Below are 49,478 nucleotides of genomic sequence, written 5' to 3'. Positions count from 1 at the left end.
GTTGGTGCGGCCCTTGCCTTTGCTGGCGCTGACATTGACGAGGAAGCCGTCGGTGCCAAAGCTCACGCCGACGCTGCCCGAGCTGCTGCTGTTGGTGCTGCGTTCGCTGGCGAGGTTTTGCGCGGCCAGAAGCCGGGCTTCGTTTTCGGCGATGAGTTGCACGGCCTTGCCGGCTTCGACGGTGCTGCCCTGTATGGTCAGGTTGCTGGCTTGTCCGCCGCCGGTGGCGGCAATGGTGATGTTGTTGCCAGCGGTGATGTTGCTGCCGCGCGCGGTGTTGCTTTCGCTCAGGGAGTTGCTCTGGCTCTTGCTGCTGCCGATGCTGATGGCCAGGTTGATACCACCCGCCTGCTCGGCCGCGCTGTGTTCTGTTGCTGCACTGGGGTTGTTGCCCGTTGTGTTCTGGCCGGCCTGGATGGCGTTGTAGGCATTGTTGGCAGCAAAGGCCATGTTGGCACCGGCCAGGGCCTGCATGCGGCTGTCCTTGGTCTGGCTGGCCGCTTCGCTCATCTTGTCGATGGTCTGCAGCGCGCTGATGACGGGGGAGGTGATTTCCAGCGTCAGGCCGCTTTGCTTGAATTTCTGCTCGGTCTCGCTGCGGCTGGCTTCGCGGGCTTCCACGATCTCTACCGTTTTGGCGGCAATGGTGATGTCGCCTTTGGGTGCGATGACGTCGCTGCCGACCTGTTTGTAGACGTCATTGGCCACCAGGGTCACATTGCCGCTGACGGCGCCAACGGTGGAGGCGGCTGCGGTGGTGCCGCGGTTTTTCTGGTCGTTGGACTGCTCGCGCACGCCGACGGTGATGCCGAAGCCGTCGCCATCGAGCAAACCCGACTCCTTCTTCTCAAAGAAAGACGTGCTGCTGCTGGTGTTGGTGGCTGCCTCGATGGCGATGTTGCGGCCGGCGGCCAGGGTGGTGCCGGTGTCGCTGATGACGGCGCTGCCTTTGACATTGATGTCTTTGCCTGCCACCACGGTGACCGTTTTGCCGCCCAGGCTGGAGCCGACGGCGTTGTCCTGGTCGGTGGTGCGGCGCTCTTTGGTGCTGGTGCTGCTGAATAGGTCGCTCTCGGCGGTGGTCATGCCAAAGCCGAAGCTGTTGGTCTGCCGGCCTGCGCTGAGGTTGACGTTGTTGCCGGCGCTGGCGGTGAGGTCGCCGGTGGCCTGGACGTTGGCGGCGCGGGCGTTGAGGTCGTTGCCGGCGTTCAGGCTCAGGCTGCCTGCGGTCTGAATCTGGCTGCCGACCTCTTTGGTTTGCGCGTCGCGCACAAAGTCGTCGTCGCCGCGGCGCTGGTCGCTGCTGTTGGCGGTGGTGACGGTGGCCAGGTTGATGTTGTTGCCGGCAGCAAGCATGGTGCTGCCGCTGGTGTTGTTGTTGCCGATGACACCGGCGATGACGTTGAGGTCGCGCCCGGCGCTGGCGACCAACGTACCGGTGGTGAGTTGGCCATTGCCCGTGACATAGAGACCGGCCACCCGATCAATGCCAGTCATGCTGAAGGTGTTGTTGCTGGAAGCATTGACGGCAGTGGCCGCGCCGTTGGTGCCCAGGCCGCCGGTGCGGTTGGTAGCGCTGCTGGTGGTGGTGACGATGTTGATGTCGCGCCCGGCCAGGGCCGTGAGGCTGTTGACGGCGTCGATCTGCCCGCCGGTGACATTGATGTCGTTGCGGGCGGCTACGGTGACCGCGTCGCCGGTGATGCGGCCGCTGATGTTCTGCACGTTCTCTGCCGTGAGGTTGACGACGTTGCGGCCTGCGATGGTGCCGCTGTTGCTGAGATCGCCGCTGAGGTTGATGTTGACCTCGCGCCCGGCGAGCAGCACGCCCTTGCCGTTCAAATCGCCGGCGCGGGGCACGACGTAGACCACGGGCACCAGGGCCTTGACCTGCACGGTGCCGCCACGGCCATCGGGCACGGTGACGTCCTGCTCGACCAGCCAGACGATGTCACTGGTGAGCTGGGCCACCTGCGCGGCCGTCAGCGCGACGCCGGGGCGCAGCTGGAATTGCTGGGCAAAGGTGACACCGGCGTCCATCAGCGCCTTGTACTGGACTTCTTCGCTGGTGTAGTTGGCCAGGAAGCGCTGGCCGGTGAGCTGGGCTACCTGCTCGTTCACCAGGCGCTGCTCGTAAAAGCCGTCGCCCAGGCGCTTCTGGGTGGTGGCCGGGTCCAGGCCCAGGGCATTGAGCATGTAGTCGCTGCCGAGCCAGTTGCGGTAGTTGGCAAAGCGCGGGTCGGTCTCGACGATGAAGTTGCCCGCGGGGTTGGGCGTGACGCGGAACAGGCTGCTGCTGGGCACCGTCAGGCTGTTGCTGCTGGCCGGCAGCGCTGCCGCGCCGCCGGCCACCACGGCCGCCGCCAGCTGGGTGCCGCTGGCCAGGCCCTGGCTGGAAGGCGCCGTCATGCCCTGGCTGCGGTTGACGTCCAGTACAAAGGTCTTGGGCACGTCCTGCACGTAGGCGGAGTCGCGGTAGGCGCTGTAGTCGTAGTCGCAGCCGTCCCAGCCGCCGCAACCTTCGTCGTAATGGCTCCAGGCATAGGCGGTGCCGTTGCGCTGGGCGTTGACGGTGATGCTGCGGCCGCGGTTGTCCACGGCCCGGCCGGTGATGTTGAGGGCGCCGCCGGCAACGATCTGCGCCTGGTCGTTCAGGAGCGCATCGCGCGCGTTGAGCGTCATGGCGCCGCCGCTCAGGATGCGGCCGGGCGCGCTGCGGGTGATGGTGGCGCTGGGAACTGACTGGTTGTAGTCGCGGAAGGCGTCAAAACTGACGGCGTTGGCCACCACCGTGGCGCGGAAGGCGTCGATGCTGGCCTGCAGGGCAACCCAGGGTGCGGCGGCCGCATCCCAGGCGGCAACCGCCACCGGATTGGGGGGCACGTAACTGGATTCATGGCCGGTGTAAGTACCTGTTGGCCGGGGGCCGGGAATGCCGCTGGTGGGCCTGGCGACACCAAAGACGTCCCAGACCGGGCTGCTGGCGTCATAACCGAAATACGCCGGCATGTAGACAGAGGTCAGCGACTCACGGGCGCCGGTGACTGAGTTGTGCGGGGCGATGTAGGCGTAGGGGCCGCTGAAGTAGGGTGCGTATTTGGGGTCTGCATAGGGCGCGCCCTTGAGCAGGATACTGCCCTTGCCGAGAGTGTTCAGGTGCCCCGTGTAGGGCGGCAATGCGCCGTCTTCTGAAAACCACCGCCCCCCCAAAGACTGGGCGGCAACGCTGTCGACATTGGCGGCATAAAGATAACCGCCGATGGGTGCCGGGCTGAGGTTGCCGTCGTTGAGCAGCCAGCCCACATCATCAGGCGAATAAGTGCCTTGGCCGGTAACGTATTCCTTGCCGTTGGCGCCGGGCGAAAACTGCACCGTGTAGGCAAAGTCAGGGTTGGTGTTGTTGATCTGCGCGGCGGCGATCGTGAGGCCGCCCAGCGACTCGATGGTGCCGCCGGCGTTGTTGACCGCCTGGGCCAGGCCCGTGGCCTGGCGCGATGCGTCCAGGCTGCCGCCGATGTTGAGCGCCGCTGCGCCCGTGCCGCCGCTGAAGATGAGCGCACCGATGCCGTTGTTGATGGTTCCCGCGCCGATGTCGAGCCGGTTGCGCGCGGCGATCACGCCGGCCTTGGTGACGCCGGCAATGGTTTCGGGTGTGTTGTTGAGGGTGGCGGTGGCGATGCTCAGGGTGTCGCCGTAGATGCGGCCGGTGCCGATGTTGGTGATGAGCTGCGCATCGAGCCGGGTGACCTGGCCATCGATGAGGCCGCGGTTGGTCAGGCTGTTGGTGGCCGTGAGCTGCGTGGTGGCGCCGGTGATTTCGCCGGTGGCCGCGTTGTCGATGTCGGTGGCTGACGCGGTCAACGTACTGCCGGCTTGCAGCTTGCCGGCGTTGGTGATGCCGGCCGCGTTGATGGTGAGGTTACCCCCCGCAACCAGCTGGCCACCAGCAGTGTTGTCGAGCACACCGGCGGTGGTGATGGCCAGGTCGGCGCTGCCGGTAGTCTGGACCGTGCCGCCCTGGTTGGCCAGGCTTTGCGCCTGGAGTGTGATGTTGCCGTTGCTGGCCAGCGTGCCGCCGGTGTTGTTGATCTGGCCCTGCGCGTTGACGCTGCCGGCGGTGGTGCCGGTCTGGGTGATTTGCCCGCCGAGGTTGGACAGGCTGCCTGCCGCCAGGCCCAGCTGGCCGGCCACCACGGTGGCCGCGTCGGTGCGCAGGGTTTGCGCCGTGCTGGTGGCCAAGAGGCCGGTGGCATTGAGGTTGGCGCGGCTGGCGTCGATGTCGCCGGCCGTGGCCGTGAGCGACATGCCCTGGGCGCGCAAGGTGCTGTCGGCCAGGTTGAGCTGGCTGCCTGAGAGAGAGGCGTTGCCGCCGGCCAGGGCCTTGCCTGCGATGGTGACGGCACTGGCCGCGTTGATGGCCAGGTTACCGCTGGCGGCGAGGCTGCCGTCGCTGTTCAGCCCCGCGGCGATCACGGCGCCGGTGGCCGAGGTGACCTGCGCGCCCGCACCGCTGGCCTGCACCGTGGCGTTGCCCTGGGCGCCCAGTGTGGCGCTGCCGGTATTGCTGACGCCGGCCTGGCCCGCTACTGTGGTGTTGCCATTGGCATACATCGTGCCGCTGTTGGTGGTGACGCCGGTGGTGGCGGACTGCAGGTTGCCGCTGGCCAGCAGGCTGCCGCTGTTGGTGAGCCAGCCGTTGGACTGCAGCACCAGGTCGCCGCCCGTTGCGTTTATGGCACCGGCGTTGCGCACACCCAGGCCGGTTTCGGTGCCGATCAGGAAAATCTTGCCGGCATACATGCCGCCGACCTGGGCCACGTCAATCGCATAGGTCGGTGCAGGGCCGGTGCCGGCTATCGGTGTGGCGCTGGTCTGTGCCGCATCCACCTGGTTGGCACCGGTCGTCACGCGGAGCTCTTTGGCCCAGATACCCGCATTGAGCTGCACAGCCCGGGCGAGGATGCCGGTGTAGTCGGCCGTGCTGGTGTCCAGGCCTGCGCCGTTGACCGTGATGCTGCCGCCCTGCACGCGAAAGCCGTCGAGCGCACCGCTGTTGAGCACCGGGCTGCCGGTGGTGAGGGTGACGCGGCTGGCATTGAGAAAGCCGCCACCGTTGACGTTGATACCCGCCGGGTTGGCGATGATGACCTCGGCACGCTGGCCGGCGACTTCGACATAGCCCCGGATCTGGCTGGGGTTCGACGAATTCACTTCATTGAGGATGACGCGGGCTGCGCCTGTGGCCAGCCAGGGGTTGGCCCCGACGAAACCGCCGAGCTGGGTCTGCACATTGCTGCGGCTGTTGTTGAGGATGACGCCGCTTTGCGGCACATCAAACTGGATATACGTGTTGCGGCTGACACCGCCGGCACTGGGTGACTGGATATTGACCTGCGGCAAGCCATTGGCGGTTTGCAGAACGGTGGGGCGCTGGTTGGCCGGGGCTGACGGGTCTGCAACGACCTGTGCCTGCACGGCCGGTTGCAGCCACAGCACAGCACCCAGCACGGCAAGGCGCAGGGGGTGCAGGCAGGCCAGAAGATCCACGGAAGCGGCCACGCCCGACGTTTCACCACCTGCCGCCTTGCCCTGGCTGCTGGCGGTGTCGGCCACCACCATGCGTTGGCCGCGCTTTGAATTGAAGATGATGCGGTGCAGGTTCTTGTTCATGGCGAAAGGTCAGCTGATATGACAGAAAGGGGAAGCGTTAGAACGAAGCGTTGAGGCTCACGCCCACTGTGCTGTTGGCGGTACGAAAGAATTCGGGTTTTTTGACGGGCGCGCCGATAAAGAAGTCGTATTGCAACTTCTTGAAGCTGCCGCGCAAACCGATCACGGCGCCGGTCAGCCGCTTGCCCGCCAGGAATTCACTGCTGGGCCCGGCCACCTCGCCGTGGTCCAGGCCGACGTAAACCTCCTGGCCGCTCTCGCCCAGCGCGGTGCTGAGTTCATTACGCAGCAGCCAGCCACGTTCGGCGCTCAGCGAAGATTCGCCGTCGAAACCGCGCACGGTGTAGCGCCCGCCGATGGCAAAGCGGTCTTGCGGGGTCAGGGGCGTGCGGTCGTGTTGCAGGTGCCATGTGGCGCTGTAACGCATGCCCTGGTCGGCAATCTTGAAGGGAACGGTCAGGTTGGCATCCGCATTGATCACGGCAAAGCGGGATGTCCCTTCACCAAACGCTTCTTCCGGTGCAGGTAGCGAGCCGAAGGCGCCGGTACCGCGCTTGTACGCCACATTGCCTTCGAGCGTAGCCTGGCCTATGAACTCCTTGTGGCCGGCGCCGAGCTCCCAGCCGCCGACGATGCGGCGCTGCACCTCGACTTCGGTGTCGTCAATGAAGTTGTTGGAGCGGCGCTGGAAAGCCTTCAGGCTGATGGAAGTCTTGCGGCTGGCGTCGCGGTAGACGAGGCGCGAGAGCTTGAGTTCGGCGTTGCTGCTGGTGCCGCGGTAAACGTAATCCTGGTTGAGGCCAGCGACGCTCTGAAAGTAGCGGTTATCGCTGACGGTGGCGCCCAGCGTCCAGTAGCCCAGAGGCAGCGAGTAATGCACGGTGCTGCCGCGCGTGCCGCGGCCACCCGGTTCACCGCCGCCCAGGTCGGTATTGAGCGATACATAGAACAGGTCGTTGAGCGTCAGCGCATTGTCGTAAGACAGGGTGATGCCACCCTGGTATTTACCGGTGGCTTTGGATCCGCTGTCATCGGCAAACACCGAGAGGCGAAACGGAAAGGCCTGCTTGTAGCTGATGACCAGGTCGCTCTGGCCCGGCTGGACCTCCGCGCCCTTGGCTTCCTCGATCTGGATGTCGGCTTCGGCCGTGGGCACACGCTTGAAGTTTTCCAAAGCCTGCTCGATGTCGCGCAGGTTCAGGATGTCACCCGGCCTGGCAGGCAGGGCCGTCCAGGCATTGCCACGTGCGTCACTGCCTTCGGAGAACCGGACGGCACGGATACGGCCGGGGATCAGCGTGAGCGCGAGGATGCCTGTTTTGAGGTCTTGCGGCTCGGCGAGCACACGCGTGGTGACGTAGCCGCGGGCAATCACGGCGTTTTGCACGCGCTTGATCACGATGCCGATGCTGCTTGTGCCCAGGCAGCGGCCTGTTGGCGAATCGCTCGCGTCCGGCCCGGCTGCGGCATCAAGCGCCCAGGCGAATTGGGTCGCCAGCGCGGCTGATTCGCCGGCAGCGGTGCGCAGCTTCAGGGTGTGGACCGGAAAGCACGGCGATTCGGCCGTAGGCAGCCTGGCAGCCTCTGCCTCAGGAACCTTGGGCGGCCGCACATCGGGCGTACGTTCCTGCTGCTCTCGCATCAGCCGGTCGCGCTCCTCTGCACGGCGCTGCTCCTGCTCGGCGCTGCTTTGCGGCGCGGGCTGGGCAAAAACGTTACAAACTATGACAGCCGTGGCAAGGCCGACGCACAGTTTGCGCAGGCTGGCTGTTGGTTTTGCAGATTTTGGGGTGCATGCTGGCACCGCCCCGAGTGATACACCCAAGTCATCGTGTGGCTTGGCCAATCACGCTCTCCCTGTTTCCGGTTTGTTGTTCTCGCCAGGTCATACACCTGGGTTAACCCGAAGTTTAAATTTTGCGGAGTGGAAATGTAAGGAATGTTACTTACAAGACCTTGGAAGTGTTGGTTTTTGGGGCGCGATGAGAGGAATCATTGGGGTCCATCTACGCGGACTGCGGTCTTGGCACCCGTTCAGCAAAAAGGCAGTTTTCGGCCCTTCACCTTGAAAACCGTCCGGAATGCCTCTATGATTAGCACTCGATGGTATTGAGTGCTAACAAAGCCCAGTCAATCCACCAAGTTAACAGGCACTCACTTTTACGTGGGTGCTTTTTGATTCCCAAAACCATTGTTCTCAAACAAGGAGCTCTCATGAAACTTCGTCCTTTGCACGACCGCGTGATCGTCAAACGCGTGGAAAACGAAACCAAAACCGCTTCCGGCATCGTCATTCCTGACAGCGCCGCTGAAAAGCCTGATCAGGGCGAAGTGCTGGCCGTTGGCCCAGGCAAGAAGAACGACAAGGGCGAACTGAGCCCCGTGGGCGTGAAAGTTGGCGACCGCGTGCTGTTCGGCAAATACAGCGGCCAGACCGTCAAGGTCGACGGCGACGAACTGCTCGTCATGAAAGAAGAAGACCTGTTTGCAGTGGTCGAGAAGTAATCTCTCTTCTGCTATTTATTTGATAGCTGCTGGCGCACGTCCTACTTGGGCTAGCAGGCGATTTCATCCATAAACTTTAAGGAATCTGCATCATGGCAGCAAAAGACGTAATTTTCGGCGGCGAAGCCCGCGCACGCATGGTCGAGGGTGTGAACATCCTGGCCAACGCCGTCAAGGTAACCCTGGGCCCTAAAGGCCGTAACGTGGTTCTGGAGCGCTCGTTCGGCGCCCCCACGGTGACCAAGGACGGTGTGTCCGTCGCCAAGGAAATCGAACTCAAGGACAAGCTGCAGAACATGGGCGCGCAGATGGTCAAGGAAGTCGCTTCCAAGACTTCTGACAACGCTGGCGACGGCACCACCACCGCCACCGTTCTGGCTCAAGCCATCGTCCGCGAAGGCATGAAATACGTGGCCGCGGGCATGAACCCGATGGACCTGAAGCGCGGTATCGACAAGGCCGTGCTGGCCCTGACCGAAGAGCTGAAGAAGGCTTCCAAGCCCACCACCACCTCCAAGGAAATTGCCCAGGTCGGTTCGATCTCTGCCAACTCCGACGAATCCATCGGCAAGATCATTGCCGACGCAATGGACAAGGTTGGTAAAGAAGGCGTGATCACCGTGGAAGACGGCAAGTCCCTGCAAAACGAGCTCGACGTCGTCGAAGGCATGCAGTTCGACCGCGGCTACCTCTCCCCTTACTTCATCAACAACCCTGAAAAGCAGTCCGCACTGCTGGACAACCCCTTTGTTCTGCTCTACGACAAGAAGATCAGCAACATCCGTGACCTGCTGCCTACCCTGGAGCAAGTCGCCAAGGCCGGCCGTCCGCTGCTGATCATTGCCGAAGAAGTCGAGGGCGAAGCCCTGGCAACTCTGGTCGTGAACACCCTGCGCGGCATCCTGAAGGTTGTGGCTGTGAAAGCCCCTGGCTTCGGCGACCGCCGCAAAGCCATGCTGGAAGACATCGCCTGCCTGACCGGCGGCAAGGTCATCGCTGAAGAAGTCGGCATGTCGCTCGAAAAAGTGACGCTGGCTGACCTCGGCCAGGCCAAGCGCATCGAAGTGGGCAAGGAAAACACCATCATCATCGACGGCTCCGGCGCCGCTGCCGACATCGAAGCACGCGTCAAGCAAGTGCGCGTCCAGATCGAAGAAGCGACCAGCGACTACGACCGTGAAAAACTGCAAGAGCGCGTGGCCAAGCTGGCCGGCGGTGTTGCCGTGATCAAGGTTGGCGCTGCCACCGAAGTCGAAATGAAGGAAAAGAAGGCCCGCGTGGAAGACGCACTGCACGCTACCCGCGCTGCCGTGGAAGAAGGCATTGTGGCCGGCGGCGGCGTGGCCCTGCTGCGCGCCAAGCAAGCTGCTGGCAAGATCGCCGGCGACAACCCTGACCAGGACGCCGGTATCAAGCTGGTGCTGCGCGCCATTGAAGCCCCCCTGCGCGAAATCGTTTACAACGCAGGCGGCGAAGCCTCTGTGGTGGTCAACGCGGTTCTGGCCGGCAAGGGCAACTATGGCTTCAACGCCGCCAACGACACCTACGGCGACATGATCGAAATGGGTATCCTGGATCCCACGAAGGTCACCCGCACCGCACTGCAGAATGCAGCCTCCGTCGCATCCCTGATGCTGACGACCGAAGCCATGATCGCCGAAGCTCCGAAGGAAGAATCCGGCGCCGGCGGCGGCATGCCAGGCGGCATGGGTGGAATGGGCGGCATGGGCGACATGGGCATGTAATGCCTGCCTGAGCTTCTCGCTCCAGCAAAAAAAGGGCCGCTTTCGCGGCCCTTTTTTATTGCCCGCTCACTTTGTACGAAAAACGTTTTCACACAGCAAGGCCTTTCGTCTGCGGCGCCACAGTCTCTTCACAAAAACGGCGAGGAAGATGCTGCACGTTGGCGCCTGCCGCTACCATGATTTCTCATGAGCCACCGGATGACTTCCCTCGCCCGTGCGATGGCGCGAAAACCGCCGGCACAAACAATGACGCCATAGCAACCCGAACACATCCTCGCACTGCACTCGCCCATGAATCCCTCCCAGAAACTATTCATAGCGGCCGCCCTGGCGGTTTCTTCCGTATACGGCTTTGCACAACAGGCGGGCACATGGTCCGTGTCGGCCGGCGTCACGCGGATTGCGCCTTCCGTGAACAGCGGCAGCCTTTCGGCGCCGTCCGGAACTGGCGTAATTCAGGACGCGAAAGTCGACGTCAGCAGCAGTTCCAGGTTAACGGCCGCCGTGAACTACATGGTCACCGATCACATCAGCTTGCACCTGCCGCTCGGTTTGGGCTTCAGGCATGACGTCAGCGGCGCAGGTGTGCTCGCTGGCGTTGGCACGGTGGCCGACACCCGGGCCTTGCCCATCACGCTGATCGCGCAATACCGGTTTCTTGATGCCGACGCCCGGTTTCGTCCTTACCTGGGTGCAGGCCTCTCCTACGTGAAGTTCTACAAGGAACGCGGCACAGCCCTGCTGACCGCGTTGACCAACCCAGGCGGCCCCGCCACAAGCGTATCTTTCAAGTCGAAATTTGCCCCCGCGTTGCAACTGGGTGGTATTTTCAACCTCGACAAAAAATGGTTTGTGGAAGCCAGCTATACCAAGACTTTCCTGAAAACCCGCGGCACGCTCAGTACCAACCAGACCATCGATGTGGGCCTTGACCCGGATTGCTTCACCTTGCAACTGGGGTACAAGTTTTAATTTCACGCCACAGGACCATCAGGATAACCGGCCAAAACGGTCGTCTGTCTGCCGCCTGAACTCGGTAGGCGTCATGCCCTTGATCTCCAGGAAACGCCGGTTGAAGTTTGCGACATTGTTGAAACCGACCTGATAGCAGATGTCGGTGACGTTGTGGTCGGTCTGCATCAGCAGGTGGCAGGCGCTGTTGATGCGCACACGGTTGACGAAGTCGGTAAAGCTGTTGCCGGTGGAGCGCTGGAAGAAGCGGCTGAAGCGGCTCTCGCTCATGCCGAGCTCGGCTGCCACGACTGACATCGAGATCGGCTCCGCCATGTTGGCGGTAATGCGGTTGACGATGCCGTTGATCTGGTCAACCTGTGCGTCGCCATCGGCGCCCTGCGTGCCTTGCATCTGTACGCTCGACAGCAGCCGGTAGTCCGTCCATTGCGCCAGGTCGGCCATGAACTCAAAAAAGTGGCCGAGGCGGCGCACGCCGCGCGCGGCCTTGATGTTGTCCCAGTGCGTCTGCGCCTGCTGCGACATGCCGAAGAACTCGATACCATGGCGTGCCCGTTCGAGCAGCTGCATCACTTCGCGCAATTCAGGAATCCCGGTTGCCGCGCGCTCGATGGGCTCGTGATGGAACTGGATCACCCGGTCGCGTCCCGCGGCGCCGCCTTCGGGCACGTCAAGCGAAATCCAGTTGTGCGGCAGGCGCGGGCCGCACAACACCAGATGACCGGGCTGAAACGGTCCGATCCAGTCGCCGACAAACGCCTTGCCCGAGGTCTCGGTGATCAGGTGCAGTTCATACTCTTCATGAAAATGCCAGCGTACCAGCGGGCTCGGAAAGCCATGTGCAAGACAGCGCACCAGACCGGTTTCAGGTGACTCGTAACCCAGTGATGGGGAGCGCGCAATATCGCGCTCCAGTTCGGGTTGGCGCTGACGGGGGATCGGGCGTTTGGATGTAGACGTTGTCATGGCAGTCTGGGTCAGGACCGTGAAGCAACGGCCTCATTGTCCTCTCGCACGAGCGCGGCGTGAACGGCCTCCAGCGTGGGCGGATCGGCACCTTCGCGGGTGCAGTTCAGTGCGGCGGCCGTGGCGGCGAAGCGCATCACTGCGCGCCAGGCGTCGCCGCTCAGCTCGCCAAGCTGGGCCGGGTGTTCGACGCCATGCGCAAGCAGCGAGACTGAAAGCCCGGCCGTAAAAGTATCGCCCGCGCCGATGGTGTCGACCACCTCAACACGCGGTGCCGCCACAGTCAACGGCTCGTGCCCCGTGCGCCAAAGCGTGGCACCGCCAGCGCCATGCGTGACGATGACCGCTCGCGCACCGGCGTGCAGGCAATCCGCTGCCAGCGCATCGACAGGCCTGCCGGGCGCCAGCAGTCCGGCATCTTCGTCGCTGAGCTTGACCAGATCGGCCATCGCAAACCAGCTCACGACACGCGCACGGTAGGCTGCCATGTCGGAAATCAGGCTGGGCCGCACGTTGGGATCGAACACGATCACACGGCGCCCGGCATTGGCGGTCATCAGCCCGGTGATGCACGTGGCAGCAGGTTCCTGCAGGAGCGCGATTGAGCCGAAATGCAGGAAGCGGCATTCCGCCGGCAACTGCGGCAGCGGCTCTGGCGCCCAGGTCGCATCGGCGCTGCCGTGCGTGTAGAAGGCATAGCGGTTGGTCTGTGGTGTGCGCTCAACGAAGGCCAGGGTCGACGGCGCGTGGCTACGCAGGATGAAACGGGTGTCCACGCCGTTGCGTTCGAGAAAACGCATCAAGCGTTCGCCGAACAGGTCGGTCGACAGTTGCGTGAGGAACCCGGTGGGCTGTCCGAGGCGCGCGCAGGCGACAGCCGTGTTGAGCGGCGAGCCGCCCTCGTGGCCCAGGAACGCCAGCGTGCCTGCCTCGCTGGCAGTGAAATCGATCAGGGCTTCGCCCGTGAGTGCAATGCGCATGGTTTCCGGATTGTCCTCTGTCAGGGCAAGGCGCGGGCGTCGGCCAGGAATCCGCGCTCGGCATCCAGCGTGGCGGGATGATCGAGCAATTCTGCAAAGAGACGCGGCGCAATCGTGATGGCGCCCACACCTAATCGAAGCAAGGAAAGATAGGCCTCGCGGGAGCGTATGCTGGCCACCAGAAGTCGGGTGCCGGACGAAGGCCGCTGCGCTACCAGCGCCTGCATCTGCGCGATCAGCGCCAGCCCGTCGACACCAGCATCCTCAAGCCGTCCCAGGTAGGGTGCCGCATAAGCCGCACCCAGTAGGGCGGCAAAGTGCGCCTGCTCGGGTGCGTAGACAGCCGTCCACGTGACCGGCACACCTTGCGCGACAAGCCGGGCGCCGGCATCGAAGCCCTGCCGCGTGGCGGGAATCTTCACGACCAGCTGGCCCTGGTCGAAGTGCCGCAACAGGTCCCGCGCATCTTCGAGCATGCCATCGACTTCGCTCGAATACACCTGCGCCTGCACCTGCCGCGCACCCAGTTCGATACAGCGCGCCAGGAGGCCGGGCACCGCGGCGCGCCCGACGCCCGCTCGCTGCAGCAGCGTGGGGTTGGTGGTTACGCCGTGCACCACCGGATGCGGCAGGCAGGCCTTCAGTTCGGCCAGATCGGCGCTGTCGAGGTACAGGTGGAAATCGTCGTTCATGCTCGCAAACGGAAAATCAGCTCATCACGTTGCCGCCATCGACATTCAGGGTCTGCGCCGTGATGTAACGCGCTTCGTCGCTGGCCAGAAATACCGCTGCTCCGGCGATGTCGGCCGGCACGCCCATACGGCCGAGTGGCACTTCGAGGCCCACGCGCCGCTTCTTTTCCCCCGGAGGCAACCCTTCTGCCCTGGCGAAGAGGCTGTCGACATGGTCCCACATCGGCGTATCGACCACACCGGGTGCGATGCCGTTGATGCGAATGCCATGCGGCGCCATGGCCAATGCGGCACTCTGGGTGTAGCTGATGACCGCGGCCTTGGTGGCGCAGTAGTGCGACACCAGCGCTTCGCCGCGCCGCCCGGCCTGCGAGGCCATGTTGATGACCGACGCACCCTGCGTGCCAGCTTCGACCATGTGGCGAAGCACGGCCTGCATGACAAAGAACATGCCTTTCACATTGACGGCAAAGAGCTTGTCGAAAGATGCCTCGTCGCTGTCAAGCAAAGGCGCGAGGTCGAACACGGCCGCGTTGTTGAACAGGGTATGAATGGGGCCAAAAGCGGCCTGTGCCTGCGCCAGCAGGCGCGCAATCGCCTGCGCGTCCGTCACGTCCGCCGCGATGTAGGCCAGGCAGCCGGGATGACGTTTCTGCAGTGCCTGCACGGCTTCAGGCGTCGCCACTGCCCGGTCGACCACGCTGCAGTGCGCGCCCTCGGCGATGCAGGCTTCAGCCACCGCCAGACCGATGCCGCCACCGGCACCCGTCAGAAGCACATGATGGTTCTTCAGACGTTCGTTCATGTTTTTTTTACCCCTGAATTGACAAAACCGGCTACCCGCCCGATCGCTCCGCGCACGGCATCCGTCAGCCGCGTATCGCCTGCGGCACTCCCCCATAGCCCCGCGTCGGAGCACAGCGCGCGCACAGGATCGACAGCGTCGCAGATCGCGCGGGCCACGGCCTCGTCCATACCCTGGTCCTGATAGGCATAGGGCAGCGCTCCCCGGTGCCAGCGCCGCAGAAAAACAAGGAACAGCGCAGGCAGCATTGCGACGCTGTCGATGGGCTGTCCCGCGGCGAGCCGCTCCCGTACCGTGGGCGCGATAAACCCTGGAATCTTCGAGAAACCGTCCGCCGCCACGCGTTGGTTGGTGTCGCGGATCGCAGGGTTGCCAAAGCGCTCGAGCACCACATCGCGGTACGCCGCGAGGTCGATCGGCCCGGGAGTGTCGGGAGAACTCAGGCAGGGAATCACGTCGTCCGTCACATAGTCGTAGGCCATCTTCCGGATTGCCGCGTGGTGTGTTCCTTCGTGGATGAAATCCAGCCCGACCAATGTGCCGGCCCAGGCAATGCAGCTGTGCGTGGCGTTGAGGATGCGGATCTTGGCCTCCTCGTAAGGCTGCACCGATTCGACCAGTTCCACGCCCACACGGCCCCAGTCGGGTCGCCCGGCCGCGAAATTGTCTTCGATCACCCACTGGATGAAACTCTCGCCAGTGATCGCGGCCGCATCATCCCTCCCCGTGGCGGCCTTGACGCGAGCGCGCAGCTCGGGTGGCGGACGCGGCGTGATGCGGTCGACCATCGTGTTGGGACAGCGGGTGTTCCCCGCGACCCACGAAAGCAGCCCGGTATCGCCTGTGAGTTCAATGAATTCGCGCAACCCGGCATAGAAGCGGTCGCCGTTGTGGCGCAGGTTGTCGCAGTTGAGCAGGGTCACCGGGCCGGCCAGCGCCGCCTTGCGCGCGCGCAGGATCGCGCAGACGGCGCCGTAGATGGTCACGCCCTCCCCGCCCGCCTCGCCGCGGCGTGCACGCTCAAGGTCTGCTTCGAGATCATTGAAAGACAAGTCCAGCTTGCCTTTCGTGTCGAGGTAGTAGCCTGCCTCGGTCACGGTGAATGAAACGATGCGGGTGGACGGCGCCGCGCCGCGAGAGATCACCGCAGCCAGCGAGGCTTCCCAGGGAAGCACTTCGCGGATGGCCTCAACCTGTTCATAGCGGTACTCGCCGGCCGGCGATACGGTTTCCAGCGTGTAACGCCCGCCCTGTGCCTGCAAGGCCGCGACGACCTCGGCCATGTCGGGCCGGATGTTGGCGCCCACGATGGACCAACGGGTGTCGCCCGCATCGATAAGCCGCTGAAGATAAACGGCCTGGTGGGCCCGATGGAACGAACCCAGTCCAAGGTGAAGCACCGTGAATTCCGAAGGCGCCGGTGGCGTTTGCACAAGAAGCGCTGTTGCGAGAGTCAAGGGAATGTCCGAAAGGAAGAAGGAAGAAATCAGGCCGGAACCGCACGGCCTTCACGGTTGAACAGATGAAGCACCGAGGAGTCGAGCTCGACCGCCACATCGTCACCCGCATGAAGCGGTGTCCGCTCGTTCTGGCGCGCTATCAACGGTACGCCGCCGACGTCGACGTGAATCAGGGTATCGGCACCGAGTGCCTCGATCAGCTCCACGCGGCCTTGCACCCCCAAAGCAACAGCCTGCTTCGGATGCACGCGCAAGCCTTCCGGCCGGACGCCCAGGAAACCATCGCTCGGCAGGCGCCCGCCGGTGGCCGCCGAGAAGCTCGGAATGGCGCTCGCCGCCACCATGTTCATCGACGGCATGCCGATGAACTGCGCGACAAACCGGTTCGCCGGGTGGTCGTAGAGTTCCAGCGGCGTGCCGACCTGCTCGATCAGTCCGTCCCTGAGCACCACCACGCGGTCGGCCAGCGTCATCGCCTCGACCTGGTCGTGCGTGACGTAAATGGTCGTCGCGCCGAGCGCGCGGTGCAGCTTGTGGATTTCGACGCGCGTGTTGCCGCGCAACGCGGCATCCAGGTTGGACAAGGGCTCGTCGAACAGGAACACCTTGGGTGCACGCACGATGGCGCGGCCAATCGCCACCCGCTGCCGCTGTCCGCCCGACAGGTCTTTCGGTGTGCGGCCCAGGTACTGGGTGAGGTTGAGCGTTTTGGCCGCGTACTCGACCTTGGCCTGGATCTCGTCCTTCGGCACGCCCGCAAGCTTGAGCGCAAAGGACATGTTGTCGTACACACTCATGTGCGGGTAGAGCGCGTAGCTCTGGAACACCATCGCCAGGTCACGCTTGCCCGAAGGCGTCCAGGTGATGTCTTTGCCGTCCAGCAGCAAGTTGCCTTTGGTGATGGGCTCAAGCCCCGCGATGAGGCGCAGCAGTGTCGATTTTCCGCAACCTGAGGGTCCGACGAAGACGATGAACTCGCCCTTGTTGATTTCAAGATCAACACCGCGGATGATTTGGGTTTCCCCGAAGCTTTTCTCGATGTTCTTGAGTTCCAGATAAGCCATAAGTCAATTCCTTTCACTTCACCGCACCGAATGTGAGGCCTTGCACCAGCTGTTTCTGGCTGAACCAGCCGAACACGACGATGGGTGCGATCGCCATCAGCGAGGCGGCTGACAATTTGGCCCAGAACAGACCTTCAGGGCTGGAGTACGATGCGATCAATGTCGCCAGCGTGCCGGCCTTGGCCGAACTGAGGTTGAGCGCCCAGAAGGCCTCGTTCCAGCTCAGCACCAGGCACAGCAGGCCGGTCGAAGCGAGACCGCCCACCGACAGCGGCAGCACCACATGGCGGAATTCGGTCCAGAGGCTCGCACCGTCCATGCGTGCGGCTTCCAGGATCTCGTTAGGAATGTCCTTGTAGGCGCTGTAGAGCATCCACACCATGATCGGCAGGTTCGCCAGCGTGAACACGATGGTCAGCGCGGTGAGCGAATCCAGCAGGCCCGCGGTCTGCGCGAGAACATAGATCGGCACCAGCGCACCCACCGCCGGCATCATCTTGGTGGAAAGCATCCACATCAGGATGTCGCGTGTCCTCTTCGTACGGAAGAAGGCCATCGAGTACGCGGCGGGTGCCGCGATCAACAGGCCGATGAGGGTTGAGCCCAGGCTGGTGATGAGCGAGTTGCGCGCATACAGCAAATAGTCACTGCGGCGCTGCACTTCGCTGAAGTTGTCGAGCGTGGGCTCGAAAATAAAGAGCGGCGGCACATGAATCGCCTGCAGTTCGGTCTTGAAGGCTGTGAGAAACAGCCAGCCGAGCGGAAAGAACAGCAGCAGCGCGGCGGCCCACGCGCCCACGGTGCGAAGCAGTTGCGGAAGGAAGTTGCTTGGTTGCATGGTCGTTCCTTCAGTCGAGGTTCTTGCCGACGATGCGGATGAGAAACACCGCCACGATATTGGCCACCACCACCGCAAACAACGCACCTGCCGATGCCACGCCCACGTCAAAGTTCATCAGCGACTGCTTGAAGATCATGTAGGTTAGATTGGTGCTCTCGTTGCCCGGACCGCCATTGGTGGTGATGGCGATCTCGGCGAACACGCTGAGCAGAAAGATCATTTCGATCATGATCACCACCGCCATCGGCCGGCCGAGATGCGGAATGATGAGATAGAAGAAGCGCTGGAACGAACTTGCACCGTCCATGCGCGCCGCTTCCATCTGCTCGCGGTCGAGCGACTGCAGCGAGGTAATGAAGATCAGGCAGGCAAAGGGCAGCCACTGCCAGGCCACCATGATGATCACCGACAACAGCGGCACATCGGTGAGCCAGTCGACCGGTTGCGCGCCGAAAAAACGCCAGAGGTCGGCAAGCACGCCGTAAATCGGATTCATCATCATGTGCTTCCACAGCAGCGCGTTCACTGCGGGCATGACGAAGAACGGCGAGATAAGCAGCACGCGCACGATGCCCCGCCCCGGAAAGGGCTCGTTCACCAGCAGCGCGAGCAGCACACCGAACACCACCGTGATGACGATCACGCTGCCGATGAGCAGCAGCGTGTTCCAGGTCGCAGGCCAGAAGTCCGGATCGGTGATGAAGTACTGGAAATTCTCGATGCCGATGAACGGATGCTCGCCGGGTTGCATGAGGTTGTAGCTCACGAACGAGAAATACAGGGTCATCACGAGCGGCACGATCATCCAGAGGAAGAGCGTGAGCACTGCGGGCGCCATGAGCGCGCGGGGCAGGAGGCGGTTCATGTTGTGGGTCCCGGGGCGTCAGGTCAGAACTGCCGCGGATCCGGCTTCACCAGTCCGCGGGCAGGGCATGCAGCCTGAGGGTTTACTTGTAATACCCGGCCTTCTTCATCTCGCGCTCGGCCGCCGTCTGTGATGTCTTCAGGGCCTGGTCCACCGTGACCTTGCCCGACAGCGCCGCACTCATCTGCTGGCCCACCGCCACGCCGATGGCCTGGAACTCGGGAATCGCCGCGTACTGCACGCCGACGTAGGGCGACTTGGGCAGCGTGCTGTCGCTCAGATTGGCGCTGTCGATGGCTTTCTTCTCGGCGGCAGCGAACTTCGCAACCTTCTGGAACTCGGGGTTTGCGTAGGTCGACTTGCGCGTGCCGGTGGGTACCGTCCCCCAGCCATGTTCTTTGGCGACCAGATTGATGTACTCCCTGGAGGTAGCCCACTTCACGAAGGTCTGGGCAGCGGCGCCCTTGGTCGAGCTGGCCGGAATGGCCAGGTTCCAGGTCCACAGCCAGTTGGCGCCTTTGGGCGTGACGGCAACAGGGGCCTGGGCAAAGGCCACCTTGTCGGCCACCTTCGACTGCTTCGGATCGCTGATGAACGAGGCGGCGATGGTTGCATCCACCCACATGCCGCACTTGCCTTCGTTGAAGAGTGCGAGGTTTTCGTTGAAGCTGTTGGCCGAGGCGCCGGGCGGGCCGTAGGCTTTCATCAGGTCCACGTAGAAGCCGATCGCGTCCTTCCAGGGCTTGGTGTCGATCTGCGGCTTCCACTGCATGTCGAACCACTGGCCGCCGTTGGTGTTGACCAGCGTGGTCAGGAAGGCCATGTTGTCGCCCCAGCCCGGCTTGCCGCGCAGGCACATGCCGTACACCCCGGCTTTCGGATCGTGGATCTTGCCGGCCAGTTCCTTCACCTGTGTCCAGGTGGGCTGCTCAGGCATCTTGAAGCCGACCTTGTCGGCGAGGTCCTTGCGGTACATGAGCATCGAGCTCTCGCCATAGAACGGCGCGGCGTAAAGCTTGCCTTCGTGCGACAGGCCGGCACGGATGGCGGGCAACAGGTCGTCGACGTCATAGGCGGCATCGGTGGCAATGGGCTGCAACCAGCCCTTCTTCGACCAGATCGGCGCTTCGTACAGGCCGATGGTCATCACGTCGAACTGCCCGCCCTTGGTGGCGATGTCGGTGGTGACGCGCTGGCGCAGCGTGCCTTCTTCGAGCGTGACCCATTTGAGCTTGATGTCAGGATGGGCCTTCTCGAAAACCGGCGTGAGCTTCTGCATTTCGATCATGTGGCCGTTATTCACCGTCGCCACCACGAGTTCGGTCACGGCATGGGCCATGCCGGCGCCTGAGAGTGCAAGCACCAGGCCTGTCTGGATAAAACGCTTCATAGGGTGTCTCCTTCGTTATGTCAGTCGAAACGGCCGCTTTGCCGTTCACTGCATTTTGAAGAAAGGTCCTTGCGGGTTTGATACCAGATCAGGGAATTTCAATACTTTGTTGCATCGAAGGAGTGGTAATTTCCCTAAACTCCGCATTATTAGATGCAACAAATTGTCAAGACCGACGTGACGCGCTCTGCCAATCCAGGGCCGCTAGCCTGCGTTGCTTGCTCAAAAGGCAGAAAAATGAAATCGGTCGGCATAGACACGCCGACCGGTCGCGGCGCTATTTGCGCGCGACAGCCGATGCCGGCACCAGCTTGAGTGGCCCGTAGAAGGCCTGCAGCTGACCCTCGTTCTTTTCGCCTTCGGTGAAGACGGCGAAGCTCAGCAAGGCGCCCGGATCTTCGCCAAAGGCCTTGCGGTAGTCGGCGCGGATGTCACGCTCGTAGCTGCGCCATTCGTTGTAGCCGTGGTCGCCCGAATCGACAATGATCTTGCGGATACGGTCGGTGCGGTCGTTGACGACGACTTCGCCCGGCCGGTTGACGCGCGACCACGAATAAACCAGCGTCGCGAACGGCATTTCTTCGCCGGTCAGCAGTCGGCTCAACTCGGACAGCAGGGAATTTTTCATCGACAGCCGCGAGCGGTCACCTTCGAACGCGAGCACCACCCGCACCGGCACATCCTCGAGTTGCGGCAGCGCGAGGTTGGCACCCGCACCGGCGTACGGCACGTTCCAGGAAAAGCGCACGAGCCCTAGCTGGTCGGGCTCGATGCGGTGGCGATGGCGCAGGATGCTGCCGGACGCCTCGACCTTTGCGAGCACCGCGTCGCGACCTTCATGACGCACATAGCTGTAGCTGGCCGGCTGTTTGCCGGGCACGCGGAAGATTTCCCACTTGAGGTCGTCCGGTTTGAGCTCGCCAGCCTTGGGCGGGGCCGACATCTCGGCCCAGGCGGTACCCGTGACCCCCTCCGCCGGGCCCAGCGTGCCGCCGCGGCTGACCGGCTCATCGACATCAGTGTCCTCGTCAGGAGCTGAGCGTGTCGCGCAGCCGGAGACCAGAGCCAGCGTGAGAAACGCTGCGGCGAACATCGAAAAACGGGGGGAAAGGCGGCGAAGCGGAAGGGAAAAAGACATGATGCGAAGCCATCGAAAAATCGGCGATGTGGCAAGTTGACCACGGAAGCGCGCGCTCCCGCAATGGAAAAACGCACACTTTTGCGGTATTCAGCCGGCAATTTTGCGCAGCAGGCCGGCGGTCGAGCCATCAAGGCCGGATATGTCCCCGCTGCGCAGGCGTGGCTCGATGTCTTTGGCCAGCACCTTGCCGAGCTCGACGCCCCACTGGTCAAAACTGTTGATGCCCCAGATCGCACCGCTGACAAACACACGGTGCTCCTGCAGGGTAATCAGCGCGCCCAGGCTGGCTGGTGTAAGCCGCTCAAGCAACAGGAAAGTACTGGGACGATTGCCGGGAAAGTGCCTGTGGCCTCCGACCTCTTCTTTGCCGGTCATTAAGGCTTGCGCCTGGGCCAGAACGTTGGCCAGCAATTTGGCGTGATGCCCCGGCAGGTCATGCGGTGCGTGCGCGGCTGTTTTCACCGCCACAAACTCGACCGGCACCACCGACGTCCCCTGATGCAGCATTTGAAAGTAGGCGTGCTGCCCGTTGGTGCCCGGTTCGCCCCACAGCACCGGCGACGTTTCAAACGGCAAGGCCTTGCCATCCGAATCCACGCGTTTGCCGTTGCTTTCCATCTCGAGCTGCTGCAGGTAGGCCGGCAGGCGGCGCAGCGCGCTGCTGTAGGGCGCGATGCTCCGGCTGGTAAAGCCGTGAAAGTTGCGGTACCAGACGTCGAGCAGGCCCAGGCGCACCGGCAGGTTGCGCTCCAGCGGTGCGGTGCGAAAGTGCTCGTCCATGGCGTGCGCGCCGGCCAGCAGCTCGCGAAAGCCGGCTGCGCCAATGGCGATGGCCACCGGCAAGCCGATGGCCGACCACAGCGAATAACGCCCGCCCACCCAGTCCCAGAAACCAAAGGTGGTGCTGATGCCGAATTCGTTGGCTGCCGCGACATTGGTCGTCAGTGCGGCGAAATGCCGGCTGATGTCGCGTCCGCCCTGTGCCTCAAACCAGCGCCGGGCCGAATGCGCATTGGTCATGGTCTCGGTGGTGGTGAAGGTTTTGGACGCGATCAGGAACAGCGTGCTTTGCGGCTTGAGCCCCTTGAGCACGGTAGCCAGCTCGTCCCCATCCACATTGGAGACAAAGTGAACGCGCTTGCCCGTGGCGGCAAATTCGCCGAGCGCCAGCACCGCCATTTGGGGCCCCAGGTCGGAGCCGCCTATGCCGATATTGACAACATCGGTGATGGCGGCATCCGCGCGCACCTGTTCGGCATAAGCGAGCATGGCGTCCAGCGTGGTGTGAACCTGGGTCAACTCGGTTGCTATATTTTTAATAGCTGCCGGCGCAACACCATCCTGGGCTACAGCCGGATTTCGCAGTAAAAAATGCATCACGGCGCGCTTTTCGGTGCCGTTGATCAGTTCCCCGGCGAACATGGCGTTGCGGTGCTGCTCCAGCCCGCACGCGCGCGCAAGGTCAAACAACAAAGCCTGGCTGCCGGTGTCGATCAGGTTTTTGGAAAGGTCCGCAAAAACGTGTGGTGCATCCTGGCTGAAGCTGGTGAAGCGATCCGGATCGGCAGCAAATGCAGCCTTCAGGTCGAAATCTTTGCCGGAAGCGGCATACAGCGCCCGCAGCGCAGGCCATGCGGAAGTCTGGTCGCAACGCAGTCGGTTCATGACGTGTCCTGTGCGGGAGGTTATGCGGCCAGCATCAGCTGCTCAAGTTTCACGGCATCGGCCGCGAAAGCGCGAATGCCTTCGGCCAGCTTCTCGGTGGCCATGGCGTCTTCGTTGAGCGCGTAACGGAATCCGGCTTCGTCAAAGTTCACTGGGGGCAAATCCAGCGCCGCTGCGGCTTTGGCATCGAGTGCGCGCGGCAGCGCGGCATCGCTGGCGGCAAGCTGGGCCAGCAGTTCCGGGCTGATGGTCAGGAGGTCGCAGCCGGCGAGTGCAGTGATCTGGCCCACGTTGCGAAAGCTCGCGCCCATCACCTCGGTGGCAATGCCGAAGTGCTTGTAATGGTTGTAGATCTCGCGCACCGACTTCACGCCGGGATCATTGGCGCCGGCCATGGCGGCTTCGTCCCAGGCGGCGCCGGCAGATTTTTTGTACCAGTCGTAGATACGGCCGACAAACGGCGAGATCAACTGAACCTTGGCCTGGCCGCAGGCGATGGCCTGGCAGAACGAAAACAGCAGCGTGAGGTTGGTGTGGATGCCGCGCTGTTCCAGCTTTTCGGCCGCCTGTATGCCTTCCCAGGTGGCAGCAACCTTGATCAGCACGCGGTCAATGTGAATGCCTTCAGCCTGGTAGAGCTCGATGATGCGCTCGCCGCGCGTATACGTTGCGTTGGCGTCAAAGCTCAGGCGGGCATCAACCTCCGTCGAGACTCGGCCCGGAATGATGGAAAGGATTTCGCAGCCAAAACGCACCAGCAGACGGTCCATGACTTCGTCAAGCGCCCGGCCCTTGAAGCGGCTCACGGTGTCCTTCAACAGCGGCTGGTAATCAGCCTTCTGCACCGCCTTGAGGATCAGCGACGGATTGGTGGTGGCGTCCTGCGGCTTGAACTGCCCCAGTTGCTTGAAGTCACCGGTGTCAGCGACTACGGTGGTGAACTGTTTCAGGGCGTCAAGTTGGGTCATGGCTGGGTGGCTGGTCAAAACGCGGAGTGGTCCGGATGAAACACCGCGCGGTGCCTGGGTGCAGGCATTTCACGGGTTCGATGTCGAGTTACCATTATGCCCATAGAATATGAAACTTTATTACCAAGACAATTTTTTACCATGAGTTTTGACCTCATCCTGTTTGGCGGCACCGGCGACCTGGTGTGGCGCAAGATCATGCCGGCCCTGTTCCAGGCCTTCCGCCACGGCTCGTTGCCGGAGGGCGGGCGCATTGTGGGCGTGGCACGCGACGATTTGTCGGACGACCAGTACCGCGCGCTGATCAAGTCCCGGTTTGACAATGTCGAGCTGGCCAAGCGGCCGAGCGAAGAGGAGTTCTCGCGCTTCGCGGCGATGTTGGGCTACCTGCGCATGGACTTGTCCAACCCGGCCGACTATGCCGCACTGGCTGCGAAACTGCAGCAGCGGCCCGCCGACGTGGTGGTGATGTACGTGGCCACCGCGCCCAGCCTCTTCACCACGGTCTGCGAGCAGATCGCCGCCGCGGGCCTGAACGGCCCGCAGACGCGCGTGGTGCTCGAAAAGCCGCTGGGCCACGACCTGGCCTCCAACCGCGCCATCAACAAGACGGTACGCAGTGTTTTGAGCGAGCAGCAGATCTTTCGCATCGACCACTACCTGGGCAAGCCCTCGGTGCAAAACCTGTTTGCGCTGCGTTTCGGCAACTCGCTGTTTGAACCGCTGTGGCGCCGCGAGACGATTGCCAACATCCAGATCACCATCGCCGAAGACCTGGGCGTGGAAAAACGTGGTGCGTTTTACGACAGCACCGGCGCGCTGCGAGACATGGTGCAAAACCATGCGCTGCAGCTGCTGTGCGCCATCGGCATGGAACCACCCATCAACTCGCACGCCGATGCCATCCGTGACGAAAAGCTCAAGGTACTGCGATCGCTGAAAGCCTGGACGCCTGAAACACTGAGCCAGCATGTGGTGCGCGGCCAATACGCGGCCGGCAACATCGACGGCGAGGCCGTGCCCGGCTACCGCGACGAAAAAGGCGTGCCCCCTGACAGCAGGACCGAAACCTTTGTGGCCCTGCGCACCGAGATCGCCAACTGGCGCTGGGCCGGTGTACCGTTTTACATCCGCACCGGCAAGCGTCTGGCTGGCCGGGACGCGCACATCGAGGTGAACTTTCGCCCCGCGCCGCACGCGATTTTCAAGTCGGCGCTGGCCGGCTCCAATGTGGCCAACCGGCTGGTGATCAACCTGCAACCCAAGGACGGCCTGGAGCTGCACCTGCTTGCGCAGGGTGCCGACCAGCGCACGGGGGGCCGCGGCACGCCTTCACTGGCGCCGGTGCAGCTGGACCTGGATTTCGACAAACGCTTCGGCTCCGAGCGCGTGGGCGCTTATGAACGGTTGCTGCTGGATGTGATCGACGGGCGCTTGAATCTTTTCGTGCGCAGCGACGAGCAGGAAGAAGCCTGGCGCTGGGTCGAACCCATCATGGACAGCTGGAGCAACCAGGCGAGTGCGCCACGGCCTTATGCCGCCGGCACCTGGGGGCCTAGCGCTGCGAGCGCGATGATTGCCAGAGACGGCTATTGCTGGTCAGAGGAATGTTAGCCCCCACGGTCACTCACTTCGTGTGTTCCCTGCCCCCCGAGGGGGCCGCCCGCCTGCGGCCCGGCAAAGCCGGTTCCGCGGCTCATGCTGGTTGGAGCAAACGCCACGCGCCACTGGAGACATAGCCAATGCTCGACCGAATCAAGGCGTCCCTTCCCTCTCTTGCACCCGCCGAGCAACGCGTGGGCCGGTTGGTGCTGGCCGACCCGCGGGCATTTGCCAATTTGCCGATCACGGAGCTGGCGAGCCGCTCGCATGTGAGCAAGCCGACAGTGGTGCGGTTTTGCCGCAGCATGGGCTATGACGGGCTGTCGGACTTCAAGCTCAAGCTGGCGGGCAGCGTGAGTGAGGGCGTACCTTTCATCCACCGCAGTGTGGACGCGGACGACAAGACCGGCGACGTGATGGTCAAGGTGATCGACAACACGGTAGCGGCGTTTTTGAAATACCGCAACGATGCGAGTTCCGTAGCCGTTGAGCGGGCCGCCGACGCGTTGCTGGCCACGTACAACACCGGCAAGCGGATTGAGTTCTTCGGCGTGGGCAACTCGGGCATCGTGGCGCAGGATGCGCAGCACAAGTTTTTCCGCCTGGGCATCACCAGCATCGCCTACAGCGACGGCCACATGCAGGTGATGAGCGCCTCGCTGCTGGGGCCGGGCGATTGCGTGGTGGTGATTTCCAACTCTGGCCGCACGCGCGATTTGATGGACGCCTGCGACATCGCCCGCAAGAACGGCGCGACCACGATCGTCATCACCGTCACCGGTTCGCCGTTGGCCGCAGCCGGCAACATCCACCTGGCAGCCGACCACCCCGAGGGCTACGACCGCTACAGCCCCATGGTGTCGCGCCTGATGCACCTGATGATCATCGACATCCTGGCAACCTGTGTGGCACTGCGCATCGGCAGCAAGCTGCAGCCGTTGCTCAAGGAAATGAAAAACAACCTGCGTAACAAGCGTTATGCCTGAGACGGGCACAGACAGGTGAGGCACAGACGCGGCCTGCGTCGTTCCGCCTGTGATAGCGGCCCCTTGGAGTATCAAGAAGAATTTGCCCGCAGCCCATAAGGGGTGTGCGCAAGCAGCTATTAAATTAATAGCAAATCAGCGCGTCGGCAGCGAGCGTTCGACAATTCCTGCAAACAGCGCCGAGCCCAGCGGCAGCACGCTGTCATTGAAGTCATAGCAGCTGTTATGCAAAAAGCGGCTGCCCACGCCGCCCACGGTTCCGCCTTTGCCATCGGGCAATTGCTCGCCCTGGCCCAGGCGCAAGTAGGCACCCGGCTTGACCCTGAGCATGAAGGAAAAGTCTTCGGAGCCCATGCTGGGCTCAAGGTTGCGCACAACGTTCTCTGCACCCACGAGCTGTTCGGCGACGCTGGTGGCCAGCTCGTATTCGACCGGTGAGTTGATGGTGGCCGGGTAGATCCGTTCGTACTTGACGGTGGCCGTGGCGCCAAAGCCCTGTGCCACGGCGGCACACAACTCCTTGAGGCGCCGCTCGACCAGGTCCTGCACTTCCGGTTTGAAGGTGCGTACCGTGCCGACCAGTGTGGCATTGCCAGGCACCACACTCATCGCGCCCAGGTCGCCTGCCTGGACGGCGCAAATGCTGATCACGGCGTTGTCCATGGCCTTGACGTTGCGCGAGACGATGCCTTGCACCGCTGTGATGATGTGAGCGGCCACCAGCACCGGATCGACCGTGAGATAGGCGTGTGCCCCGTGGCCACCCTTGCCGGTAATCTCGATGGTGATGCGGTCGGCCGCGGCCATCATGGGGCCGGGATTGATCCCGATGGTGCCAGGCTGCATCGCGGGCCAGTTGTGCATGGCGTAAATGGCCTGCACGGGAAAACGCTCGAACAAGCCGTCCTTGATCATCGCATCGGCCCCGCCACGGCCTTCTTCCGCGGGCTGGAAAACCAGCACCGCATCACCGGCAAAATTGCGGGTCTCTGCGAGGTAACGGGCGGCGCCTACCAGCATGGTGGTATGCCCGTCATGCCCGCAACCGTGCATCAACCCGGCCTTGGCGGACTTCCAGCCAAACTCGTTGTGCTCTGTCATGGGAAGCGCGTCCATGTCAGCGCGCAATCCGATCATGGGCTTAAAACCAGGTTGACCGGAAGCCCTGACTGGCTGCTGACCTCTGATGACAGCCACAACACCTGTTTTACCGACACCGGTGTGCACCTCGTCTACGCCACATAACTTGAGCGCATGCACTACCCGGCTGGAGGTGTAAACCTCTTCAAACCCGAGTTCCGGGTGGGCATGCAGGTCGCGCCGGAAGGCGGTCAGTTCGGGGTGGTACTGCGCTATTTGCGCAAAGGCCCGGCCGGAGGCGCGAAGCGGCGAGGGGCGGTCGGGGTTTGCAATATCTCCCGCTGCGGCGGGCTGAATGGATGAAGCACTTGGAAGGTTTGCCGGAGCGCGCATGTCAGTGGAGTCCCGAGTTCAGCAGGTTAAATACTAGTCCTGAAGGGACAGCGGTGCAAATCCAGGGGTTTGTGAAACCTGCAGCAATTCCGGGGCCAGTGCCGGCGTGGCCACGATGCTTGCGGTTGTGTTTTTGAGGCTGACGGGGCCATACCAGGCCTTGGTGATTTGGCGCGTGTTGTCGCTGTCAGTCATGATGGCGACACCGACCAAAGCGCCGGGCGGCTCGCCGAAGGCCTTTTGGTAGTCGGCACGAATGTCGCGCTGGTAGTCGAGCCAGCGATCAAGGCGGCCGGGACCGGATTCGATCACCACTTTGCGGATTCGGTCGGTCCGTGTATTGATGATCACGCTTTCTGGCGCGCTGTGAGAGCCCCAGACATACATGAGCGTCGCGTATGGTAGCGGCTCGCCTGTCAGTGCCAATGCAAGCTCTGAAAGCATGGCGTTCTTGGCCGAAAACTTCGACCTGTCACCTTCAAAGGCCAGGACCACACGCACGGGTGAATCATCGCTGTCGCGTTGCGTCATGTCCGCACCCACAATCATCTTCGGTACCTTCCAGGAAAAGCCCAGGGTTCCAAGTTCTGCAGACTCTACACGCAGGTTCTGCCGCAGCATGCTGGCGGCGCTGTCGGATTCACCAAGAACGGCATTGCGCCCGTCCAGGCGAATGGCACGGTAACGTGTCGACTTCTTGCCCGGGAAAGTGCAGTGCTGCCACTTAACGGTATCTGCATCAGTGCTTGTAGACGATGCAGAAGTCCAGTCGACATTCGTGCTGGCTATAGGGGCGGAAGTCCCGAACCCCGCGCAGCCAGCGGCAAGAAACAGGTAGCCGGCAGCCAGCAAGCGCAACGTGCGAACGAAGAAACGGTGATGTGTCAGTGGCATTGAACGTGGGGGAACAGCAATGAACCTGGTCAGTTGCGTCTTGTCTAAATATCAAGACCTTGGTATCTAACGCGGCAGATGCGAAAAAGTTTCACAAATTCCAACGACTCACAACATCAAGCGGCAGTTCGTACGTTTTTTCACGAAAAAAGCCGCCCCGGGTTACCCCGAGACGGCTTTTAGATTCTCATCAAAAACTGGCTTAAGCCAGCTTCAGATTAGAACGTGTGGCGAACACCAGTGGCCAGCAGCGAACGCTTGCTGGTGGTAGCGGCATTCACGCCAGACTCAACCTTGGTGTTGATGTAGCCAGCGTACAGGGTCGTGCGCTTGGACAGATCGTACGTACCGAGCAGGCTGTAGCCCTTACCCTTGTTGGTAGAACCGCCGCCTTCGCTCTTGGCGCGCTCGTAGCCAATGGCCACGGTTGCTGCACCGAAGGGAGCGCTCAGGCCGATTTGGTACTCTTTGTCTTTGAGCGTGTTGTTCTTGGCGGTGTTGTAGCTACCCACCAGCTTGACAACGCCGAAGTCGTAGGTTGCGCCGAGCAGGTTGTACTTGCGCGAGTCAGCAGCAGCGGCGCCAACACCTGCCGCGTTAGCAGCACCGGTTGCACCGGAGAACATGGTGGAACCAACTGATTCTTTTTCACGCTGGTATGCGTAACCGACCAGCAGAGGGCCGTTAGCGTACTTCAGCTGGATGCTGGAGCTGTTGGAAGCAGAAGCGGTAGCCGTCTTGTCTTCGCCAAAACCATAAACCACCGAGCCGCTGAAGCCGCCGAAATCGGGCGAGTCGTAACGCACGGAATTGTTAACACGGTTGCTGTAGTCTTGAATGCCCGTGCCCCACACAGTGCCGGTCTGGGCAAAGGTGTTGGAGTCATAGGTATTGTTGGTAGCGCCGCGGAGCGAGTCATAAGCGCTGTACTGACGGCCCAGGCGAACTTCGCCGAAGGAGCCCTTCAGGCCAACAGTTGCCACGCGACCAAACAGGGTGCTGGCTGCGCCGGCAGCGGAACCACCAGCGTTGTTTGCGGATGCGCCGGTAGAAATGTCAAAACCGCTTTCCAGCGTGAACACTGCAGCCAAACCGCCGCCCAGATCTTCGCTACCACGCAGGCCCCAACGCGAGCTGCTCAAGCCGCTGCCATTGATCTGGCCTTGGCTAACTTTGGTTTCGGTACCAGCGGTAGACACTTTGGTAACGTTTTGGCCGATGTAGGCATCAGCAACGCCGTACAGGGTCACGGAGGATTGGGCATGCGCGACGCCAGCGGTTGCAGCGAGTGCAGCCAGGGCGATAAGAGTCTTTTTCATTGAGAGTTTCTCCAAGGTTAAACATAGGGCTCCGGCACGGGGACCATTTCAGACTTACGCCTTCATGGCACCACCAGAGACCCGGGCCAACCCCCGTTTCGGGAAGTTGGGTCTATTGCACCAGACTGGGCTTCAATTCGCAAAGGAATGCCCGAAAAAACAGTCAAGCCGTTGTGCTCAAGCCACAAATGGACGGTGACCCGTGGAAAAGAAACAACGCCAGCGAAAACCCGGGATTTCTGCTTGCCAGAACCTGGTTTTTTAGCCCGATTTCAGTCGACCCAAAAAAAAAGCCGTTTCACTGAAACGGCTTTTGATAAAACCCAGGCAAGCCCGGGTTTAGATCCAAACTGGATTAGAACGTGTGGCGAACGCCAACACCGTAGGTGCTGGTCTTGCGATCAGTCACACCAGCGCCGGTTTCCTTGCCGCTCTGAACACCAGCGTACAGGTTCGTACGCTTGGAGAGGGCATACAGACCAGCCAGGCTATAGCCGGTACGCTTCAGCTCGGAAGCACCAGCTGGGCGGGTGCTCTTGGAGCGGGCATAACCGCCGGACAGGGTGAACGTGCTGTTGACAGGGAAGTCAAGGCCAATTTGGTACTCGGTCGCTTTGTCCTGTGCCAAACCGGTCACGGGGGTGGTGCCGTTCTTCACAGTACCGTAAGCGCCGAGCAGCTTGACCACGCCGAAGTCATACGAACCATTCAACTGCGTGTACTTGATGGCAGTGCTGGCACCAGTGGCTTTTTCGGTCTGATAGGCCAAAGAAGCACCGATGGGGCCGTTTGCATAAGCAACGTTAAAGCTGGCGATCTTGCCGGCGCTGACAGTCGCGGTTTTGTTTTCGCCGAAGCTGTACATCGCAGCAGCAGAGAAACCAGCCAGGTCTGGGGTCTGGTAATAGATCGAGTTGCCAGGACGGTCCTGGTAGCTGTTGCTGGCCCACACGCTGGTGGAAGGCGCAAACAGGAGCGAGTCGAAGCCAGCGGCGCCGGAACCCTTGACCATGTCGTACGGGGTCCACATTTTGCCGAGCTTCAATTCACCGAAGCCACCAGAAAGGCCAACCCAGGACTGACGACCAAAGATTGCATTGGAGGTCGCGCCGGTATAGGGGTTGGTGTAGTTGTTTGCAGCACCGGTGCTGGGGTCAAAGCCGGCTTCCAGCAGGAAGTTGGCTTTCAGGCCGCCACCGAGGTCCTCAGAACCCTTCAGGCCGAAACGGCTGGTCTGCAGACCACCGCCGCTACCGGAAAAAGGATGGGCAACGTTCACGCCGGACTGGCTGACGCCGTTGTCCTTGACGGTACCAACCCAAGCGTCCACGAGTCCATAAACGGTCACGGTGGACTGGGCAGAAGCCATGCCGGAAACGGCCAGCACGGCCAAAGCAACTAGGCTTTTCTTCATCATTAGAAAATCTCCAAAAGGTGGAAAACAAACACTGCTACGAAACAAACATTTATAAGGGCTCAGTGACTACCCTTAGGCCAATTTAACCAAAGAGTCACAAATCACACAAAGCCTTATCTCTACTATTAGCAACGTTCATACCCGAATTGTTGGCCCCTAACAACGCATTGCATTTGCGCACGCTGGAGGTGCGCGCACGGATGCGCCGGCCGAACGAAGCCGTACGAGGGAAGTTTGCAGGTAGCCGGGGCAGACTGCCCCAAAGCAGGGCACCCGCCCCCAGATGCCCTGCCTTGGTGAAAAACACAAACCCAAGTCGTTTTCTATCTCCAGGAAGCGTTATGGCTAAAAAAAATCGAGCAAGAAGGGGGACAGGCTGGCGTAGTGCGGCATGAACCGTTGTAAACGCGAGTCACTCTGCTGCCGCCAACCCGCCAGTCGCCCCGGATTAGAGGTCAAACCCTAGCCACCGGTTGCGCATGGCTGCGTCGTTCTCCAGCCTCGCTTAAAACGATCTTCAGCATCAGAATTTGAGAGGGGAAACACAATTTCCTGGCAACCTCCCAAGGTTTGCCGCCAGCATCAGCCGGGGCAAGAAAACATCGGGTTTTCCCCTGTCGCAAAAGTGATACCCCCCGTATTGCCTCTCTTTACGGGCCGCCGCATCCCCACTAATCTTTGCTCCATCGAGTCAAGCCGGTGTGTGCATTTACGGCAATGACTGCGAAGGTTTTCCCTCAATTAAAACTCTCTGGAGACTCCATGAAAAAACTGACCCTCGTTGCAACTGCGATCATGGGACTGCTGTCCACTTCCGCCGCCATGGCACAAAGCACCGTAACCGTGTATGGCATTGTTGATGGCGGCGTCAACCATGTCACCGGCCTGCGAAGCGGATCGATCACCCACATTGCCAGCGGCATCATGGAGGGGTCACGCTTCGGCCTGCGCGGCACCGAAGACATCGGCGGCGGCTACAAGGCCATTTTTACGCTTGAGAACCGTTTTGAAGTCGACACGGGAGCCATGTCGAACTCAGCAGCCTCGGGGACTCAAATGCCCGATCGCATGTCTACCGCCGCAGGACTTGGCTTGAGCACGCTCCCTATTCCGGCGGCCTCGACGGCTGCGCTGATCAGTGCCGTGAATGCATCCATCGGAAGCACGATTGGTGTGAACCTGCCGGGTACCGCAGGCAGCCGGCTGTTTGACCGTCAGGCATTCGTGGGCCTGATCACGCCGGTCGGCGCGTTCACATTCGGCCGCCAGTACACCCCTGGCTACCTGGTAGGCGCCACCTTCGACGCGTCCCAGACCCAGTCCAGCCTGGCAGCCGGCCAGATTGCCAGCTTCCCGCCGGCTTTCGACATTCGCCTGAGCAACACGCTGCAATACGGCATTCAGACGGGCGGCATCACCGCCGCGCTGATGTATGGCGCCGGTGAAGCGGCTACCGCAACCGTTGGCAACTCTGCCAGCCGTTTCTTCGGCGGCATGGTCATCTATAAAGGCACCGGATTCTCCGTCGGTTATGGCCACAACCAGCGCAACAACGAGCTCGGCCAAAAGTCGCTGGAAAACAATGTGCTGGGTGCGACGGTTGACGTGGGCCCCGGCACCCTGTACGGCCAGTACGCCACGATCAAGGATGAGAACCCGAGCGGTCTCTCCACCATCGGCGCAACCGTTACCACCGCTAGCGGCAGCGCGCTTGTAGGTGCAGCCTTTCAATCCGCCTACAACAATGCCTTCAGGCAGGACGCCAACCTGGCGCACATCGGTTACCGCATGACCAGCGGCCCACACACATGGGTTGTGGCGTACAACCGCCTTGATGACAAGCGCCCAGCAGATGCCGACACCAGCTCCTACGGCGTGACTTACACCTACGCGCTGTCCAAGCGCACCAACCTGAATGCCGTTCTGACCCGCTTCGACAACAAGGGTTCGGGCCAGGCAGCCCCCGGTGGCAACGGTTTCCTCGGCGGCGTGACGTCTTCTGCAGGCGTTGGCTCCACCAACATCGCCCTGGGTATTCGTCACACGTTCTAAAGATCAAGGTTGCGTCCGGATCCCGATCCGGCCTCCTTTTTCAAAAAGCCCCCGCATGGGGGCTTTTTTGTGGCCGTTTCCATTCCACCGGACGAGGGATAACATGGAACCATCCCGCCTCAAGAAATCGTTCCAAAAGAACCGAAGCACCATGACCACCGCACTCGATACCGCCCTCAATGCCGCCGACGGCGCCCTGCGCACGCTTTTTGCCGCCCCGCGCGCCAGCCGTACCTGTCCCACCGTACCTGGGGAGAAAACCGAGCTTGCCGCGCAGGACAAGGTGCGTTCAGGCGCGCTGATGCGCGTCAACCATGTGGGTGAGGTCTGTGCGCAGGCCCTGTACGCCGCGCAGGCCCTGGGTACCCGCGACCCGGCCCTGCGAGAGCACTTCCTGCAGGCCAGCCGCGAAGAGGGTGACCATCTCGCCTGGACAAAAACCCGGCTCGACGAACTCGGCGCCCGGCCTTCCCTCCTCAATCCACTCTGGTACGCCGGCGCCTTCGGCCTGGGCCTGGTCGCCAGCCGGCTCGGTGACCGCCTGAGCCTGGGTTTTGTCGTGGAGACGGAGCGCCAGGTTGAGGCCCACCTGGCAAGCCACCTGGAGCGCCTGCCGGCCGGCGACCACGAGTCGCGCGCCATCGTGGCCCAAATGAAAGACGATGAAGCGCTGCATGCACGCGAGGCCGAGCAGGCCGGCGCGCTGCAATTGCCCGAGCCGGTCAAGGCCCTGATGCGCTCTGCGGCACGCGTCATGACGACAACGGCGCACTACATCTGAAAGATTCCGCTGAAGCGCAAGCTGATGCAGGTCCAGCAGCTATAAATTTGATAGCTACTTGCGCCCGACCACAAAGGGCTTGCGGCCAAAATCATCTCAAGCCTCTATGACCTCAAAGCTGGTCGTGATCTCTGCTGTTTTCGCCAGCATGATGGTGGCCGAGCAGTATTTGTCGTGGCTCATGGCGACCGCACGTTCCACTGCGCTGGTGGCCAGGCCACGCCCTGTGACGACAAAATGCATGTGGATTTTGGTGAATACCTTGGGGTCGACAGGCGCCCTTTCAGCACTCAATTTGACCGAGCAGCCCCGAACATCCTGGCGGCCACGCTTGAGGATCAGCACCACGTCGTAGGCTGTACAGCCACCGGTGCCGGCCAGCAAGGTTTCCATGGGCCGGGGTGCCAGGTTGGCGCCGCCGTTTTCCGGTTTGTCGGCATCGGGCGCGCCGTCCATCACCAGGGTATGGCCGCTGCCGGTCTCAGCCAGAAAGCTCATGCCGGAGCGCGATCCTGTGACCGCCGTCGGGCCCGTCCAACTCACCGTGCATTCCATGAATCTCTCTCCTCATGCATAAAATTTATGATTAAACCGTGAAAAATGTCGAATTTACGCCACAAGATATTGTGCAGCGCAACATCGGCCCGCTATACTGAAATCATCGCATCAAGATCAGTTGTCCGGCAACTCAGGGTCTTTTTGCACCGGTTGTCTCCTCCACCTCCTCTAAGGGTGGATTTACAGGCCCAGACTGCAAAGTCTGGGCCTTTTTTCTTGCCCACTATGATGTCAGGCTGCGAGAAAAACATGCCAACCCACACCAAACAAGCCACGCGCCCTGCTCCCAAAGTTGCCAAAGCCACCAAAGCTTCCGGGAAATCTTCCGGCAAAACGTCGAGGCCCGCACTGAAACCAGCCGACTACCTGAAAAAGATCTTGACGGCACGGGTCTATGACGTGGCGGTGGAATCCAATCTGGAGCCCGCGAAAAACCTGAGCCTGCGCCTGAAAAACACCGTGCTGCTCAAACGCGAAGACCAGCAGCCGGTGTTCAGCTTCAAGCTGCGCGGCGCCTACAACAAGATGGCTCACCTGAGCCCCGAGCAGCTCAAAAAAGGCGTGATTTGCGCCTCGGCCGGCAACCATGCGCAGGGTGTAGCCATGAGCGCGCAAAAGCTCGGCAGCCGCGCGGTGATCGTCATGCCGACAACCACGCCGCAAATCAAGATTGATGGCGTTCAAGGCTGGGGCGGCGAAGTGGTGCTGCACGGTGACAGCTATTCGGATGCCTACGCCCACTCGGTGAAGCTGCAAAAAGAGCAGGGCCTGACTTTCGTGCATCCGTTCGACGATCCGGACGTCATTGCCGGCCAGGGCACGATTGCAATGGAAATCCTGCGTCAGCTGCAAACCCTGGGCTCGCGTCGACTGGACGCCGTGTTCGTGTCGATTGGCGGCGGGAGCCTGATTTCTGGCGTGGCCAACTACATCAAGGCGGTGCGTCCCGAGATCAAGGTGATCGGCGTGCAGATGAACGACTCGGACGCGATGATTCAGTCGGTGGCGGCGAAAAAACGCGTCACGCTGACCGACGTGGGCCTGTTTTCGGACGGCACGGCAGTGAAGCTGGTGGGCGAGGAAACCTTTCGCATCAGCCGCGAGCTGGTTGATGAGTTCATCACTGTCGATACCGATGCGGTATGCGCCGCTGTCAAGGATGTATTTGTCGATACCCGTAGCATTGTCGAGCCTGCCGGCGCGCTGGCTGTGGCCGCCATCAAGCAGTATGTAGCCCAAAACAAGACCCGGGGTGAAACCTACGCCGCGATTTTGTCCGGCGCCAATATGAACTTCGATCGCCTGCGCTTTATTGCCGAGCGGGCCGAGGTCGGCGAGGAGCGCGAAGCGCTATTCGCCGTGACGATTCCCGAAGAGCGCGGCAGCTTCCGGCACTTTTGCGAACTGATCGGCGAGCTGCCCGGCGGGCCGCGCAGCGTGACCGAGTTCAACTACCGCATCAACGACGACGCCAAGGCCCATGTCTTCGTGGGCCTGACCACTTCGGCCAAGGGCGAGAGCAGCAAGATCGCCGCGAACTTCTCGCGCCACGGCTTCAAGACACTGGACCTTACGCACGACGAGCTCGCCAAGGAACACATCCGCCACATGGTGGGCGGGCACAGTGCGTTGTCCAAAGACGAGCGCCTACTGCGCTTCATCTTCCCGGAGCGGCCGGGCGCGCTGATGAAGTTCCTCTCCAGCATGCGGCCGGGCTGGAACATCAGCCTCTTTCACTACCGCAACCAGGGCGCCGACTACGGCCGCATCCTGGTGGGCCTGCAGGTGCCCAAGGCCGACAACAAGGCCTTCAAGGATTTTCTGGACACGCTGGGCTACCCTCACGTCGAGGAAACCGCCAACCCTGTCTACCGGCTGTTCTTGCAGAGCTGACCGCAAAGCTGACCGTAGAGCCGACAAGCCCATCCGCCATGAGCCCACAGGCCGCACCCCCGCCAACACCCGCCCAGGCCGACACCTCGGTGTGCCCCCGCTGCGGCGCCGGCCTGCGCTGCGGCATGGCGGCAGGAGACGCTGAATGCTGGTGCGTGCAACTGCCGCACATCATGCCCGTGCCCTCTGAACGAACTCCCCAACCGGAAGGCAGTGCGCTGTCGTGCTTCTGCCCCGCCTGCCTTAAACAAATCACCGATGAACGCATCCGACTTTCCGCCCCTTCTCCTGCCCGCGATTGAGCCGACTGCCGACCTCACGCTGGAGGCCAGGCTACGGCACAAGATCGACCACAAAACCAAGCCACTGGGCGCGCTCGGCCTGCTCGAAAGTGTGGCACTGCAGCTGGGCCTGATCCAGCAAAGCGAGAACATCACGCTGCAAGCTCCCCAAATGGTGGTCTTCGCGGCCGACCACGGCATCGCCGCCGAAGGCGTTTCGGCTTTTCCACAAGCGGTTACGGTGCAAATGGTCGGCAACATGCTGGCCGGCGGCGCCGCCATCAACGTCTTCGCGCGCCAGCACGGCTTTGCCCTGCACGTGGTGGATGCCGGCGTGGCCGCGGACTTGCCCGCGCACCCGCAGCTGCTGCAGCGCAAGATCGCCCACGGCACCCAAAACATCTGCAGCGGGCCTGCAATGTCACACCTGCAAACCCTCGCCGCGCTCACGGCGGGCATGGACATCCTGCAAGCGCTACCCGGCAATGTGGTGGCGTTTGGCGAAATGGGCATTGCCAACACCTCGCCTGCCGCCCTGTTGCTGGCACGTCTTGCCGTCATCAGCATCGACGACGCCACGGGGCGCGGCACCGGCCTGGATGACCAGCAGCTGCAACGCAAACGCGCCGTGCTGGCGCGCGCGCTGGCCCGTCACCCCGACGCAACGCAGCCCCTGGATGCATTGGCCGCCCTGGGGGGCTTTGAAATCGCCATGATGGCCGGCGCCATGCTCCAGGCCGCCAGCGAGCGCCGCGTGGTACTGGTCGACGGCTTCATCGCAGGGGCGGCAGCACTGGTGGCCCGCTCGCTCGCTCCCGCGGTGCAGGGCTACATGGTGTTTTGCCACCGTTCCGACGAGCACGGCCATCGCCTGCTGTTGGCGCACCTGAAAGCCCAACCGCTGCTGGACCTGGGCCTGCGCCTCGGCGAAGGCACGGGCGCGCTGCTGGCCTGGCCGCTGGTGCAATCGGCGGCCGGCTTTCTCAATGAAATGGCGAGCTTTGACTCTGCCGGTGTGAGCGGGCGGGAAGACGCATAAACCACCATGGGCCTCGCATGACATCCATCACCCTGTTTGTCCGCGAGTTCCTGCTCGCCGTCCAGTTCTTCACGCGCATCCCTATCACAGGGCGGCTGGCCGCCTGGGTGGGCTACAGCCCCGAGTTGTTGCGCGCCAGTGCCGGCCACTTCCCTGGGGTCGGCATTCTGGTGGGCCTGTTTGCCGCCGCCGTGTACGCGCTGTTTCATGCGGTGTTACCCGACACCACGTTCTCGCCGCTGGTGGCCGCGGCGTTTTCCACTGCCGCCACCGCGCTGCTGACGGGCGGCTTCCACGAAGACGGCCTTGCCGATGTAGCCGACGGCCTGGGCGGCAGTCACGACAAAGGCCGTGCGCTCGAAATCATGAAAGACTCGCGCGTGGGTGCCTTTGGCGCCATGGCGCTGGTGCTCGCCCTGCTGAGCAAGGTCGCGCTGCTGGCCATCCTCGGCTCGGTCGAAGGCGCGCCCGCCGGCTGGGGTGACTGGGAGGAAGCCCCCTTTGGCAGCTGGTATGTCTGCGCCGCGCTGTGCACGGGCCACATCATGTCGCGCGGCCTGCCGCTGCTGCTGATTTACCTGCTGCCGCACGTGGGCGACACCGCCCAGTCCAAATCCAAGCCGCTGGCGGACCAGATCTCCCCCGGCAGCCTGCTGGTGGGTTTTTCCTGGTGCCTTGCCGCGCTGGCACTGGCCACCTTCGTGCTCGACGTCATGAACCTCATCGTCGCCTGCAGCTTTTCCGTGCTCGCACTGCTGTGGATGGGCCGCCTCTTCAAACGCCGGCTGCAGGGTTTTACCGGCGACTGCCTGGGCGCCACCCAGCAGGTTTGCGAAATCGCTTTTTACCTGGGCCTGGCCATCAGTCTATGAAATGGCCCCCACGCTTCCCCACTTCGTGTGGGTCGCTGCCCCCCGAGGGGGCCGCTGCGCCTGCGGCCCGGCAAAGCCGGTTCCGCGGCCCTGGCTGGTATTCGCAGCACAACCCCAGGCCGGTCTTTGAATGAAACTTTGGCTGGTCCGCCACGCAAAGCCCCTGATTGACGCCGGCGTTTGCTACGGCCGGCAGGATGTGGCGGCCGACGCCGACGCAACCGCCGAATGCGCCCGAACGCTGGCAGAGATGCTCCCTCTTGCCACCCGTGTCATCAGCTCCCCGCTACAAAGATGTGAGCACCTTGCGCTCGTCCTGAGCGGCTTGCGGGCCGATTTGACCTATAAAACCGACCCACGATTGCAGGAAATGGACTTCGGCAACTGGGAAGGCCGCAGCTGGCAGCACATTGCACCGGCCGAGCTGCAAGCCTGGACCGATGGCTTTGCCCAACATGCCGTGGGCGGCAGCGGCGAGAGCACTATGCAAGTCATGGCGCGTGTGGCCGCGGCCTTTGACGAGTTGCAGGGCGAGGTTGATACCTTGTGGGTCACGCATGCAGGCGTCATCCGCGCCGCGGAACTGATTGCACGTGGCCAGCGTCAGATCACAAGGGCAGACGAGTGGCCGATCAACGCACCCAGCTATGGACAATGGTGCAAACTGGAGCTTGTATGAACACCCCCGTCGGATGCTCGCTGCGCGTAGCACCTTCCCCCCTTGCAGGGGGCGATGCCTGTGGCCTGGCAAAGCCAGTTCCACGGCATCTGCTTGCATCGCGCCGTAGCTCGGCGATCAACGCCGGGAAGCCATCCCGAAAAACACACTGACAACAACAAGGCATCAAACAATGGCAGCAACTCTGGATGGTCAGCTCGTGGTGGCGATCTCGTCACGCGCGCTGTTTGACTTTGAAGAAGAAAACCAGGTTTTCGAAACCGGCATGACGGCCGAGCCCGTGCCCGGTGCAAAAAAAGACGCGGCTTACATGAAGCTGCAACTCGAGCGCCTGGATGTTCCGGCCAAGCCCGGCGTAGCATTTTCGCTGGTCAAAAAACTGCTGGCCTTCAACGAGGTACCCGAAAGCGCCGGGGAAGCGGCCAGTCCCACTGCACCCACCCAGCGCGTCGAAGTCGTGATCCTCTCGCGCAACGACCCCGTCTCCGGCATGCGGGTTTTTCGCTCGGCCCAACATTACGGCCTCAAGATAGAACGCGGCACCTTCAACCGCGGCGAGGCGCCCTGGCGCTACCTCAAGCCCCTGCACGCCAATCTTTTCCTGTCCGCCCATCTGAGCGATGTACGTGACGCCCTGCTGGCAGGCGTGCCGGCCGCGCAGGTGTATCCGCATTCGGTGCGCGCCAGCGATGCACACCCCAACGAAGTGCGCATCGCCTTCGACGGTGACGCGGTGCTGTTTTCGGACGAAGCCGAGCGCGTCTTCCAGGCACAGGGCCTGTCAGCCTTCCAGCAGCACGAACGCGACAAGGCCACACAGCCGCTGCTGGCCGGCCCGTTCAAGCCCCTGCTCGAAGCACTGCACCGCCTGCAGCAGGTCGGCACCTCGCACATGCGCATACGCACCGCCCTGGTCACCGCCCGCAGCGCGCCCGCGCATGAACGCGCCATCCGCACGCTGATGGACTGGAACATCGAGGTCGATGAAGCCATGTTCCTGGGGGGTCTCGCCAAAGGCGAATTCCTGCGCGAATTCGAGCCCGACTTTTTCTTCGACGACCAGACCGGTCACGTGCACTCCGCCTCGCAGCATGTGCCCTCGGGCCACGTGGCCAGCGGTGTTTCCAACCAGCTTTCCTGAGCCGCGAAAGGGCTTTCATGAATCCGTCCAGTCTTTTCGCAAAATTTGCCGCATTCAGTCTTTTTGCCAGGCGGATAGCCGCACTGGCCGCCCCTTACTTCCGGTCCGAAGAAAAATGGAAGGCACGCGGCCTTCTCGTGGCCATCGTGCTGCTCAACCTCGGCACGGTTTACATGGCAGTGCAGTTCAACGACTGGTACCGCGTGTTTTATGACGCACTTGAAAAACGCGACCAGATCGTCTTCTGGCAGCAGATGGGCCGATTCAGCTATCTGGCCTTTGGCGCGATCATCATCGCCGTCTACAAGTTCTACCTGACACAGTTGCTGCAAATGCGCTGGCGCGCGTGGATGACACGCGACTACCTGCGCCGCTGGCTGTCGCACCACGCCTTCTACAAGATGGAGCTCGCGCGTTATTCGGCGACAACCGACATCAACGCCAGCCCGGACAACCCGGACCAGCGGATTCAGGAAGACGTGCAGTCTTTCACCACCTCCACGATCACACTGAGCATGGGCCTGCTCAATGCGGTCGTGACGCTGGTCAGTTTTGTCGGCCTTCTCTGGGTTCAGTCGGGTCCGCTGGACTTCACCCTGGGCGGAAGCAGCTATTTCATCCCGGGTTACATGGTCTGGGCCGCGGTGGCCTATTGCCTGGTCGGCAGCGTGCTGGCGCATTACATCGGTCGGCCACTGATCAAACTCAACTTCTTGCAGCAGCGCTACGAAGCCAATTTTCGCCACCACATGGTACGGGCGCGTGAATACAGCGAATCCATTGCGCTGGACCATGGCGAGGCGGTGGAGCGCAGCCAGCTCGATGGTCGTTTCACGACGGTGCTGGCGAACTACCTGAACCTGATACGCGCCAACAAAAAACTCATCTGGTTCCAGAGCTTCTTCGGCCAGGCTGCCTTGATTTTTCCGTTCCTTGTTGCGGCACCTCGCTTCTTCGGCGGAGCAATCCAGCTTGGCCAGCTGATTCAGATTTCCTCGACCTTCGGCAAGGTTCAGGACTCACTCAGCTGGTTTGTGGATAACTACGACAATCTCGCCAGCTGGCGCGCGACAACAGATCGCCTGACAAGCTTCGAAGACAGCATGATTGCGCAGGCAAAAGACAACGTCGGCCTGGTCACCAGTGCGTCCACATCGCTCACGTCGAGCGACCTCAATCTGGCCCTGCCGACCGGAACCGTTCTCCTGACAGGCGTCGAACTGCATGCCGACGCCGGCGATCACATTCTGCTCAGAGGCCCTTCCGGCAGCGGAAAGTCCACCCTTTTTCGCGCTTTGGCAGGCATCTGGCCGTTTGCCACCGGCCGTATCGCCCGACCTGAAAACGCCATGTTCATCCCGCAGCGTCCGTATTTCCCGAACGGCTCCTTGCGCGATGCACTGGCTTACCCCGAACTGGCGGCAGGCTACACCGACGACACACTGAAGCAAGCCCTCAATGAAGCCCTGCTGCCCGACCTGGCCGCACGGCTGGACGAAGAAGACGCCTGGAGTCAAAAGCTTTCTGGCGGTGAGCAACAGCGCCTCTCCATCGCTCGGGTATTGCTGAAGAAACCCAAATGGATTTTTGCGGACGAAGCCACCAGCGCGCTCGATGAGGCAGCTGAAAAAACGCTGTATGAACGTTTGCTGGCGCTCGTCAAAACATCGGGAGGCGCGATCATCTCGATCGCCCACCGCCCCAACGTGGCAGCCTTTCACAACAAGACCTGGGCTTTCGAAAAGCTGCCCGAAGGCTCACCCGCGCTGTTCACGCTGAACCAGCGTGCCGCACAGGAAGCGCCCTGAATGCCCGAGGAAGCTTCAAGAACCCCCGAGCCGGTAACGGCTGAATCCCTCTCCGCCTGGGCGCCCATCAAGCGCCCGGTGTTCCGCATGCTGTGGAGCACCTGGCTGGTCGCCAACATCTGCATGTGGATGAACGATGTGGCGGCCGCATGGATGATGACCTCCATGACCACCTCGCCCCTCTGGGTGGCGCTGGTGCAGTCGGCTTCCACACTGCCGGTTTTCTTGCTCGGGCTGCCCAGCGGCGCACTGGCCGACATCCTGGACAGGCGCCGCTACTTCATCATGACGCAGTTCTGGGTGGCGGTGGTGGCCACGCTGCTGTGCATCGCCGTGATTTCCGATGTCATGACGCCGCCGCTGCTGCTGGCGCTGACCTTTGCCAACGGCGTGGGCCTGGCCATGCGCTGGCCGGTGTTTGCCGCCATCGTGCCCGAGCTGGTTCCCCGCGTGCAGTTGCCCGCCGCGCTGGCGCTCAACGGTGTTTCGATGAACGCGTCGCGCATCGTCGGCCCACTCGTTGCCGGCGCTTTGATTGCCGGCGCCGGCACCGAATACGTGTTCGTACTCAACGCCGTGCTGTCGGTCATTTCGGGCTTTGTCATCATGCGCTGGCGGCGCGACCACGCGCCCAGCCCGCTGGGGCGCGAGCGCCTGGTCAGCGCCATGCGCGTCGGCCTGCAGTTTGTGAGCCAGTCGGCGCGCCTGCGTGCGGTGCTGCTGCGCGTGGCCATTTTCTTTTTTCACTCCACCGCCCTGCTGGCTTTGCTGCCGCTGGTGGCGCGCGGCCTGCACGGCGGTGACGCCGGCACCTTCACGCTGCTGCTGGCCTCCATGGGCACAGGCGCCATCATCGCGGCGCTGAACCTGGCGCGGCTGCGCCAGATGATGCCGCGCGACGTGCTCGTAATGCGATCGACACTCCTGCAGACGGCATCCACCGCCGCCATGGCTTTCGCGCCCAATGTGTATGTGGCCGTTCCGGCCATGCTGCTCAACGGCATGGCCTGGATAACCTGCGCCAATTCGCTCAGCGTGTCGGCCCAGCTGTCATTGCCCGACTGGGTGCGCGCGCGCGGCATGTCGATGTACCAGATGGCCATCATGGGCGCCAGCGCAGCGGGTGCGGCGCTCTGGGGCCACGTGGCAGGCCTCACCAGCGTATCCACCGGCCTGCTGATGGCTGCCGCCAGCGGCTCGATCGTGATGATGGTGGCGCAGTACCTCGTGTCGGACCTCAGCATTGAAGAAGACCTGACGCCGTCGCGCCAGTTCAAGGCGCCAGTGGCTGAAGAGCCACCTGGTGCAGGCCGCGTGGTGGTGAGGATTCACTACCAGATAGACATGGCGCGCGCCGACGATTTTCGCGCGCTGATGCAGGAAAGCCGCCGCAGCCGCCTGCGCCAGGGCGCGCTGGAATGGGAACTGCTGCGCGACGTCAACAAACCCGGCCACTACATCGAGCAGATCATTGACGAGTCATGGACCGAGCACCTGCGCCGCTTTGACCGCGTGACGGCCAGCGACGTGGCGCTGCGCGAACGCAAACTCGGATTTCACCTGGGCGAAGAACCCCCGCTTGTCACCCGCAGCATCGTCGAGAGTTAGGCCCCCACGGTCGCTCACTTCGTGTAGCTCCCTGCCCCCCGAGAGGGCCGCCCGCCCGTGGCCCGGCAAAGCCGGTTCCACGGCTCATGCTGGCTTAAGAGTTCATTGGGCGCGACCAGTGGGGGCCGCGGAACCGGCTTTGCCGGACCGCAGGCGCCGCCCCCTCGAGGGGGGAACAGGCTACACGGAGTGAGCCTGGACGGGGGTGGTTTTATAGCCCGCATAGCCCCGCGCCCGCAATTCGCAGGCCGGGCACGTCCCGCACCCATAGCCCCAGGCATGCCGGTGCACGCGATCGCCGAGGTAGCAGGTGTGGGTGTGTTCCACGATCAGGTTGACCAGCGCTTCGCCGCCGTTGGGCTCGCCGGATTTTTCACCGATGTCATGCGCCAGCCGCCAGGTGTCGGCCTTGTCGATCCACATCAACGGCGTCTCGATCAGGAAGCGTTTGTCCATGCCCAGCGACAACGCCAGCTGCATGGCTTTCATGGTGTCGTCGCGGCAATCGGGGTAGCCCGAAAAGTCGGTTTCGCAAACGCCGGTGACCAGCACCTGCAAATCTCGCCGGTAGGCCAGCGCGGCCGCCAGCGTGAGGAACAGCAGGTTGCGCCCCGGCACAAAAGTGTTGGGCAGGCCCGAGCTTTCCATCTTGAAAGCGACGTCACGTGTCAATGAGGTGTCGCTGACCTGCCCGAGCACCGCGAGATCCAGCAGGTGGTCTTCACCAATCTTGTGGGCCCACTGTGGAAACTGCTGTTTGATTTCGCGCAGCACATTGAGCCGCGCCTCCAGCTCCACCTTGTGGCGCTGGCCGTAGTCAAACGCCACCGTCTCGACACGTTCGTATTTCGACAGCGCCTGCGCCAGGCAGGTGGTGGAATCCTGCCCGCCGGAAAACAGCACCAATGCAGAGGTATGCATCCGCCCTCTCCTTCTTTACAGCAGCTTGCGCTTGGCCAGGCTTTTCATCAACGCCGAAATGCCGAAGGTCCACGGCGCGGCCTTGTCGGAGGTGGTGACGCGGTTGACCAGGCTGCCCAGCTGCGGCGTGGCCACCGTCACCACATCACCCACCACGTGGGTAAAGCCCTGGCCGGGGCCATGGCGGTCTTGCGTGGGCGCAAACATGGTGCCCAGGAAGAGCATGAAACCGTCAGGGTACTGGTGGTTGGGGCCAATGGCCTGCGCCACCAGGTCCAGTGGGTCGCGGCTGATTTTCTTCAGCGAGCTACCGCCCTTCATCACAAAGCCCTCAGGTCCCGTCACGGTGATGCTCAGGTCGCTGCTGCGTACATGGTCGATGGTGAAGCGCTCGTCGAGCAGGCGGATGAAGGGGCCGATCGCGCACGAGGCGTTGTTGTCTTTGGCTTTGCCCAGCAGCAATGCGCTGCGGCCTTCGAAGTCGCGCAGGTTCACGTCGTTGCCCAGCGCCGCACCCACCGTCTCGCCACGCGAGTTCACGGCCAGCACGACTTCAGGCTCGGGGTTGTTCCAGTCGCTGCCCGGATGTATGCCCACTTCGGCGCCCGTGCCGACCGCGCTCATCGGCTGGCTCTTGGTAAAGATTTCCGCGTCGGGGCCAATGCCCACTTCCAGGTACTGCGACCACATGCCTTTTGCGATCAATACGTCTTTGAGTTGGGCGGCTTCGGGTGAGCCGGGCTTGATCTTGCCCAGGTTCTCGCCGATCACGGCGATCACCGCCTTGCGCGCCTCGTCAGCCTTGCTGGCGTCGCCGCCGGCCTGTTCTTCAATCACGCGCTCGAGCATCGATTCGACAAACGTCACGCCCGAGGCTTTCAGTGCCTGCAGGTCGCATGGCGCCAGCAGCCAGGGCAGCTTGGTGTCATGTGCATCCTCAGCGGAATTGGCCAGCACTTCGGCCGTGCCCGCCAGTCGCGGCAGCTTCGCCGCAGCGGCCCGCACAACCCTGGCGACACCCGGCAATTCCAGCAGCTGGCTGGCGGTTGGCGCAACGCTGGAAAGGTCGTACACACCGTCGGGTGTGACCAAGGCCAGCACCGGGCCAGTGCCTTCTATCCAGACACGCCCCACCAGCAAGGCATCAGCGGCGTCAACAGGCAGGGTGGAAGCAGGGCTCAGGGAGTTTTTCATGATGTTGGAAGGGAAGAACAGGAAGGGCAGCACACAAAAGCGTATGAAGCTGTCAATAGTACAAGGAAGTACGAAAAGCCCAGGCGCCCCGCTGAGGGTTGAGGAAAAGCGCACGCACACGTCTCGGCCCCAAGCGTGCGCCGCTACACTAAAACGCACCCGCTTGCGGAACACTGCCTTCATGCCACCCGGGAGGCAGCCAAACCTTCACACCCCTGATTTTTAAGCGAAATATGCCTCTATCCCCCGAAAAACTTGCGCAAGCAGCTATCGAATTAATAGCAAGGCGAACCACGGGAAAGGCGGGCCCACGCTTGCCCGACAGCTGCCGTCCTGTCGACCTGGAAGACGGCTGGCAGGTGCAGCAGGAAGTCACCCGCCGGCTGGGCCAGCCGGTGGCCGGCTGGAAGGCTTCACCGCCCAGCCCCGGCAAGCTGGTGGCCGCCCCCATCTACCAGCCCGCCCTCAACCATGCAGCGATCTGCGCCGTCCCCTTTCCCTTGGGTGCCACCGCCGTAGTGGTTGAACCAGAGCTGGCTTTTGTGCTGGCCAAAGACCTGCCCCCGCGCGCACAGCCCTACACCGAGGCCGAGGTGGATGCAGCCATTGGTTCCGTCCATGCCGCACTGGAAATCTGCGCCAGCCGCTACACCGACCACAGCAGCCTGCCTTTTCCCGAACTGCTGGCCGACGGCATCGTCAACAACGGCCTGTGGCTGGGGCCAGAACTGTGCGGGCCCGATGTGGCGGCATTTGAATTGACCTGGCAAGTCGCCGGGGAGCCCGCGCAAACCGCCGAAGCGACACACCCGAACGGCGACCCACGCACGCCGCTGTACTGGCTGGCCAATTTCCTGCGCGAACGCGGCATCGGCCTGCTGGCGGGCCAGGCGGTGATCACCGGCTCCTATGCCGGTGTACTGACGTTGCCCCTCGGAAAGCGCACGCAGTTTGACTACGCGGGCCTGGCCCGGTTTGAGGTGGAATTTCGCGGCGCGTAACCTGAAGTAAATAGGTCAGAAAAGGGACGGAAATGGCCAGGCGCCTCAGCCCGGCTTGCTAAGCTGTGCGCCTCGATTCTCCAATCCCGCCAACAACGACGGAGCCGCCATGCAAGTCCTTCACCACCAACAATTCGCCCAACTCCACCAGGCGCCCCACGGCGTTTTGCTGCTGCCTAATGCCTGGGACGCTGCCAGTGCCAAAATCTTTGAAGCTTCCGGTGCCAAAGCCGTGGCCACCAGCAGCGCGTCTCTGGCCTGGGCCTGCGGCTATGCCGACGGCGGCGCCTTGCCGCCCGACGAGTTGCTCGATGCCGTCGCCCGCATCACCCGTGTCTTGAGCCTGCCGCTGACCGTCGACATGGAAGACGGCTACAGCGAGAGCCCCGCCGAGGTAGGCCGCCTGGCCGCCGAGCTGGTCGCCGTGGGTGCGGCGGGCATCAACCTCGAAGACGGCAGCGGCGCCCCAGCCCTGCTGGCCGACAAGATCAAGGCCATACGCAGCACACTCAAAGGCGCACCGCTGTTTATCAATGCCCGTACCGATGTTTACCTGCGCAAGCTGAAAGTCGAAGGCACACCGGCGCAGGCCAGCATCGCCCGCCTCAAGCTGTACCAGCAAGCCGGGGCGGACAGCGCCTTTGTACCCGGCCTCACGGCGTTGCCGGAGGTCAAGGAAATCTGCGCGGCTGTCAGCCTGCCGCTGAACCTGATGGCCATGCCCGGGCTGCCGGCCATTGCCGAGCTGCAAGCCGCCGGCGTGCGGCGCGTCAGCGTAGGGCCGGCGCCTTTCCAGGTGGCTTATGAACACGCCCGAACCAGCGTCGAGGCCTTGCTGAAACAGGACCTGTCTCCGCTGCTCGGCCCCAAGCTGGACTATTCGGCGATGAACACCTTGTTGAACACGCCACGCTAGAGCGCACAGGCGCTTGCCCGCTATCGCCTGTATTCCTTTGGGGATCAGGCGATTTTTCATTTATTTCATCTTTTTTTGAAGGCAGGCGTCACAACGCGTCACAAACGGCAAAGCTGAATCGTCAATACGGTGTGACACCCAACTTTTCAACTTGTTTTTAAAGGAAACACCATGACTGCCGCTACCGCTACCTCCGCCAACACTGCCCCCGTCCGTATCGATCTCGCGATTCCTGATGTCTACCCCGCCCTGCTCAAGGTCAGTCAAACCATTGGCGCCCAGGGCCTGGACAAAAAACTGCACCACCTGATTCACCTGCGCGCCTCGCAAATCAACGGCTGCGCTTTCTGCGTCAAGATGCACCTGCGGGAAGCCCGTGAAGACGGCGAAACCCAGGACAGGCTGGACCGCCTCGTCGTCTGGGCGCATGTCAACGACTTCAGTGAAGCCGAGAAAGCCGCACTGGCCTGGACGGAAGCCCTGACCACGCTCGACCACAAGACCGACTACGCCAGCCTGCGCGGCCGCCTGCGTCAATCGTTCAGTGACAAAGAGATTGGCGCTCTGACCGCTACCATCGGCATGATCAATCTCTGGAACCGCATTCAGGTCTCGGCACACTAAGGTTTACGCATCATGGCCAGCATCGACCCCACCGCCGTATTTGAAGAAAGGCGCAGGCACCTGTTTGGCCTGGCCTACCGCATCCTCGGTTCGCGGGCCGATGCCGAAGACGCCGTGCAGGACGTCTTCATCAAATGGCTGGCGGCCGACCACGCGAGCATCGCGACACCGGCCGCCTGGCTCACCGCCATCTGCACGCGCCACTGCATCGACATGCTGCGCGACGCGCAGCGCAGCCGGGTCGACTATGTCGGCACCTGGTTGCCTGAACCCATCCATACCCAGACCGAAGACACACCCGAAACACACGCCCTGCTGGCCTCGTCGCTGAGCATGGCTTTCTTGCTGCTGCTCGAACGCCTCACGCCCAAAGAGCGCGCTGCCTACCTGCTGCATGAGATTTTTGAGACCCCCTATGCCGAAGTGGCCGAGATGCTGGACATGGAGGAAGCCGCCTGCCGCAAGCTGGTCTCGCGCGCCAGCACCAGCATCTCCCAGGGCAAGGTACGGCACGTGACGCCGCCCAAGGTGCAGGACGACCTGCTCACCGCTTTCCGCGAAGCCATCACCGCTGGCAGTACAGAATCACTCGCCAGCCTGCTCTCGGACGACATCGCACTGAGCACCGACAGCGGCGGCAAGGTCAGCTCGGTTGAAGGCATCTTCCAGGGCAAGGGCAGCGTGCTCACC

General features: G+C 62.4%; 40 protein-coding genes (1 of these 40 cut by a window edge). 19 read left to right on the top strand and 21 right to left on the bottom strand.

Going from position 1 to position 49,478, the window contains the following annotated elements:
• Positions 1 to 5,670 (bottom strand): two-partner secretion domain-containing protein (locus AC1D13_RS16640; protein WP_477689940.1); only part of this gene is annotated, 5,670 nt, incomplete at its 3' end.
• A 37-nt stretch (positions 5,671 to 5,707) separates the two neighbouring features.
• On the bottom strand, positions 5,708 to 7,312 hold the full coding sequence (locus AC1D13_RS16635; protein WP_477689939.1) for a ShlB/FhaC/HecB family hemolysin secretion/activation protein: 1,605 nt from the start codon (positions 7,310 to 7,312) through the stop codon (positions 5,708 to 5,710).
• A 572-nt stretch (positions 7,313 to 7,884) separates the two neighbouring features.
• On the opposite strand from AC1D13_RS16635, the gene AC1D13_RS16630 reads away from it, so the two are divergent.
• The 3 genes from AC1D13_RS16630 (at position 7,885) to AC1D13_RS16620 (ending at position 10,892) form a co-directional block, all read left to right on the top strand.
• Complete coding sequence (locus AC1D13_RS16630; protein WP_007872916.1) at positions 7,885 to 8,175, top strand: co-chaperone GroES; 291 nt, start codon at positions 7,885 to 7,887, stop codon at positions 8,173 to 8,175.
• Positions 8,176 to 8,267: 92 nt separating this feature from the next.
• Complete coding sequence (gene groL, locus AC1D13_RS16625; protein WP_411877453.1) at positions 8,268 to 9,920, top strand: chaperonin GroEL; 1,653 nt, start codon at positions 8,268 to 8,270, stop codon at positions 9,918 to 9,920.
• A gap of 291 nt (positions 9,921 to 10,211) precedes the next feature.
• On the top strand, positions 10,212 to 10,892 hold the full coding sequence (locus AC1D13_RS16620; RefSeq protein WP_477667358.1) for an OmpW/AlkL family protein: 681 nt from the start codon (positions 10,212 to 10,214) through the stop codon (positions 10,890 to 10,892).
• Positions 10,893 to 10,910: 18 nt separating this feature from the next.
• On the opposite strand, the gene AC1D13_RS16615 is transcribed toward AC1D13_RS16620, so the two are convergent.
• From AC1D13_RS16615 to tal, 12 genes are all read right to left on the bottom strand, one after another.
• Positions 10,911 to 11,858, bottom strand: a complete 948-nt coding sequence (locus AC1D13_RS16615) for an AraC family transcriptional regulator (protein WP_477667359.1) — start codon at positions 11,856 to 11,858, stop codon at positions 10,911 to 10,913.
• Between the two features lie 11 nt (positions 11,859 to 11,869).
• Positions 11,870 to 12,838, bottom strand: a complete 969-nt coding sequence (locus tag AC1D13_RS16610) for a carbohydrate kinase family protein (RefSeq protein ID WP_477689938.1) — start codon at positions 12,836 to 12,838, stop codon at positions 11,870 to 11,872.
• 20 nt (positions 12,839 to 12,858) lie between these two features.
• Positions 12,859 to 13,530: a transaldolase family protein gene (locus tag AC1D13_RS16605; protein ID WP_477689937.1), complete on the bottom strand. Its 672-nt coding sequence runs from the start codon at positions 13,528 to 13,530 to the stop codon at positions 12,859 to 12,861.
• A 16-nt stretch (positions 13,531 to 13,546) separates the two neighbouring features.
• Positions 13,547 to 14,335, bottom strand: a complete 789-nt coding sequence (locus AC1D13_RS16600; RefSeq protein WP_457282609.1) for an L-iditol 2-dehydrogenase — start codon at positions 14,333 to 14,335, stop codon at positions 13,547 to 13,549.
• Positions 14,332 to 15,735, bottom strand: coding sequence for a D-arabinitol 4-dehydrogenase (gene dalD, locus AC1D13_RS16595; RefSeq protein ID WP_457282623.1), 1,404 nt, complete (start codon positions 15,733 to 15,735; stop codon positions 14,332 to 14,334). The genes AC1D13_RS16600 and dalD overlap by 4 nt, the downstream gene beginning before the upstream one ends.
• An 86-nt stretch (positions 15,736 to 15,821) precedes the next feature.
• Positions 15,822 to 16,859, bottom strand: coding sequence for an ABC transporter ATP-binding protein (locus AC1D13_RS16590; RefSeq protein WP_477689936.1), 1,038 nt, complete (start codon positions 16,857 to 16,859; stop codon positions 15,822 to 15,824).
• Between the two features lie 13 nt (positions 16,860 to 16,872).
• The gene (locus AC1D13_RS16585) at positions 16,873 to 17,697 is read right to left on the bottom strand and encodes a carbohydrate ABC transporter permease (protein ID WP_477689935.1); all 825 of its coding nucleotides are present in this window, start codon (positions 17,695 to 17,697) and stop codon (positions 16,873 to 16,875) included.
• A gap of 10 nt (positions 17,698 to 17,707) precedes the next feature.
• Positions 17,708 to 18,565: a carbohydrate ABC transporter permease gene (locus AC1D13_RS16580; RefSeq protein ID WP_457282606.1), complete on the bottom strand. Its 858-nt coding sequence runs from the start codon at positions 18,563 to 18,565 to the stop codon at positions 17,708 to 17,710.
• 82 nt (positions 18,566 to 18,647) lie between these two features.
• Complete coding sequence (locus AC1D13_RS16575; protein ID WP_477689934.1) at positions 18,648 to 19,955, bottom strand: ABC transporter substrate-binding protein; 1,308 nt, start codon at positions 19,953 to 19,955, stop codon at positions 18,648 to 18,650.
• Positions 19,956 to 20,232: 277 nt separating this feature from the next.
• Positions 20,233 to 21,093 (bottom strand): DUF3047 domain-containing protein, encoded by an 861-nt coding sequence (locus AC1D13_RS16570; RefSeq protein ID WP_457282604.1) that lies wholly within the window; start codon positions 21,091 to 21,093, stop codon positions 20,233 to 20,235.
• 90 nt (positions 21,094 to 21,183) lie between these two features.
• A complete protein-coding gene (gene pgi, locus AC1D13_RS16565; protein ID WP_477689933.1) occupies positions 21,184 to 22,761 on the bottom strand; it encodes a glucose-6-phosphate isomerase in 1,578 nt (525 codons plus the stop codon).
• A gap of 20 nt (positions 22,762 to 22,781) precedes the next feature.
• Positions 22,782 to 23,729 carry a transaldolase gene (gene tal, locus AC1D13_RS16560; RefSeq protein WP_477667365.1) on the bottom strand — a complete coding sequence of 316 codons (948 nt, stop codon included), beginning with the start codon at positions 23,727 to 23,729 and terminating at the stop codon, positions 22,782 to 22,784.
• 141 nt (positions 23,730 to 23,870) lie between these two features.
• On the opposite strand from tal, the gene zwf reads away from it, so the two are divergent.
• Both zwf and AC1D13_RS16550 read left to right on the top strand, forming a co-directional pair.
• Entirely contained in the window at positions 23,871 to 25,343 is a 1,473-nt protein-coding gene (gene zwf, locus AC1D13_RS16555; protein ID WP_457282601.1) for a glucose-6-phosphate dehydrogenase, read from the top strand.
• Between the two features lie 128 nt (positions 25,344 to 25,471).
• Positions 25,472 to 26,317 carry a MurR/RpiR family transcriptional regulator gene (locus tag AC1D13_RS16550; RefSeq protein WP_457282600.1) on the top strand — a complete coding sequence of 282 codons (846 nt, stop codon included), beginning with the start codon at positions 25,472 to 25,474 and terminating at the stop codon, positions 26,315 to 26,317.
• Between the two features lie 135 nt (positions 26,318 to 26,452).
• Here AC1D13_RS16550 and AC1D13_RS16545 read toward each other — a convergent pair whose 3' ends face one another.
• The 4 genes from AC1D13_RS16545 to AC1D13_RS16530 form a co-directional block, all read right to left on the bottom strand.
• Positions 26,453 to 27,790 (bottom strand): M20 aminoacylase family protein, encoded by a 1,338-nt coding sequence (locus AC1D13_RS16545; protein ID WP_477689932.1) that lies wholly within the window; start codon positions 27,788 to 27,790, stop codon positions 26,453 to 26,455.
• 33 nt (positions 27,791 to 27,823) lie between these two features.
• A complete protein-coding gene (locus AC1D13_RS16540) occupies positions 27,824 to 28,684 on the bottom strand; it encodes a DUF3047 domain-containing protein (protein WP_477689931.1) in 861 nt (286 codons plus the stop codon).
• A gap of 218 nt (positions 28,685 to 28,902) precedes the next feature.
• Entirely contained in the window at positions 28,903 to 30,003 is a 1,101-nt protein-coding gene (locus AC1D13_RS16535) for a porin (RefSeq protein ID WP_457282597.1), read from the bottom strand.
• A 355-nt stretch (positions 30,004 to 30,358) separates the two neighbouring features.
• On the bottom strand, positions 30,359 to 31,420 hold the full coding sequence (locus AC1D13_RS16530) for a porin (RefSeq protein ID WP_457282596.1): 1,062 nt from the start codon (positions 31,418 to 31,420) through the stop codon (positions 30,359 to 30,361).
• 762 nt (positions 31,421 to 32,182) lie between these two features.
• Here AC1D13_RS16530 and AC1D13_RS16525 point away from each other — a divergent pair.
• Together AC1D13_RS16525 and coq7 are read left to right on the top strand one after the other, a co-directional pair.
• Complete coding sequence (locus AC1D13_RS16525; protein ID WP_457282595.1) at positions 32,183 to 33,472, top strand: porin; 1,290 nt, start codon at positions 32,183 to 32,185, stop codon at positions 33,470 to 33,472.
• Positions 33,473 to 33,623: 151 nt separating this feature from the next.
• Positions 33,624 to 34,253 (top strand): 2-polyprenyl-3-methyl-6-methoxy-1,4-benzoquinone monooxygenase, encoded by a 630-nt coding sequence (gene coq7 / locus AC1D13_RS16520; RefSeq protein ID WP_457282594.1) that lies wholly within the window; start codon positions 33,624 to 33,626, stop codon positions 34,251 to 34,253.
• A gap of 96 nt (positions 34,254 to 34,349) precedes the next feature.
• Here the strand turns inward: coq7 and AC1D13_RS16515 are convergent, their stop codons facing one another.
• The gene (locus tag AC1D13_RS16515) at positions 34,350 to 34,808 is read right to left on the bottom strand and encodes an OsmC family protein (RefSeq protein WP_457282593.1); all 459 of its coding nucleotides are present in this window, start codon (positions 34,806 to 34,808) and stop codon (positions 34,350 to 34,352) included.
• Between the two features lie 252 nt (positions 34,809 to 35,060).
• Between AC1D13_RS16515 and ilvA the strand changes: the two genes are divergently transcribed.
• From ilvA to AC1D13_RS16475, 8 genes are all read left to right on the top strand, one after another.
• On the top strand, positions 35,061 to 36,704 hold the full coding sequence (gene ilvA, locus AC1D13_RS16510) for a threonine ammonia-lyase, biosynthetic (RefSeq protein WP_477667370.1): 1,644 nt from the start codon (positions 35,061 to 35,063) through the stop codon (positions 36,702 to 36,704).
• 38 nt (positions 36,705 to 36,742) lie between these two features.
• Entirely contained in the window at positions 36,743 to 37,006 is a 264-nt protein-coding gene (locus tag AC1D13_RS16505; protein WP_457282591.1) for a cysteine-rich CWC family protein, read from the top strand.
• The gene (cobT, locus tag AC1D13_RS16500) at positions 36,963 to 38,024 is read left to right on the top strand and encodes a nicotinate-nucleotide--dimethylbenzimidazole phosphoribosyltransferase (RefSeq protein WP_477689930.1); all 1,062 of its coding nucleotides are present in this window, start codon (positions 36,963 to 36,965) and stop codon (positions 38,022 to 38,024) included. The genes AC1D13_RS16505 and cobT overlap by 44 nt, the downstream gene beginning before the upstream one ends.
• Positions 38,025 to 38,041: 17 nt before the next feature.
• Entirely contained in the window at positions 38,042 to 38,896 is an 855-nt protein-coding gene (locus tag AC1D13_RS16495) for an adenosylcobinamide-GDP ribazoletransferase (protein WP_457282589.1), read from the top strand.
• Between the two features lie 130 nt (positions 38,897 to 39,026).
• Positions 39,027 to 39,575 (top strand): histidine phosphatase family protein, encoded by a 549-nt coding sequence (locus tag AC1D13_RS16490; RefSeq protein ID WP_477689929.1) that lies wholly within the window; start codon positions 39,027 to 39,029, stop codon positions 39,573 to 39,575.
• 172 nt (positions 39,576 to 39,747) lie between these two features.
• Entirely contained in the window at positions 39,748 to 40,716 is a 969-nt protein-coding gene (locus AC1D13_RS16485; RefSeq protein ID WP_457282584.1) for a 5'-nucleotidase, read from the top strand.
• A gap of 17 nt (positions 40,717 to 40,733) precedes the next feature.
• Positions 40,734 to 42,524, top strand: a complete 1,791-nt coding sequence (locus AC1D13_RS16480; RefSeq protein WP_477667373.1) for an ABC transporter ATP-binding protein/permease — start codon at positions 40,734 to 40,736, stop codon at positions 42,522 to 42,524.
• Complete coding sequence (locus tag AC1D13_RS16475; RefSeq protein WP_457282582.1) at positions 42,525 to 44,132, top strand: MFS transporter; 1,608 nt, start codon at positions 42,525 to 42,527, stop codon at positions 44,130 to 44,132. It begins immediately after the preceding gene.
• A 180-nt stretch (positions 44,133 to 44,312) separates the two neighbouring features.
• On the opposite strand, the gene queC is transcribed toward AC1D13_RS16475, so the two are convergent.
• Both queC and AC1D13_RS16465 read right to left on the bottom strand, forming a co-directional pair.
• Positions 44,313 to 45,053, bottom strand: coding sequence for a 7-cyano-7-deazaguanine synthase QueC (queC, locus tag AC1D13_RS16470; RefSeq protein ID WP_477667374.1), 741 nt, complete (start codon positions 45,051 to 45,053; stop codon positions 44,313 to 44,315).
• 15 nt (positions 45,054 to 45,068) lie between these two features.
• On the bottom strand, positions 45,069 to 46,247 hold the full coding sequence (locus tag AC1D13_RS16465; protein WP_477667375.1) for a fumarylacetoacetate hydrolase family protein: 1,179 nt from the start codon (positions 46,245 to 46,247) through the stop codon (positions 45,069 to 45,071).
• A 233-nt stretch (positions 46,248 to 46,480) separates the two neighbouring features.
• Between AC1D13_RS16465 and AC1D13_RS16460 the strand changes: the two genes are divergently transcribed.
• From AC1D13_RS16460 to AC1D13_RS16445, 4 genes are all read left to right on the top strand, one after another.
• Positions 46,481 to 47,248 (top strand): 2-keto-4-pentenoate hydratase, encoded by a 768-nt coding sequence (locus AC1D13_RS16460; protein WP_477667376.1) that lies wholly within the window; start codon positions 46,481 to 46,483, stop codon positions 47,246 to 47,248.
• A 109-nt stretch (positions 47,249 to 47,357) separates the two neighbouring features.
• Positions 47,358 to 48,164: an isocitrate lyase/PEP mutase family protein gene (locus tag AC1D13_RS16455; RefSeq protein WP_477667377.1), complete on the top strand. Its 807-nt coding sequence runs from the start codon at positions 47,358 to 47,360 to the stop codon at positions 48,162 to 48,164.
• Positions 48,165 to 48,335: 171 nt separating this feature from the next.
• Positions 48,336 to 48,788, top strand: a complete 453-nt coding sequence (locus AC1D13_RS16450) for a carboxymuconolactone decarboxylase family protein (RefSeq protein WP_457282577.1) — start codon at positions 48,336 to 48,338, stop codon at positions 48,786 to 48,788.
• A 12-nt stretch (positions 48,789 to 48,800) separates the two neighbouring features.
• Positions 48,801 to 49,478: the 5' portion of a sigma-70 family RNA polymerase sigma factor gene (locus tag AC1D13_RS16445; protein ID WP_477667378.1), read on the top strand. The gene runs 219 nt beyond the window's last position; only the first 678 of its 897 coding nucleotides appear in the window; it begins with the start codon at positions 48,801 to 48,803; its stop codon lies beyond the right edge, outside the window.

The sequence above is a fragment of the Polaromonas sp. P1_E12 genome (genome assembly GCF_056405975.1).
This window is presented reverse-complemented; position numbering and strand designations above follow the sequence as displayed.

Coding starts and splice junctions, on each gene's coding strand:
- tal (WP_477667365.1), bottom strand. CDS start 23,729: ATGACCCAACTTGACGCCCTGAAACAGTTCACCACCGTAGTCGCTGAC.
- AC1D13_RS16590 (WP_477689936.1), bottom strand. CDS start 16,859: ATGGCTTATCTGGAACTCAAGAACATCGAGAAAAGCTTCGGGGAAACC.
- AC1D13_RS16635 (WP_477689939.1), bottom strand. CDS start 7,312: ATGCGAGAGCAGCAGGAACGTACGCCCGATGTGCGGCCGCCCAAGGTT.
- AC1D13_RS16550 (WP_457282600.1), top strand. CDS start 25,472: ATGCTCGACCGAATCAAGGCGTCCCTTCCCTCTCTTGCACCCGCCGAG.
- AC1D13_RS16515 (WP_457282593.1), bottom strand. CDS start 34,808: ATGGAATGCACGGTGAGTTGGACGGGCCCGACGGCGGTCACAGGATCG.
- AC1D13_RS16535 (WP_457282597.1), bottom strand. CDS start 30,003: ATGAAAAAGACTCTTATCGCCCTGGCTGCACTCGCTGCAACCGCTGGC.
- AC1D13_RS16455 (WP_477667377.1), top strand. CDS start 47,358: ATGCAAGTCCTTCACCACCAACAATTCGCCCAACTCCACCAGGCGCCC.
- AC1D13_RS16545 (WP_477689932.1), bottom strand. CDS start 27,790: ATGCGCGCTCCGGCAAACCTTCCAAGTGCTTCATCCATTCAGCCCGCC.
- queC (WP_477667374.1), bottom strand. CDS start 45,053: ATGCATACCTCTGCATTGGTGCTGTTTTCCGGCGGGCAGGATTCCACC.
- AC1D13_RS16475 (WP_457282582.1), top strand. CDS start 42,525: ATGCCCGAGGAAGCTTCAAGAACCCCCGAGCCGGTAACGGCTGAATCC.
- AC1D13_RS16620 (WP_477667358.1), top strand. CDS start 10,212: ATGAATCCCTCCCAGAAACTATTCATAGCGGCCGCCCTGGCGGTTTCT.
- zwf (WP_457282601.1), top strand. CDS start 23,871: ATGAGTTTTGACCTCATCCTGTTTGGCGGCACCGGCGACCTGGTGTGG.
- AC1D13_RS16460 (WP_477667376.1), top strand. CDS start 46,481: ATGCCTCTATCCCCCGAAAAACTTGCGCAAGCAGCTATCGAATTAATA.
- AC1D13_RS16490 (WP_477689929.1), top strand. CDS start 39,027: ATGAAACTTTGGCTGGTCCGCCACGCAAAGCCCCTGATTGACGCCGGC.
- AC1D13_RS16580 (WP_457282606.1), bottom strand. CDS start 18,565: ATGAACCGCCTCCTGCCCCGCGCGCTCATGGCGCCCGCAGTGCTCACG.
- AC1D13_RS16525 (WP_457282595.1), top strand. CDS start 32,183: ATGAAAAAACTGACCCTCGTTGCAACTGCGATCATGGGACTGCTGTCC.
- AC1D13_RS16485 (WP_457282584.1), top strand. CDS start 39,748: ATGGCAGCAACTCTGGATGGTCAGCTCGTGGTGGCGATCTCGTCACGC.
- AC1D13_RS16465 (WP_477667375.1), bottom strand. CDS start 46,247: ATGAAAAACTCCCTGAGCCCTGCTTCCACCCTGCCTGTTGACGCCGCT.
- AC1D13_RS16600 (WP_457282609.1), bottom strand. CDS start 14,335: ATGAACGAACGTCTGAAGAACCATCATGTGCTTCTGACGGGTGCCGGT.
- AC1D13_RS16450 (WP_457282577.1), top strand. CDS start 48,336: ATGACTGCCGCTACCGCTACCTCCGCCAACACTGCCCCCGTCCGTATC.
- AC1D13_RS16610 (WP_477689938.1), bottom strand. CDS start 12,838: ATGCGCATTGCACTCACGGGCGAAGCCCTGATCGATTTCACTGCCAGC.
- coq7 (WP_457282594.1), top strand. CDS start 33,624: ATGACCACCGCACTCGATACCGCCCTCAATGCCGCCGACGGCGCCCTG.
- AC1D13_RS16530 (WP_457282596.1), bottom strand. CDS start 31,420: ATGATGAAGAAAAGCCTAGTTGCTTTGGCCGTGCTGGCCGTTTCCGGC.
- cobT (WP_477689930.1), top strand. CDS start 36,963: ATGAACGCATCCGACTTTCCGCCCCTTCTCCTGCCCGCGATTGAGCCG.
- AC1D13_RS16570 (WP_457282604.1), bottom strand. CDS start 21,093: ATGTCTTTTTCCCTTCCGCTTCGCCGCCTTTCCCCCCGTTTTTCGATG.
- AC1D13_RS16480 (WP_477667373.1), top strand. CDS start 40,734: ATGAATCCGTCCAGTCTTTTCGCAAAATTTGCCGCATTCAGTCTTTTT.
- pgi (WP_477689933.1), bottom strand. CDS start 22,761: ATGAACCGACTGCGTTGCGACCAGACTTCCGCATGGCCTGCGCTGCGG.
- AC1D13_RS16615 (WP_477667359.1), bottom strand. CDS start 11,858: ATGACAACGTCTACATCCAAACGCCCGATCCCCCGTCAGCGCCAACCC.
- AC1D13_RS16495 (WP_457282589.1), top strand. CDS start 38,042: ATGACATCCATCACCCTGTTTGTCCGCGAGTTCCTGCTCGCCGTCCAG.
- AC1D13_RS16505 (WP_457282591.1), top strand. CDS start 36,743: ATGAGCCCACAGGCCGCACCCCCGCCAACACCCGCCCAGGCCGACACC.
- AC1D13_RS16605 (WP_477689937.1), bottom strand. CDS start 13,530: ATGAACGACGATTTCCACCTGTACCTCGACAGCGCCGATCTGGCCGAA.
- AC1D13_RS16585 (WP_477689935.1), bottom strand. CDS start 17,697: ATGCAACCAAGCAACTTCCTTCCGCAACTGCTTCGCACCGTGGGCGCG.
- AC1D13_RS16540 (WP_477689931.1), bottom strand. CDS start 28,684: ATGCCACTGACACATCACCGTTTCTTCGTTCGCACGTTGCGCTTGCTG.
- AC1D13_RS16575 (WP_477689934.1), bottom strand. CDS start 19,955: ATGAAGCGTTTTATCCAGACAGGCCTGGTGCTTGCACTCTCAGGCGCC.
- AC1D13_RS16630 (WP_007872916.1), top strand. CDS start 7,885: ATGAAACTTCGTCCTTTGCACGACCGCGTGATCGTCAAACGCGTGGAA.
- ilvA (WP_477667370.1), top strand. CDS start 35,061: ATGCCAACCCACACCAAACAAGCCACGCGCCCTGCTCCCAAAGTTGCC.
- groL (WP_411877453.1), top strand. CDS start 8,268: ATGGCAGCAAAAGACGTAATTTTCGGCGGCGAAGCCCGCGCACGCATG.